Source organism: Massilia aurea, from assembly GCF_014200505.1.
Lineage (GTDB): Bacteria > Pseudomonadota > Gammaproteobacteria > Burkholderiales > Burkholderiaceae_D > Telluria > Telluria aurea_B.
On the sequence record NZ_JACHBX010000001.1, the window covers coordinates 228,560 to 286,230 of the forward strand.

Annotated in this window: 52 protein-coding genes (2 of these 52 running past the window's edge); 30 read left to right on the plus strand and 22 right to left on the minus strand. The window is 65.1% G+C overall.

Going from position 1 to position 57,671, the window contains the following annotated elements; all coding sequences use genetic code 11:
• From HD842_RS00925 to HD842_RS00970, 10 genes are all read left to right on the plus strand, one after another.
• Positions 1-11, plus strand: partial view of a glycoside hydrolase family 43 protein gene (locus HD842_RS00925; protein ID WP_183549739.1) — the final stretch only. It extends 940 nt beyond the left edge of the window; only the last 11 of its 951 coding nucleotides appear in the window; the start codon falls outside the window, past its left edge; the stop codon is at positions 9-11.
• Positions 12-24: 13 nt separating this feature from the next.
• A complete protein-coding gene (locus HD842_RS00930; protein ID WP_370660767.1) occupies positions 25-1,077 on the plus strand; it encodes an aldose epimerase family protein in 1,053 nt (350 codons plus the stop codon).
• Positions 1,074-1,955: an SMP-30/gluconolactonase/LRE family protein gene (locus tag HD842_RS00935; RefSeq protein ID WP_370660768.1), complete on the plus strand. Its 882-nt coding sequence runs from the start codon at positions 1,074-1,076 to the stop codon at positions 1,953-1,955. Before HD842_RS00930 ends, HD842_RS00935 begins: the two co-directional genes overlap by 4 nt.
• A gap of 151 nt (positions 1,956-2,106) precedes the next feature.
• On the plus strand, positions 2,107-3,849 hold the full coding sequence (locus tag HD842_RS00940) for an IlvD/Edd family dehydratase (protein WP_183549748.1): 1,743 nt from the start codon (positions 2,107-2,109) through the stop codon (positions 3,847-3,849).
• Positions 3,850-3,873: 24 nt separating this feature from the next.
• Positions 3,874-4,866, plus strand: coding sequence for an AraD1 family protein (gene araD1, locus HD842_RS00945; RefSeq protein ID WP_183549752.1), 993 nt, complete (start codon positions 3,874-3,876; stop codon positions 4,864-4,866).
• Positions 4,863-6,434 carry an aldehyde dehydrogenase (NADP(+)) gene (locus HD842_RS00950; RefSeq protein ID WP_183549755.1) on the plus strand — a complete coding sequence of 524 codons (1,572 nt, stop codon included), beginning with the start codon at positions 4,863-4,865 and terminating at the stop codon, positions 6,432-6,434. Before araD1 ends, HD842_RS00950 begins: the two co-directional genes overlap by 4 nt.
• A gap of 31 nt (positions 6,435-6,465) precedes the next feature.
• A complete protein-coding gene (locus HD842_RS00955; RefSeq protein ID WP_183549759.1) occupies positions 6,466-7,233 on the plus strand; it encodes an SDR family NAD(P)-dependent oxidoreductase in 768 nt (255 codons plus the stop codon).
• A gap of 78 nt (positions 7,234-7,311) precedes the next feature.
• The gene (locus HD842_RS00960; protein ID WP_370660769.1) at positions 7,312-8,856 is read left to right on the plus strand and encodes an alpha-N-arabinofuranosidase; all 1,545 of its coding nucleotides are present in this window, start codon (positions 7,312-7,314) and stop codon (positions 8,854-8,856) included.
• Positions 8,857-9,873 (plus strand): arabinan endo-1,5-alpha-L-arabinosidase, encoded by a 1,017-nt coding sequence (locus tag HD842_RS00965; RefSeq protein WP_370660770.1) that lies wholly within the window; start codon positions 8,857-8,859, stop codon positions 9,871-9,873.
• On the plus strand, positions 9,870-12,227 hold the full coding sequence (locus tag HD842_RS00970; protein ID WP_183549766.1) for a glycoside hydrolase family 127 protein: 2,358 nt from the start codon (positions 9,870-9,872) through the stop codon (positions 12,225-12,227). Before HD842_RS00965 ends, HD842_RS00970 begins: the two co-directional genes overlap by 4 nt.
• A 9-nt stretch (positions 12,228-12,236) precedes the next feature.
• On the opposite strand, the gene HD842_RS00975 is transcribed toward HD842_RS00970, so the two are convergent.
• Together HD842_RS00975 and HD842_RS00980 are read right to left on the minus strand one after the other, a co-directional pair.
• A complete protein-coding gene (locus tag HD842_RS00975; RefSeq protein WP_183549769.1) occupies positions 12,237-12,953 on the minus strand; it encodes an anti-sigma factor in 717 nt (238 codons plus the stop codon).
• Positions 12,950-13,543 carry a sigma-70 family RNA polymerase sigma factor gene (locus HD842_RS00980; protein ID WP_183549772.1) on the minus strand — a complete coding sequence of 198 codons (594 nt, stop codon included), beginning with the start codon at positions 13,541-13,543 and terminating at the stop codon, positions 12,950-12,952. The genes HD842_RS00975 and HD842_RS00980 overlap by 4 nt, the downstream gene beginning before the upstream one ends.
• A gap of 237 nt (positions 13,544-13,780) precedes the next feature.
• Between HD842_RS00980 and HD842_RS00985 the strand changes: the two genes are divergently transcribed.
• The 7 genes from HD842_RS00985 to HD842_RS01015 all read left to right on the plus strand — a co-directional run bounded on the left by HD842_RS00985 (position 13,781) and on the right by HD842_RS01015 (position 21,342).
• Positions 13,781-14,758 (plus strand): ferritin-like domain-containing protein, encoded by a 978-nt coding sequence (locus tag HD842_RS00985; protein WP_183549775.1) that lies wholly within the window; start codon positions 13,781-13,783, stop codon positions 14,756-14,758.
• 144 nt (positions 14,759-14,902) lie between these two features.
• A complete protein-coding gene (locus tag HD842_RS00990) occupies positions 14,903-15,865 on the plus strand; it encodes an ABC transporter substrate-binding protein (protein WP_183549778.1) in 963 nt (320 codons plus the stop codon).
• Positions 15,866-15,872: 7 nt separating this feature from the next.
• Positions 15,873-17,405, plus strand: a complete 1,533-nt coding sequence (locus HD842_RS00995) for a sugar ABC transporter ATP-binding protein (protein WP_183549781.1) — start codon at positions 15,873-15,875, stop codon at positions 17,403-17,405.
• A 59-nt stretch (positions 17,406-17,464) separates the two neighbouring features.
• On the plus strand, positions 17,465-18,472 hold the full coding sequence (locus tag HD842_RS01000; protein ID WP_229424650.1) for an ABC transporter permease: 1,008 nt from the start codon (positions 17,465-17,467) through the stop codon (positions 18,470-18,472).
• Positions 18,469-19,434 carry a galactofuranose ABC transporter, permease protein YjfF gene (gene yjfF, locus HD842_RS01005; protein WP_183549791.1) on the plus strand — a complete coding sequence of 322 codons (966 nt, stop codon included), beginning with the start codon at positions 18,469-18,471 and terminating at the stop codon, positions 19,432-19,434. Before HD842_RS01000 ends, yjfF begins: the two co-directional genes overlap by 4 nt.
• Positions 19,435-19,448: 14 nt before the next feature.
• Positions 19,449-20,396 carry a glycoside hydrolase family 43 protein gene (locus HD842_RS01010; RefSeq protein WP_183549795.1) on the plus strand — a complete coding sequence of 316 codons (948 nt, stop codon included), beginning with the start codon at positions 19,449-19,451 and terminating at the stop codon, positions 20,394-20,396.
• A 4-nt stretch (positions 20,397-20,400) separates the two neighbouring features.
• Positions 20,401-21,342 (plus strand): LysR family transcriptional regulator, encoded by a 942-nt coding sequence (locus HD842_RS01015; RefSeq protein ID WP_183549798.1) that lies wholly within the window; start codon positions 20,401-20,403, stop codon positions 21,340-21,342.
• A 12-nt stretch (positions 21,343-21,354) separates the two neighbouring features.
• Here HD842_RS01015 and HD842_RS01020 read toward each other — a convergent pair whose 3' ends face one another.
• Positions 21,355-22,323, minus strand: coding sequence for an IS1595 family transposase (locus tag HD842_RS01020; RefSeq protein WP_183549801.1), 969 nt, complete (start codon positions 22,321-22,323; stop codon positions 21,355-21,357).
• Between the two features lie 312 nt (positions 22,324-22,635).
• Between HD842_RS01020 and HD842_RS01025 the strand changes: the two genes are divergently transcribed.
• From HD842_RS01025 to HD842_RS01035, 3 genes are all read left to right on the plus strand, one after another.
• Positions 22,636-25,509, plus strand: a complete 2,874-nt coding sequence (locus tag HD842_RS01025; protein ID WP_229424539.1) for a GAF domain-containing protein — start codon at positions 22,636-22,638, stop codon at positions 25,507-25,509.
• A 70-nt stretch (positions 25,510-25,579) separates the two neighbouring features.
• The gene (locus tag HD842_RS01030) at positions 25,580-26,275 is read left to right on the plus strand and encodes a fumarylacetoacetate hydrolase family protein (RefSeq protein WP_183549804.1); all 696 of its coding nucleotides are present in this window, start codon (positions 25,580-25,582) and stop codon (positions 26,273-26,275) included.
• A gap of 86 nt (positions 26,276-26,361) precedes the next feature.
• On the plus strand, positions 26,362-27,219 hold the full coding sequence (locus tag HD842_RS01035; RefSeq protein ID WP_183549807.1) for a hypothetical protein: 858 nt from the start codon (positions 26,362-26,364) through the stop codon (positions 27,217-27,219).
• A gap of 19 nt (positions 27,220-27,238) precedes the next feature.
• Here HD842_RS01035 and HD842_RS01040 read toward each other — a convergent pair whose 3' ends face one another.
• Complete coding sequence (locus HD842_RS01040) at positions 27,239-28,840, minus strand: methyl-accepting chemotaxis protein (RefSeq protein ID WP_370660771.1); 1,602 nt, start codon at positions 28,838-28,840, stop codon at positions 27,239-27,241.
• Positions 28,841-28,968: 128 nt separating this feature from the next.
• Positions 28,969-29,994, minus strand: coding sequence for an asparaginase (locus tag HD842_RS01045; protein ID WP_183549810.1), 1,026 nt, complete (start codon positions 29,992-29,994; stop codon positions 28,969-28,971).
• Positions 29,995-30,255: 261 nt separating this feature from the next.
• Between HD842_RS01045 and HD842_RS01050 the strand changes: the two genes are divergently transcribed.
• Positions 30,256-30,639, plus strand: coding sequence for a hypothetical protein (locus HD842_RS01050; RefSeq protein WP_183549812.1), 384 nt, complete (start codon positions 30,256-30,258; stop codon positions 30,637-30,639).
• Here HD842_RS01050 and HD842_RS01055 read toward each other — a convergent pair.
• The gene (locus HD842_RS01055) at positions 30,625-31,491 is read right to left on the minus strand and encodes a pirin family protein (RefSeq protein ID WP_183549814.1); all 867 of its coding nucleotides are present in this window, start codon (positions 31,489-31,491) and stop codon (positions 30,625-30,627) included. The genes HD842_RS01050 and HD842_RS01055 overlap by 15 nt on opposite strands.
• Before the next feature lie 125 nt (positions 31,492-31,616).
• Here HD842_RS01055 and HD842_RS01060 point away from each other — a divergent pair, with 125 nt between their 5' ends.
• The 5 genes from HD842_RS01060 (at position 31,617) to HD842_RS01080 (ending at position 38,636) form a co-directional block, all read left to right on the plus strand.
• Positions 31,617-33,167, plus strand: a complete 1,551-nt coding sequence (locus HD842_RS01060; protein WP_183549816.1) for a dipeptidase — start codon at positions 31,617-31,619, stop codon at positions 33,165-33,167.
• A 364-nt stretch (positions 33,168-33,531) separates the two neighbouring features.
• The gene (gene galT / locus HD842_RS01065; RefSeq protein ID WP_183549818.1) at positions 33,532-34,626 is read left to right on the plus strand and encodes a galactose-1-phosphate uridylyltransferase; all 1,095 of its coding nucleotides are present in this window, start codon (positions 33,532-33,534) and stop codon (positions 34,624-34,626) included.
• The gene (locus HD842_RS01070) at positions 34,623-35,726 is read left to right on the plus strand and encodes a M24 family metallopeptidase (RefSeq protein WP_183549820.1); all 1,104 of its coding nucleotides are present in this window, start codon (positions 34,623-34,625) and stop codon (positions 35,724-35,726) included. Before galT ends, HD842_RS01070 begins: the two co-directional genes overlap by 4 nt.
• Complete coding sequence (galK, locus tag HD842_RS01075; protein ID WP_183549822.1) at positions 35,723-36,838, plus strand: galactokinase; 1,116 nt, start codon at positions 35,723-35,725, stop codon at positions 36,836-36,838. The genes HD842_RS01070 and galK overlap by 4 nt, the downstream gene beginning before the upstream one ends.
• A complete protein-coding gene (locus HD842_RS01080) occupies positions 36,825-38,636 on the plus strand; it encodes a glycoside hydrolase family 2 protein (RefSeq protein WP_183549823.1) in 1,812 nt (603 codons plus the stop codon). The genes galK and HD842_RS01080 overlap by 14 nt, the downstream gene beginning before the upstream one ends.
• Positions 38,637-38,887: 251 nt before the next feature.
• Here the strand turns inward: HD842_RS01080 and HD842_RS01085 are convergent, their stop codons facing one another.
• Positions 38,888-39,487: a hypothetical protein gene (locus HD842_RS01085; protein WP_183549825.1), complete on the minus strand. Its 600-nt coding sequence runs from the start codon at positions 39,485-39,487 to the stop codon at positions 38,888-38,890.
• 25 nt (positions 39,488-39,512) lie between these two features.
• On the minus strand, positions 39,513-39,938 hold the full coding sequence (locus HD842_RS01090) for a hypothetical protein (RefSeq protein ID WP_183549827.1): 426 nt from the start codon (positions 39,936-39,938) through the stop codon (positions 39,513-39,515).
• 255 nt (positions 39,939-40,193) lie between these two features.
• Between HD842_RS01090 and HD842_RS01095 the strand changes: the two genes are divergently transcribed.
• Positions 40,194-41,645 (plus strand): serine hydrolase domain-containing protein, encoded by a 1,452-nt coding sequence (locus tag HD842_RS01095; RefSeq protein WP_183549829.1) that lies wholly within the window; start codon positions 40,194-40,196, stop codon positions 41,643-41,645.
• 436 nt (positions 41,646-42,081) lie between these two features.
• On the opposite strand, the gene HD842_RS01100 is transcribed toward HD842_RS01095, so the two are convergent.
• The 6 genes from HD842_RS01100 to HD842_RS01125 form a co-directional block, all read right to left on the minus strand.
• A complete protein-coding gene (locus tag HD842_RS01100; protein WP_183549831.1) occupies positions 42,082-42,507 on the minus strand; it encodes a VanZ family protein in 426 nt (141 codons plus the stop codon).
• Between the two features lie 117 nt (positions 42,508-42,624).
• The gene (locus tag HD842_RS01105; RefSeq protein WP_229424540.1) at positions 42,625-43,005 is read right to left on the minus strand and encodes a hypothetical protein; all 381 of its coding nucleotides are present in this window, start codon (positions 43,003-43,005) and stop codon (positions 42,625-42,627) included.
• Between the two features lie 494 nt (positions 43,006-43,499).
• Entirely contained in the window at positions 43,500-44,267 is a 768-nt protein-coding gene (locus HD842_RS01110) for an SDR family NAD(P)-dependent oxidoreductase (RefSeq protein WP_183549832.1), read from the minus strand.
• A 44-nt stretch (positions 44,268-44,311) separates the two neighbouring features.
• On the minus strand, positions 44,312-44,824 hold the full coding sequence (locus HD842_RS01115) for a TPM domain-containing protein (RefSeq protein ID WP_183549834.1): 513 nt from the start codon (positions 44,822-44,824) through the stop codon (positions 44,312-44,314).
• Complete coding sequence (locus HD842_RS01120) at positions 44,824-45,642, minus strand: TPM domain-containing protein (protein ID WP_183549836.1); 819 nt, start codon at positions 45,640-45,642, stop codon at positions 44,824-44,826. Before HD842_RS01120 ends, HD842_RS01115 begins: the two co-directional genes overlap by 1 nt.
• Positions 45,643-45,650: 8 nt before the next feature.
• Positions 45,651-46,262, minus strand: coding sequence for a LemA family protein (locus HD842_RS01125; RefSeq protein ID WP_183549838.1), 612 nt, complete (start codon positions 46,260-46,262; stop codon positions 45,651-45,653).
• A 149-nt stretch (positions 46,263-46,411) separates the two neighbouring features.
• Between HD842_RS01125 and pyrF the strand changes: the two genes are divergently transcribed.
• Positions 46,412-47,239 carry an orotidine-5'-phosphate decarboxylase gene (gene pyrF / locus HD842_RS01130; protein ID WP_183549840.1) on the plus strand — a complete coding sequence of 276 codons (828 nt, stop codon included), beginning with the start codon at positions 46,412-46,414 and terminating at the stop codon, positions 47,237-47,239.
• Positions 47,240-47,374: 135 nt separating this feature from the next.
• Here the strand turns inward: pyrF and sbcB are convergent, their stop codons facing one another.
• Complete coding sequence (gene sbcB, locus HD842_RS01135) at positions 47,375-48,823, minus strand: exodeoxyribonuclease I (protein ID WP_183549843.1); 1,449 nt, start codon at positions 48,821-48,823, stop codon at positions 47,375-47,377.
• Between the two features lie 107 nt (positions 48,824-48,930).
• Complete coding sequence (locus HD842_RS01140) at positions 48,931-49,893, minus strand: GGDEF domain-containing protein (RefSeq protein WP_183549846.1); 963 nt, start codon at positions 49,891-49,893, stop codon at positions 48,931-48,933.
• Positions 49,894-50,022: 129 nt separating this feature from the next.
• Here HD842_RS01140 and HD842_RS01145 point away from each other — a divergent pair, with 129 nt between their 5' ends.
• On the plus strand, positions 50,023-50,835 hold the full coding sequence (locus tag HD842_RS01145; RefSeq protein ID WP_183549850.1) for a helical backbone metal receptor: 813 nt from the start codon (positions 50,023-50,025) through the stop codon (positions 50,833-50,835).
• A gap of 114 nt (positions 50,836-50,949) precedes the next feature.
• Here HD842_RS01145 and HD842_RS01150 read toward each other — a convergent pair whose 3' ends face one another.
• The 3 genes from HD842_RS01150 to HD842_RS01160 form a co-directional block, all read right to left on the minus strand.
• Complete coding sequence (locus tag HD842_RS01150) at positions 50,950-51,342, minus strand: HPF/RaiA family ribosome-associated protein (protein ID WP_183549853.1); 393 nt, start codon at positions 51,340-51,342, stop codon at positions 50,950-50,952.
• Positions 51,343-51,437: 95 nt separating this feature from the next.
• Positions 51,438-52,694 (minus strand): MFS transporter, encoded by a 1,257-nt coding sequence (locus HD842_RS01155; RefSeq protein ID WP_183549856.1) that lies wholly within the window; start codon positions 52,692-52,694, stop codon positions 51,438-51,440.
• 6 nt (positions 52,695-52,700) lie between these two features.
• Positions 52,701-53,729 carry a CDP-6-deoxy-delta-3,4-glucoseen reductase gene (locus HD842_RS01160; protein WP_183553461.1) on the minus strand — a complete coding sequence of 343 codons (1,029 nt, stop codon included), beginning with the start codon at positions 53,727-53,729 and terminating at the stop codon, positions 52,701-52,703.
• Between the two features lie 151 nt (positions 53,730-53,880).
• Here HD842_RS01160 and HD842_RS01165 point away from each other — a divergent pair, with 151 nt between their 5' ends.
• The gene (locus tag HD842_RS01165; protein WP_183549860.1) at positions 53,881-54,762 is read left to right on the plus strand and encodes an NAD(P)H-binding protein; all 882 of its coding nucleotides are present in this window, start codon (positions 53,881-53,883) and stop codon (positions 54,760-54,762) included.
• Positions 54,763-54,775: 13 nt separating this feature from the next.
• Here HD842_RS01165 and HD842_RS01170 read toward each other — a convergent pair whose 3' ends face one another.
• From HD842_RS01170 to HD842_RS01180, 3 genes are all read right to left on the minus strand, one after another.
• The gene (locus HD842_RS01170; protein WP_229424541.1) at positions 54,776-55,333 is read right to left on the minus strand and encodes a glycine-rich domain-containing protein; all 558 of its coding nucleotides are present in this window, start codon (positions 55,331-55,333) and stop codon (positions 54,776-54,778) included.
• A gap of 233 nt (positions 55,334-55,566) precedes the next feature.
• Positions 55,567-57,429 carry a sensor histidine kinase gene (locus HD842_RS01175; RefSeq protein WP_229424542.1) on the minus strand — a complete coding sequence of 621 codons (1,863 nt, stop codon included), beginning with the start codon at positions 57,427-57,429 and terminating at the stop codon, positions 55,567-55,569.
• Between the two features lie 194 nt (positions 57,430-57,623).
• Positions 57,624-57,671 carry the end of a metallophosphoesterase family protein gene (locus HD842_RS01180; RefSeq protein ID WP_221290047.1) on the minus strand. It continues 2,136 nt past the right edge of the window, so the window shows 48 of its 2,184 coding nt (coding positions 2,137-2,184); the start codon falls outside the window, past its right edge; it ends in the stop codon at positions 57,624-57,626.

A 57,671-nucleotide genomic window follows, 5' to 3' on the forward strand; every position in this document is an offset into this window, starting at 1 on the left:
CTGTCTATTAAGGATCACATCACCGTGCAAACCGGTATCACGCAAGCGCCATTCGGCCACCTGCCAGGCGGCGCCGCCGTCACCCAGTTCACGCTTACCAATGCCAATGGCATGGTGGCGAAGATCATCGACTTCGGCGGCGTCATCACCGAACTGCACGCGCCGGACCGCGACGGCAGGCTTGCCGACGTGGTGCTCGGCTTCGATACGATCGAGCCTTACTGCACCGGCAGCCCGTACTTCGGCGCGCTGATCGGCCGCTACGGCAACCGCATCGCCAGGGGGCGCTTCACGCTCGATGGCGTGCAGGTCCAGCTGCCGGTCAACAACGGCAACAACCACCTGCACGGTGGCGCAGGCGGCTTCGATCGCGTGCTGTGGACGGCGACGGTCGATGGCGCCAGCCTGCGCCTGGCCTACCGCAGCGTCGACGGCGAGATGGGCTATCCCGGCAACCTCGATGTCACGGTCGTCTACCAGCTCAATGACGCCAATGAACTGGTAGTGCGTTTCCACGCCGTGACCGACAAGGCCACGCCGGTCAACCTGACGCAGCACAGTTACTTCAACCTGGCCGGCGACGGCGACATCCTGGGGCACTACCTGACCATCGATGCCGACAGCTTCGTGGCGATCGACAGCGAATCGATTCCCACGGGCGAACTCACGCCCGTTACCGGCACGCCGTTCGACTTTCGCCTGCCGCGCCAGATCGGCGAGCGGATCGGGCAGCCCGACAAGCAGCTGCGCCACGGCAGCGGCTACGACCATAATCTTGTCCTGAACAAGCCGGAAGGCACGGCGTTGGCACGGGCGGCGCGGGTGAGCGAACCCGTCTCGGGTCGCGTGCTCGAACTATGGACGCAGGAACCCGGCGTGCAGTTCTACAGCGGGAACTTCCTCGACGGGTCGCTATCCGGCAAGGGCCGCAGCTACGGACACCGCAGCGGCTTGTGCCTGGAACCCCAGCATTTCCCCGATTCGCCGAACCAGCCGCAGTTCCCGAACGTGATCCTGCGCCCGGGCGAGGTGTATGCCACCGAGTCGCGCTTTCGTTTCACCACCGAGGCGGCGTGATGGAGGTGCTGACCGACACCCGGCACGAGCTGGGCGAGTGCGTGCTGTGGTGCGAGCGCACCGGCCGCCTGCTGTGGACCGATATTCCCGCCGCTACCCTGTGGGCCTACACGCCGGCCACCGGCCGCACGGCCAGCTGGCCGATGCCCGAGCGCCTGTGCTGCTTCGCGCTGACCGGCAGCGACGACCGCCTGCTGCTGGGGCTGGCGTCCGGCCTCGCGTTCTTTACTTTCTCGAGCGGCAAGGTCACGCGCATCTGCGATGTCGAACCGGACATCCCGTCCACGCGCATCAACGATGGCCGCTGCGATCGCCAGGGGCGGTTCGTGTTCGGCATGTTCAACCAGGCCGAAAATCCCAAGCACGCACTGGGGGGCTTCTATCGCCTGAACCTCGACCTGTCGCTCGAGCGCCTGCCGCTGCCCAACGCCGCCATCGCCAACAGCATCTGCTTCAGTCCCAACGGGCGCCGTATGTACTTTGCCGACTCGGCGCAAAAGGCGATCCTGTACGCCGACTACAACCCGTGCAGCGCCGAAGTAGGGCGCGTGCACACGTTCGTCGCCCCCGATGCCGTGCCGGGGGAACCCGACGGTTCGACGATCGATGCCGCTGGCTTCCTGTGGAGCACGCGCTGGGGCGCCGGCATCGTGGCGCGCTTTGCACCCGACGGCCAGCTCGAACGGACGGTGCCACTGGCGGCGCCGCAGCCGAGCTGCCCGGCGTTCGGCGGGCCTGACCTGACGACGCTGTTCGTTACCAGTGCCCACCTGGGCATGTCAGAGGCCGAACGCGCGGCCGCGCCGCTGTCGGGCGCATTGTTTGCGCAGGCGCTGGAGATCCGCGGCCTGCCCGAGTCGCGTTTCCTGCACGTTTGACGGCCTGTCAGCGATACGAAAAACGGTATCGATCTTCGTTAAAATTTGATTAGTAAGTTATCTGCCCGGACTTTAGACTTCCTCTCGGTAATCAAGTGATATGGACAGCGGCACCATGCACGCTTCATCCAGAGAATAACGAGGAGATACGATGTCCGAGGCAAAGAAAAAGACGCCGCTGCGTTCTGCGGCATGGTTTGGCACGCAGGATAAAAACGGGTTCATGTACCGCAGCTGGATGAAGAACCAGGGCATACCCGACCACGAATTCCAGGGCAAGCCGATCATCGGCATCTGCAACACCTGGTCCGAACTGACCCCGTGCAATGCGCACTTCCGCAAGCTCGCTGAGCACGTCAAGCGCGGCATCCTCGAAGCAGGCGGCTTCCCGGTTGAATTCCCCGTGTTTTCGAACGGCGAATCCAATCTGCGCCCGACGGCGATGCTGACCCGGAACCTGGCCAGCATGGACGTCGAGGAATCCATTCGCGGCAATCCGATGGATGCGGTCGTGCTGCTGGTCGGCTGCGACAAGACCACGCCGGCGCTGCTGATGGGCGCGGCCAGCGTCGACCTGCCGACGATCGTCGTCACCGGCGGCCCGATGCTCAACGGTAAGCTGAACGGCAAGGACATCGGCTCCGGCACCGCCGTCTGGCAGTTGCACGAGCAGGCCAAGGCCGGCACGATCACGATGCACGAATTCCTGTCGGCCGAAGCGGGCCACTCGCGCAGCGCGGGCACCTGCAACACGATGGGCACGGCGTCGACGATGGCCTGCATGGCCGAAGCGCTGGGCACCTCGCTGCCGCACAACGCCGCGATCCCCGCCGTGGATGCGCGCCGCTACGTGCTGGCGCACATGTCGGGCATGCGCATCGTCGAGATGGTGCACGAAGACCTGCGCCTGTCGAAGATCCTCACCCGCGCAAACTTCGAGAACGCCATCCGCGTGAATGCGGCCATCGGCGGCTCGACCAACGCCGTGATCCACCTGAAGGCCATTGCCGGGCGGGTGGGTGTGCCGCTCGAACTGGAAGACTGGACCCGCATCGGCAAGGGCACGCCGACCGTGGTCGACCTGTTGCCATCGGGGCGCTTCCTGATGGAAGAGTTCTATTACGCGGGCGGCTTGCCGGCCGTGATTCGCCGCCTGGGCGAGGGCGGCCTGATTCCCAACAAGGATGCGCTGACCGTCAACGGCAACACGCTGTGGGAAAACTGCGTCGCCGCGCCGATCTACAACGATGAGGTCGTGCGTCAGCTGGACAATCCGCTGATCGCGGACGGGGGCATCTGCATCCTGCGCGGCAATCTCGCGCCACGCGGGGCCGTGCTCAAACCGTCGGCCGCCTCGCCGCACCTGATGCAGCATCGCGGACGCGCCGTGGTCTTTGAAGACTTCGATCACTACAAGCAGCGCATCCTCGACCCCGATCTGGACGTCGACGAAAACTCGGTGCTCCTGATGAAGAACTGCGGCCCGAAAGGGTATCCGGGCATGGCCGAAGTGGGCAATATGGGCTTGCCGCCCAAGCTGCTGGCCCGGGGCATCACCGACATGGTGCGCATCTCGGATGCGCGCATGAGTGGCACGGCGTATGGCACCGTGGTGCTGCACGTCGCGCCGGAAGCGATGGATGGCGGCCCGCTGGGCATCGTGCAGGACGGCGACATGATCCAGCTCGATTGCCATAACGGGCTGCTCAACGTCGAACTGCCGGATGCCGAAATCGCGCGCCGGCTGGCCGAGCGCGCCGAAAAGAACAAGCCCGTGCAGCACAGCGGCTACCAGCGCCTGTACCTCGATCACGTGATGCAGGCCGACGACGGCTGCGATTTCGATTTCCTCGTCGGCTGCCGTGGCTCGGCGGTGCCGAAGCATTCCCACTGAACCCAGAACCGAGGAGACCAGAGCATGCTGCTCATTCAATTTCTGACCGACGCGCAGGAGCGCCGGGTCGGCATCCTGATCGGCGCCACCATCCGCGTCATCGATGGCTACACCACGACCCTGGAACTCGCACGCGCCGCGATCCGCGCTGGCCAAAGTCTGGCCCAGCTGGCCGAGGGCGCTGCCGGTGCGCAGCAGGTCGACTATGACGCCACCGCGCAGGCCGGCCGCATCCTGCCACCGCTCGACCACCCGGACGCCGCCCACTGCTACGTGACCGGCACCGGCCTGACCCACCTGGGCAGCGCCGATGCACGCGACGCCATGCACCAGAAGATCGGCGGCGATATCGCCGCGCTCAGCGACAGCATGAAGATGTTCCGCATGGGCGTCGAAGGCGGCAAGCCGGCGACCGGCACGGCCGGCGTGCAGCCGGAATGGTTCTACAAGGGCGACGGCTCGATCGTGCGCGCCACCGGCCAGGACCTCGAGATGCCGGCATTCTCGCTCGATGGCGGCGAAGAACCGGAGATCGCCGGCCTGTACCTGATCGGCGACGACGGGCACCCGTACCGCCTCGGCTACGCTATCGGCAATGAGTTTTCCGACCACGTGACCGAGCGCCAGAATTACCTGTACCTTGCGCATTCCAAGCTGCGCAACTGCGGCCTGGGGCCGGCGCTCTTGGTCGGCGACCTGCCGGCGCATGTCGCGGGCGTCTCGCGCATCATCGGCGCGGATGGCCAGGCGCGCTGGGAGAAGCACTTCGTCAGCGGCGAGCAAAACATGTCGCACACGCTCGAGAACCTCGAGCACCACCACTTCAAGTACGGCCTGTTCAAGCGCGCCGGCGACGTCCACATCCACTTCTTCGGCACCGCCACGCTGAGCTTTGCCGATGGCGTCCAGGTCAGCGAAGGGGAAACCTTCGAAGTCGCTTCGCCCACCTTCGGCCCGGCGCTGCGCAATCGTCTCGCGGTGCAAGCCACCCCTTACACGAAAGTGACCGCCTTATGAGCATCACCGGCGACGCCATCATCAACGGCCTTGCGGAGCGCGGCGGCGCGGGTGCGTTCCAGGCCTGGGCGCCAGGCCAGCGCGAGCATATCGAGCCGGCCTTTCACATGGTCACGCCCGAGCAGATCGACCGCGCCTGCACGCTGGCCGGCGACGCCTTCGACGCGTTTCGCGCCACGGGTGACGCAGCCCGTGCGCAGTTTCTCGAGACCGTGGCCGAGCAGGTCCTGGCCATCGGCGACGCGCTGATCGAGCGTGCGATGCTGGAAACCGGCCTGCCGCGCGTGCGTCTGGAAGGTGAGCGCATGCGCACCGTGGGTCAGCTGCGCCTGTTTGCCACGCTGCTGCGCGAAGGTTCGTGGAACGATGCGCGCCTGGACACGGCGCTGCCCGAGCGCGCGCCGCCACGCCCCGACCTGCGCATGCGCCTGATCGGCGTCGGCCCGGTGGCCGTGTTCGCCGCCAGTAATTTCCCGCTCGCGTTCTCGGTCGCCGGTGGCGATACGGCGTCCGCGTTTGCGGCCGGTTGTCCGGTCGTGCTCAAGGCCCACTCGGCCCACCCGGGCACGTCGGAACTCGTGGGCCGCGCAATCGCCCGGGCCGTCGCGCAATGCGGCTTGCCGGCCGGCGTGTTTGCGCTGTTGAGCGGAACCGGCAACGGCATCGGCCAGCGCCTGGTGGCGCACCCGGCGATCCAGGCCGTTGGCTTTACCGGCTCGCGCTCGGGCGGCCTGGCCCTGATGGCGGTGGCGGCCGCGCGCAAGCAGCCGATTCCCGTGTATGCCGAAATGAGCTCGATCAATCCGGTGTTCCTGCTGCCCGAGGCGCTGGCCAACCGGGGCGAGGAGATCGGCAAGGGCTTCGCTGCGTCGCTGACCATGGGCGTCGGCCAGTTCTGCACCAATCCCGGATTGGTGCTGGCGATCGACGGGCCAGGCCTGGATGACTTTACCAACGCTGCGAGCGACGCTTTGGCGGCATCCAGCAGCGCCGTGATGCTGAACCAGGGCATTGCAGACAGCTACCGCAAGGGCGTCGAGGCGCTGGCCGGCAACGACGCGATCACGACGCTCGCGCGCCTGGCGCACGAGGAAGGCCAGGGTGGCGCGGCGTTGTTTCGTACGACGGCCGATGAATTCCTGGCACGTACCGAGCTGCACGACGAAGTGTTCGGCCCCGCTTCGGTGCTGGTGGTCTGCAAGGATGCGGGCAAGATGCGCGACGTGGCCGAGGCCATCGAGGGCCAGCTGACCGCCACGCTGCAGCTCGACGCGGGCGACATCGCCGCCGCCAGAGCGCTGCTGCCGACGCTGGAGCGCAAAGTCGGGCGCATCCTGGCCAACGGGTATCCTACCGGCGTCGAGGTCTCGACGGCGATGGTGCATGGCGGGCCGTTCCCGTCGACGGCCGACGGCCGCAGCACCTCGGTGGGAACAGGCGCGATCAGCCGCTTCCTGCGACCGGTCTGCTACCAGAACCTGCCGGCCGCACTGCTGCCGGAGGTCCTGCAGGACGGTAACCCGCTGGGCGCCTGGCGGCGCCGGGATGGCGCGCTCACCAAAGAGTGAGCGGGCAGACAACAACAAGATGGAGACAAGCATGCAACACATGGCGAACTACCCGAGCCTGAGGGACAGGCGGGTGTTTGTGACGGGCGGCGGCACCGGTATCGGCGCGGCGATCGTGGAAGCGTTCGTGGCGCAGGGCGCCGTCGTCGCGTTCGTGGACATCGCGCGCGACGCCAGCGAGGCGCTGTGCGCGCAGCTGGCCGGGGCCGGCCACCGGGCGCCGGCGTATCGGCACTGCGACATCACCGACATTCCCGCGCTGCAGCGCACGATGGCCGAACTGGCCGCGCAGCTGGGCGACTTCGAGGTGCTGGTCAACAATGCCGCGAACGACCAGCGCCACGATATCCATGACGTCTCGCTCGACTACTGGAACGAGCGTATCGCGATCAACCAGCGCCCGATGTTCTTTACCTGCCAGGCGGTCCTGCCGGGGATGAAGAAGAAGGGCGGCGGCTCGATCATCAATTTCAGTTCGATGTCCTGGCATGCCAAGGGCGCCGGCTACCCGGTCTATGCGACCACCAAGGCCGCCGTGATCGGCCTGACGCGCAGCCTGGCGCGCGACCTGGGACCGTTCGGCGTGCGGGTCAACACCGTCACGCCCGGCTGGGTCATGACGCAGCGCCAGATCGACTTGTGGGTCGACGACGCGGCCGAAGCCGAGATCAAGAAAGCCCAGTGCCTGCCGGGCAAGCTGATGCCGGAGGATGTCGCGCGCATGGTGCTGTTCCTGGGCGCCGACGACAGCCAGATGTGCACGGCGCAGGATTTCGTCGTGGATGCCGGCTGGACCTGAGATGCGCTGGCCGTCACATCGCGGCACAGACAAATAAAACAAGCCTGCAACAACAAGCAGGCAAAACCAATGGAGACAATGTTGAAAGCACTCAAACCCCTCATCTTCGCATGCGGCCTGGCCGCCATGCCTGCCTTTGCCCAGGTCAGCGTGTCGGTCGACACCGGCAAGCCAGGCCCCGTCATCAACAAGAACGTATATGGCCAGTTCGCCGAGCACCTTGGCACCGGCATCTACGGCGGCCTGTGGGTCGGCCAGAACTCGTCCATCCCCAATACCCGCGGCTGGCGCAATGACGTCGTCGGCGCTCTGAAGGAACTCAAGGTGCCGCTGGTGCGCTGGCCGGGCGGCTGCTTCGCCGATGAATACCACTGGCGCGACGGTATCGGTGCGCGCAACAAGCGCCCGGTCAAGGTCAACACGCACTGGGGCGGCGTGGCCGAAGACAATGCCGTGGGCACGCACGAATTCTTCGACCTGGTCGAGATTCTGGGCACGGAAGCCTACATCAACGGCAACCTGGGTTCCGGCACGCCGCAAGAGATGGCCGAGTGGCTCGAGTACATGACGTCGGACACCAAGTCGTCCCTGGCCGAACTGCGCCGCAAGAACGGCCGCAAGGCGCCGTACAAGGTGGCGTACTTCGGCATCGGCAACGAAGCCTGGGGCTGCGGCGGCAACATGAAGCCCGAATACTATGCCAACCTGTACAACCACTATGCGACGTTCCTGAAAACGCCACCGGATGCACGCCCGAAAATGGTCGCCAGCGGTGGCAACGACAACGACACCAGGTGGACCGAGGTACTGAGCAAGGAAGCTGCGCGCGGCACCGACGGCATCAGCTTCCACTACTACACGCTGCCGACCGGCGTATGGGAAAAGAAGGGTGCCGCCACGGGCTTCCCGGAATCGGAATGGTTCTCGACCATGCAGCAAACGCTGCGCATGGACCAGCACATCAAGCAGAACGTCGCCATCCTCGACAAGAACGATCCCGAGAAGAAAATCGGGTTCTACGTCGATGAGTGGGGCACCTGGTACGACGTCGAACCGGGCACCAATCCGGGCTTCCTGTTCCAGCGTAACACCCTGCGCGACGCGGTCGTGGCGGCGCTGAACTTCAACATCTTCCATGCCCACGCCGAGCGCGTGCGCATGACGAACATCGCGCAGATGGTCAACGTGCTGCAGGCGATGATCATCACCGACAAGGAGAAGATGCTGCTCACGCCAACCTACCACGCGTACCAGATGTACATCCCGTTCCAGGATGCGACGTCGCTGCCGGTGGCGGTCGACAATGATGTGGCCTATTCGAGCAACGGCAAGGGCGTGCCGGGCATCAGCGCCACGGCAGCGCGCGCCAAGGATGGCAAGGTGTATATCGCGCTGGTCAACACGCACCCGACCCGTGCCAGCGATGTCACGCTCAACGTGGCTGGCCTGACGGTCGGTGGCGTTGCGGGCCAGGTGCTGACGGCCGACGCCATGGATGCGCACAACACGTTCGAAAAGCCTCAGGCGATCAAGCCGGCGCCGTTCAGCGCCAGGGCGCAGGATGGCAAGCTGACGATCAAGGTCCCGGCCAAGGCCGTGATGGTCTTCGCGGTCGAGGCGTAAGTGCGGGCCGCACACCTCGTGTGGGCGGCGCTGGTGGTTGCCAGCGCCGCCGGCGGCGCCAGTGCCGCGCAGGTCGGCGTGCACGACCCGGTCATGGCAAAGCAGGGCGGGCGCTACTACCTGTTCAGCACCGGCCCCGGCATCACGTTCTACAGCTCGACCGACCTGACGACGTGGAAGCCGGAAGGCCGCGTCTTCAAGGAGGGCCCGGCCTGGGCGACACGGGCCGCGCCGACCTTCGACGGCCATATCTGGGCGCCCGACATCTATCACCATGACGGCAAGTACTACCTGTACTACTCGGTGTCGGGCTTCGGCAAGAACACGTCGGCCATCGGCGTGACCGTCAACACGACGCTCGATCCGCGCTCGCCCGCCTACAAGTGGGAAGACCAGGGCCCGGTCGTGCAGTCGGTGCCGGGGCGCGACCTGTGGAACGCCATCGACGCGCAGGTGATCGACGACGCCAAAGGCACGCCGTGGATGTCGTTCGGCTCGTTCTGGGGCGGCCTGAAACTGGTGAAGCTCGACGCCAGCCGCACCAGGCTGGCCGAGCCGCAGGAATGGCACACGATCGCGCGCCGCGAGCGGCCTGCCTTCACGCCGGACGACGAAGCCGGGCCAGCGCAGATCGAGGCGCCGTTCATCTTCCCCAAGAACGGCTGGTACTACCTGTTCGCCTCGTGGGACCTTTGCTGCAAGGGCAAGGACAGCACCTACAAGGTGGTGGTGGGCCGTGCGAAAACGGTCACCGGACCCTACCTCGACCGCAACGGCGTCGACATGGCCAGGGGCGGCGGCACACTCGTGATCGCGGGCGACAGCGACTGGCGTGGCCTGGGCCACAACAGCGCCTACACGTTCGACGGCAAGGACTACATGGTGCTGCACGCCTATGAAACCGCCGACCGCTTCAAGCAGAAGCTCAAGGTGCTGGACATGGGCTGGGACCGGGGTGGCTGGCCGGTGCTCGATCAGAAGGACCTGAATCGCTACCAGAGCGCGCTGCAGCCATGAAGCTTCGCCTCCTGGCATGGCTGCTGCTGGGGGCGGGTACGCTGGCGCAGGCGGCCGCACCGTTCCCGCTGGCGGACGTGCGCCTGGGCGCGGGGCCGTTCCTCGACGCCCAGACCACCGACCTGAACTACCTGATGGCGATGGAGCCGGACCGCCTGCTTGCGCCGTCCCTGCGCGAGGCCGGCCTGGAACCGCGCAAGCCAGGCTACGGCAACTGGGAATCCTCGGGCCTGGATGGCCATATGGGCGGGCACTACCTGTCGGCGCTGGCGCTCATGTACGCGTCGACCGGCGACGCGGAAACGCTGCGCCGCCTGAATTACATGGTCGCCGAACTGCAACGCGCGCAGCACGCCAATGGCGACGGCTACCTCGGTGGTATCCCGGGTGGTCGCCAGGCCTGGCGCGATGTCGCGGCCGGCAAGCTCGAAGCCGACGGCTTCTCGGTCAACGGCAAGTGGGTGCCGTGGTACAACCTGCACAAGGTCTATGCGGGCCTGCGCGATGCCTACCGCTATGGCGGAAACCGGGACGCGCGCGCCATGCTGGTTGCGCTGTCCGACTGGGCGCTGGCCTTGACCGCGCGCCTGTCGCCGGAACAGATGCAGGCGATGCTGCGCAGCGAGCATGGCGGCATGAACGAGATCTTCGTCGATGTCGCCGAGATCACCGGCGACCGGAAGTACCTCGACCTCGCGCTGCGCTTTTCGCACCAGGCGATCCTGCAACCGCTGGCCCGGCAGGACGACCAGCTCACCGGCCTGCATGCCAATACGCAGATCCCGAAGGTGATTGGCTTTCAGCGCATCCATGATGCGACCGGGCGCAAGGACATGGGCGACGCGGCCAGATTCTTCTGGGAGACGGTCGTGGACAAGCGCTCGGTGGCGATTGGCGGCAACAGCGTCAAGGAGCATTTCCACAGCCGGGACGACTTCGCGCCAATGGTGCATGACGCCGAAGGGCCGGAGACCTGCAACACCTACAATATGCTCAAGCTGACGCAGATGCTGTTCGCGGCCGAGCAGAAGGGCGCTTATGGCGACTATTACGAGCGCGCGCTGTACAACCACATCCTCTCGTCGCAGCGCCCGCAAGGCGGGCTCGTGTATTTCACGCCGCTGCGGCCGAATCACTACCGCGTGTATTCGCAGCCCGACCAGGGCATGTGGTGCTGCGTGGGCTCGGGCATCGAAAGCCACGCCAAGTACGGTGAATTCATCTACGCGCACGAGAAGGACACGCTGTTCGTCAACCTGTTCATGGCCTCGACCCTCGACTGGAAAGCGCAGGGCGTCAGGCTGACGCAGGCCACCCGCTTCCCGGATGCCGAGACGACGCGCCTGACGATCGACCGAACCACACCCGGCTCGAACACGTTCACGGTCAAGATCCGTTATCCCGGCTGGGTGGCGCCTGGGCGCATGACGGTGCAGGTCAATGGCAAGGCGGTCAAGCTTGACGCCGGGCCGGGCGGCTACGTGGCGCTCACGCGCCGCTGGCGTGCCGGCGACCGGATCGACGTGCGCCTGCCGATGACCACGCACCTGGAGCAGCTGCCGGACAAGTCGAACTACTACGCGGTACTGCACGGCCCCGTGGTGCTGGCGGCCAGGACACGGATGCCGGGCGACGAGCGGCTGCAGTACCTGGCCGACGACGCACGCATGGGGCACATCGCATCCGGCCCGGTCTGCCCGATGGAATCGGCCCCGATGTTCGTCAGCGATTCGGTGGACTTCATCCGCAGGTTCAAGCCGGTGGCCGGCAAGCCATTGACGTTCACCGCGCCGGGGCTGGTGCATGGCGCAGACGGACCGGCCACCGAGTTCGTGCCGTTCTTCCGCCTGCACGAATCGCGCTACACGATGTACTGGCAGCACGCGACGCCGGTCGGGCTGAGGGCGCAGCAGGCGGCCAATGCATCGGGCGAGGCAGAGCGCCTGGCGCTCGATGCGCGCACGGTCGACCAGGTCGCGCCGGGCGAGCAGCAACCGGAGTCCGACCATTTCTTCAAGGGCGAGGGGATCGATGCCGGTGTCAGTAATGGTCGCCACTGGCGCCATGCATCAAAGTGGTTCAGCTACGAGTTGAAGGATCCGAAGCAGCAAGCCGGCGTGCTGCGGCTGACGTATGCGAAAGCCGACGCCGGGCGGCGCTTCGATATCCTGGTCAATGGGCATGTGCTGGCCAATGTCACGCTGACGGGCGACGCGGCCGGGGATTTCTACACCGTCGACTACCCGATTCCGGCGGCGCTGCGGGACGCCGCGCAAGGTCTGCTCAACGTGCGCTTTGTCGCGCAGGCCGGTTCACTGGCCGGCGGCCTGTATGGATTGCGGCTGCTGCGCTAAGAGTCGCCCTTACAGCATCCGCACCCAGTTGCCCTTGTACAGAATCGGTCCGGTCGGTCCACCGGCGCCGGGCGAGCCGCCGCGCGGTTCGAGCGAGACGGCCAGCGTGGCGATGTCGTCGCCTATGGCGCTGCCGGTCAGCGGCAGCTCGATCGCGCCTTCCGGCGGGATCACGCCGAGCGAGCGGGGCGCGCCTTCCTTGGGAACGGCCCACAGCTGCAGCGACTTGTCGGCAGCCACCGGTGCGTTCTCGACGAGGCGCGCCGTGAACACGCGACGCTCGCTGTCGGCGGTCAGCAGCAGCGCCGTGCGTGCCTTGTCATCGATCAGCGTGGCGACCAGATCGACCTGAGGTGCCTCGACCAGCGTCGAGCGCAGCACGCCCACCATCAGCAAGGTCGCCGCCAGCGACGCGAGGCTCAGCGAGCGCCAGAACGTCAGCGATTCGGTGCGCCAGAACTGCCAGGCCGCGTGCGTACGTTTCTGAACCTGGCCCAGACCCAGGCGGCGTTCGATCGCGCGCCACACCTGGGCGCGCGGTGTCTGTGCACCCGAGAACTCGGCCATCGGCATCAGGCGCTCCTGCCATTCGGCGGTCAGGCGCTGCAGGACCGCGTCGTCACGCAGATAGCGTTCGAAGCGCCGCCGCGCGCCGCCCCTGAGCGTGCCGAGGACATACTCGGCCGCCAGCTTGTCGCACAGTTGCGGGTTGTCGCGGATATTCATGCTCGTTCGCCTTTTACCAGGCACGTCTTGAGCCGCTCCAGGCTGCGGCGGATCCAGGTCTTGACGGTACCGATCGGTATCGCCATCTGCTGCGCCACCTCGCTGTGCGACAGGTCGTGGAAGAAGGCCAGGCCCACGGCCTGCCGGTGCGCGCCTTCCAGCAACGACATGCACAAGGCCAGCGCCTTCGCGTCATGGCTGATCAGGAGGGCGTCGATCGGCGTGGCGCGCGGATCCTGCAGGGCCGCCATGATCTCGGCATCGAAGACGGGGCCGTCGATGTCGAGGTCGTGAGCACAGCGGCGCAGCAGGTCGAGCGATTTGTTGCGCACAATCGTCGTCATCCAGGTCATGGGCGCGGCCAGGTGGCGCTGGTAACCGGCGGCGCCGTTCCAGATCGCCACGAATCCATCCTGCAATGCTTCTTCAGCCAGTTCGCGCTTGCCTAATATACGTAGCGCGTAGCCAAACAGTTTCGGAGAAATGGTGTCGTACAGCGCGCGAAATGCCGCCGCGTCGCCTTTTGCTGTCGCTTGCAGCCAGGTGGCCAGCTGCTCGGGATCGGGATGAAGGGTGTCTGGCACTGCCATCCTTGGACGTTGTAGGAGTGGAGAATCGGGTGGTATTGACAATATCATATCGTCCCGATCGCGCCCGCACGGATGGGCTTGCGTGTCACGTCAAAACTATTTTTAAAAATAGTTGAAACCGAATCAATCGTGCGTCAGTACAAGCTATACGCGCTGCATTGGCAGCCAGGTTTCCTGGCTGAAATAACCGAGCAGACGCCCGCCCATTTATACGATCGCATCAACCGGAGACCTACCATGACAGACACGAATGTGACATTGGCACTGCTCGAATCACGCAAGGAAAAGCTGGAAAAGCGCCGCTCGTTTTTCAAGAACGTCGGAGGGATCAGCGTCGGTATGGTGGGCGGTACCTTCCTGTCCGCCTGCGGAGGCTCGGTCAAGGACGCGATTGCGCAGGCCGCGCAGCCGACCGATATCGACATCCTCAACTTTGCGCTGAATCTCGAGTACCTCGAAGCGCAGTTCTATTCGTACGCAGTGTTCGGCACCGGTCTGGCAGCGAGCCTGACGGGCGGCACGGGCACGCAGGGCGCCGTGACGGGTGGGCGCGCAGTCGCATTCAAGGATCCGCTGGTCGCGCAATACGCCAAGGAAATCGCGCAGGATGAGATCGCGCACGTGGGCTTCCTGCGCGCAGCGCTCGGTTCGGCGGCGGTTGCCCAGCCGGCCATCGACATCGGCGGCACCGATCCAAACGGCGCGTTCTCGAACGCTGCCCGCGCGGCTGGCCTGGTGGGCCCTGGCGTCGCCTTCGACCCGTATGCCAGCGATGAAAACTTCCTGCTTGGCGCATTCATCTTCGAGGACGTCGGCGTGACCGCGTACAAAGGCGCGTCGCCGCTCATCACGAACAAGACGTTCCTGGAAGCGGCAGCCGGCATCCTGGCGGCCGAGGCGTATCACGCCGGCATCGTGCGCACCGTGCTGTATACGAAAGGCTTGACGGCGCCAACGCTGCGCACCGCAGCCACGGCAATCTCGAACGCGCGCGACAGCCTCGATGGTTCGACCGACGTCGACCAGGGCATCGTGAATGCCACCGACAGCACCGTCTCGAACATCGTCCCGCTCGACAAGGATGGCATCGCGTTCAGCCGTACGCCGGGTGACGTGCTCAATATCGTGTACCTGACCAAGGAATCGGTCACGATGGGCGGCTTCTTCCCGCGTGGCGTGAACGGGCTGCTCAACATGAGTTCCGCCTACGTCTGATCGCCAGTAAGACCGGTGCGATGCGGTGGCATTCTGCCGCATCGCACTGGATACCAGAAAAAGTATCGCTCGACGCAAAAAATTGATTGGATCAGTATCACACTTTGTCCTACGATTGCAGAACAACAATATCGGAGACAAGTGATGCGATTCACCCGCAGGAAGTTCCTGGGCGTAGCCACGGCCGCCACTTTTGCAGCAACCCACCCGGCGCTCGCCGCCAAGCCCCTCACCATCGGCTTTTCGCAGGTCGGCGCCGAGAGCGAATGGCGCACCGCGAACACCACCTCGATCAAGGACGCCGCCAAGAAGGCCGGCGTCATCATGAAATTCGCCGACGCCCAGCAGCGTCAGGAAAACCAGGTCAAGGCCATCCGCTCATTCATTGCCCAGCGCGTCGACATCATCGCGTTCTCGCCCGTCGTCGAATCGGGCTGGGACACCGTCCTGCGGGAAGCCAAGGCTGCCAAGATCCCTGTCATCCTCACCGACCGCGGTGTGAAAGTTGCCGACCCGTCGCTGTACGTCACGCTGCTCGGTTCCGACTTCGTGGAAGAGGGCCGCCGCGCCGCCCGCTGGCTGGTCGAGCACGCAAAGAAGAACCCGGGCCGCGCCTACAACATCGTCGAGCTGCAAGGGACCGTCGGCTCGGCGCCGGCCATCGACCGCAAGGCCGGCTTCGCTGAAGTCATCAAGGGCGAGCCGCGCCTGAAGATGCTGCGTTCGCAGACGGGCGACTTTACCCGCACCAAGGGCAAGGAAGTGATGGAAGCGTTCCTCAAGTCCGAGGGCAAGAACATCACCGTCCTGTACGCGCACAACGACGACATGGCCATCGGTGCCATCCAGGCGATCGAGGAAGCGGGCATCAAGCCGGGCAAGGACATCCTCGTGATCTCGATCGACGGCGTGCGCGGCGCGTTCGAGGCCATGTTGCAGGGCAAGCTGAACGTGACGGTCGAATGCAACCCGCTGCTCGGTCCCCAGCTGATGCAGGCTGCGCTGGCGGTCAAGGCGGGTAAACCAGTCCCCAAACGCATCGTGGTGAACGAGGGCGTGTTCCCGGCTGAAGTGGCGGCGAAGGAATTCCCGAACCGTCGCTATTGAGGCGGCCATGCTTCCCACGACAACGCAGGTGCCGGTCCTGGAAGTGACCGGCATCCACAAGCAGTTTCCCGGCGTGCGCGCGCTGTCGGATGCGGGCCTGCGCCTGTATCCGGGCGAAGTCCACACGCTGATGGGCCAGAACGGCGCGGGCAAGTCCACGCTGATCAAGGTGCTCACGGGCGTCTACCAGCCCGATCGCGGCAGCATCGTGTTCGCTGGCGAGGCGATTGCGCCGCGCTCGACGCAGGACGCGCAGGACCTGGGCATCAGCACCGTATACCAGGAAGTGAACCTGTGCCCGAACCTGTCGGTCGCCGAGAACATCTTCATCGGCCGCTACCCACGCCGCTGGGGCATGATCGACTGGCGCCGCATGCGGCAGCAGGCGCAGGCGCTGTTGACGCGCCTGCAGGTGCACGTCGACGTGCGCCAGCCGCTGGCCAGCTTCCCGCTGGCGGTCCAGCAGATGGTGGCCATTGCGCGCGCGCTGAGCATTTCGGCGCGGGTGCTGATTCTGGACGAACCCACGTCGAGCCTCGACGAAGCCGAAGTCCAGCTGCTGTTTTCCAACCTGCGCGCGCTGCGCGAGCAGGGCATGGCGATCCTGTTCGTGACGCACTTCCTGGAGCAGACCTACGCGATCTCGGACCGCATCACCGTGATGCGCAACGGCGAGCGGGAAGGCGAGTACCTGTGCAGCGACTTGTCGCGCCTGGCGCTGGTGAACAAGATGATCGGTGCTGCGCCCGATGCCCAGGAGCTGCCTGCCAACGGTCAGCAAGCGGCGCAGGCGGCCAGCGCTGCGGCGGGCGAGATTGTCCTGCGCACGCGCGGCGCCGCCCGGCGTGGCGTGCTTGCGCCGCTGGACCTCGTGATCCGCAAGGGCGAGCTGCTGGGCCTTGCCGGCCTGCTGGGGTCCGGCCGCACCGAAACCGCGCGCATGCTGTTCGGCGCCGACCGGATCGACAGCGGCGCGATCGAGGTCAAGGGCCGCGCGCGCGCCCTTGCCACGCCACGTGACGCCATTGCGCACGGCATCGGTTTCTGCTCCGAAGACCGCAAGCACGAAGGCGCGATCCTCGACCTGTCGGTGCGCGAAAACCTGATCCTGGCGCTGCAGGCGCGCCAGGGTTTGCTGCGCGCGATTCCGCTGCGCCGCCAGCAGGCGCTGGCCGATCACTATGTGCAGCAACTGGGGATCAAGACCGCCAGCATCGAGACGCCCATCGGCACGCTCTCGGGCGGCAACCAGCAAAAGGTGCTGCTGGCGCGCTGGCTGGCCACTGAGCCAAGCCTGATGATTCTCGACGAACCGACGCGCGGCATCGACGTGCGCGCCAAGCAGGAGATCATGGATTACGTCACGAGCCTGTGCCGCAAGGGCATGTCGATCCTGTTCATTTCGTCCGAACTGCCGGAAGTGCTGCGCGTGAGCGACCGGATTGTCGTCATGCGCGACCGCAAGGCCTGCGGCGAGTACCGGCGCGGTGAACTCGACGACAGCACGGTGCTGCACGTGATTGCCGGGGAGGGCGCGTGATGGCCGTCAACGACATTCCGGCGCTGCAGCCGCCCGCGCGGGCACCTTTGGCATCACGCATGCTGGGGCACCGCCTGTTCCGGCCCCTAGCTGCGCTGGCCGTGCTGCTGCTGATCGACTTCCTGCTGATTCCCGGCTTCTTCCACCTGGAGGTCCGCGACGGCCACCTGTATGGCGCGCTGGTCGACATCGTCAACCGCGCGGCGCCCCTGATGCTGGCGGCGATCGGCATGACGCTGGTGATTGCCACGCGTGGCATCGACATCTCGGTCGGCGCCGTCGTTGCGCTGTCCGGCACCGTCGCCTCGATGCTCATTGGCGGCACGATGGTGATGCAGGATGGCGTGCCGGTGTATCTGGCCGACACGCCGATGCTGGTGGCGATTGCCGCCGCCCTCGGCGCGGCGCTGCTGTGCGGCCTGTGGAACGGCGCGCTCGTCGCCGGCCTGGGCCTGCAGCCGATCGTCGCCACGCTGATCCTGATGGTGGCCGGGCGCGGCCTGGCCCAGTTGCTCACCGATGGCCAGATCGTCACGGTCTACTACCAGCCGTACTTTTTCCTGGGCAGCGGATATCTGTTTGGCTTGCCGTTCGCGCTGTTTGTCGTGGCAGTGGTGTTCGGTGTCACGGCGCTGCTGCTGCGCCACACGGCGCTGGGGCTGTTCATCCAGGCAGTGGGGATCAATCCGGTGGCCGCGCGCCTGGCCGGCATCCGTACGGCGGCGCTGATCGTGTTCGTCTACGTGTTCGCGGCCACCTGCGCCGGCATGGCAGGCCTGTTAATCAGTTCCAACGTGAAGAGCGCGGACGCCAACAACGCCGGCCTGATGCTCGAACTCGATGCCATCCTGGCCGTCACGCTGGGCGGCACGTCGCTCGCGGGCGGCAAATTCAGCCTGGCCGGTTCGCTCGTCGGGGCGTTGATCATCCAGACGCTCACCTACACCATCTATTCGCTGGGCGTGCCGCCCGAGGTCAATATGGTCGTCAAGTCGGTTGTCGTGTTCCTGGTCTGTATCTCGCAGTCCGACCAGTTCAGGCAGTTGTGGCAGCGGAGGCGCGCATGAATGTCCGCGTACTCGCGAAGGCCCCGTCCTTCACGTCCCTCGTCACGGTGGCGCTGCTGGTGGCGATGCTGCTCGTCGGCGGCGCGCTGTACGACGGCTTCCTGTCGCTGCAAGTGCTCCTCAATCTCCTGATCGACAATGCGTTTTTGCTCGTGATCGCGATCGGCATGGGCTTCGTGATCCTGTCCGGCGGGATCGACCTGTCGGTGGGCGCCGTCCTCGCACTGGCGACGATGATTGCGGCCTGGCTGCTGCAGGTGGCGCACTGGCCGCCGCTGGCGGTGATCGCGTTTGTGCTGCTGCTGGGCGCCGGGTTCGGCGCGGGCATGGGGGCGATCATCCACTACTTCCGGCTGCAGCCGTTCATCGTCACGCTGGCCGGCATGTTCCTCGCGCGCGGCCTGTGCTACCTGATCAGCATCGAGTCGATCACGATCGACGATCCGCTGTTCGTGGCGATGTCGCAGACCCAGTTGCCGTTTTTCGGGGGCTTCCTGTCGCCCGGTGCGCTGATTGCGCTGGGCATGCTGGGGCTGGCCATCTGGCTCGCGCACTACAGCGGCTTTGGCCGCGCCGTATATGCGATCGGCGGCAATGAAACTTCGGCCGCGATGATGGGGCTGGCGGTCGGGCGCACCAAGGTGCTCGTGTATGCGCTGAGCAGCTTCTGCGCCGCGCTGGCCGGCGTGCTGTTCGCGTTCTACATGCTGTCCGGCTACGGACTGCATGCGCAGGGTACCGAACTCGATGCCATCGCCGCCGTCGTCATCGGCGGCACGCTGCTCACGGGCGGCTATGGCTACGTGGCCGGCGCGCTGTCGGGCGTGCTGGTGCTGGGCACGATCCAGACGCTGATCGCCTTCGACGGCACGCTCAGTTCGTGGTGGACGCGGATCGTGATCGGCGGTCTGCTGTTCGTGTTCTGCGTCGTCCAGCGCGTGATGGCATTCGGAAAAAAATAAAAGAAGGAGACACCATGAAACACACCATGTTCGCCGCGCTGCTGTGCGCGAGCGCCTGCGCGCAAGCCGCCAACCCGATCGTCAGGGACATCTTCACGGCCGATCCGGCCGCGCTGGTCGACAAGGGCCGCGTGTACCTGTACGTCGGCAAGGATGACGCACCGGCGGGCGGCAAGGATTACGTCATGAACGAGTGGCGCGTCTACTCGAGCTGCGACATGCAGCGCTGGACGGACCACGGCTCGCCGCTGCGTTACTCGACCTTCAAATGGGCCGGGCGCGACGCCTGGGCCTCGGACATCGTCCGGCGCGGCGACAAGTATTATTTCTATTCGACGGTCGACCATGCGACGATTCCCGGCAAGGCGATCGGCGTGGCGGTGTCGGACAGCCCGACCGGCCCGTTCGTCGATGCACTGGGCCGGGCGCTGGTGACGAACGACATGACGAAGCAGACGCAGATCCTGTGGGATGATATCGACCCAGCCGTGTTCATCGACGACGATGGCCAGGCTTACCTGTACTGGGGCAATACGGTCATGAAGTATGCAAAACTCAAGCCGAACATGATCGAGTTCGACGGCCCGATCCAGACCGCGGGCCTGGACAATTTCGTCGAAGCGGCCTATGTGCACAAGCACAAGGGCACGTATTATCTGACTTACTCGCGCCACTTTCCTGAAGAAACCGTGGCCATGCGCGGCCCGGGCGTGCATGGGCCGTGGTCGATGGATGGCGTCATCATGGAAAAGAACACCAATGTGAAGACCATCCACCAGGCGATCGTCGACTTCAATGGCAAGTCGTACATTTTTTACCATAACGGCAAGCTGCCCACGGGGGGCGAATTCCGCCGCTCGGTCGCGGTCGAGGAGTTGCACTACGCGCCGGACGGCAAGATCCTGCCGGTCGCGCAAACGACCGCCGGGCCAGCCGCCAATCCAGCGCCGGGTTGCACGTGATCTGATGGAAACGACCAACCCCAACTGGTTCTTGAAGGCGCGCCTGAAAACGCGCCAGTTGCTGCTGCTGATTGCGCTGGACGACTACCGCAACATTCACCGGGCGGCCGAAGAATTGCACATGACGCAGCCGGCGGCATCGAAACAGGTCAAGGATCTGGAAGAGATGCTCGACGTGCGCCTGTTCGAACGGCTGCCGCGCGGGATGGAGCCGACCATCTACGGCGAAACGATGATCCGCCACGCCCGCATGGCCCTGACCAGCCTGGCGCTGGCGCACGACGACATCGTCGCGCTCAAGGCCGGCCTGGCGGGGCAGGTCGAGGTGGGCGTGATCATGACGCCGGCAATGGCGCTGCTGCCGCGCGCCATTGCCCGCATCAAGGAGCAGGCGCCGCTGCTGCGCATCGGTGTGCAGCTCGAGTCGAGCAATGTGCTGCTCGATAAGCTCAAGCACGGCACGCTCGACTTCATGATCGGGCGCATTCTCGAAAAAGAAGATTCCACCGGGCTGATCTACGAAGAGCTGACCGAGGAGCCGGCCTGTGCGGTCGTGCGGCCCGATCATCCTTTGCTTGAGAGTAAGAACCTGACGCTCGAGGAGCTTGTCGGGCGCCCCTGGATCCTGCCGCCACCGGGCAGCATCCTGCGCCACCGCTTCGACATGATGTTCCTGCGCGCCGGCCTGCAGCCGCCGGTGAACGTCGTCGATACGACAGCGCTGTTATTGGTTACCGCGCTGTTGCAGCAAACCGACGCATTGCACGTGATGCCGCAGGAAGTCGCGCAATATTATGCGTCGCTGAATGTGATGCGGATCTTGCCGATCGATTTGCCCTGCAAGATGGATGCGTTCGGCATCATCCGTCAGCAGGATCATTTGCTGTCTCCGGGCGCGGAGTTGCTGCTGGGCGCCGTGCGGGCGGCTGCTGCAGAAATTTACTAGGCGCAGTCAGCGTTATCTGTTGATGACGCTGATAGCAATACTAAGCAATTGTCCGGGGGACGTGACCCGTTCGCCATCCAGCGCCCAGCGCCAGCCCAGATAATTGGGCAGGTAGCGCGAGGCCACACCACGAAAGCCCTGTAGCCAGGCCTTGAAGCGCTGGTGGTAGGCGTTCACGTTCTGCACGTGGATGGCAAGGCTGCCCAGACGCCTTACACGCACACCCGCGCTCACATTGACCGCCTGGTGCGCGATCCTGTGCTTGCGTGCAAAGGCGCGGTAAGCAGGATGGCCGTCACTGACCAGCAAGGCCTGCCTGTCGAGCCTGGGTAGCAAGTCACGCTCGAGTTGCGCAGCCTTGAGCGCACCGCGCCCAGTAACAGCATCGATGGTGCGCCCTTCGCGGTCGCGCGCGACCAGGATGCAATCGAGTTCACCGGAAATGCCCCGTTTGGTAGCATGGCCGCCGCGCCGGCGCGGCGGGCGATTGAGCGTGCGCGAACCTTTTTGTGACTCGAGCAGAAATGTTTCGTCAGCCTCGACGATACCACTCAAAAGCGCGGGCCGGTCGAGCTTGACCCAATGCAGGAAGCGGTGCCGCCAGCGAAAGGCGGTGTTGCGGTGTACGCCGACCCGAGCTGCGGCCTTGCGCACGGGGAGTGAATCGAGCAGCACCTGCGAATACGCGAGCCATTTGGCTTTGTGCCTGAGCCGCGCCAGTGGCGTGCCGGTGAGGTCGTTGAAGGTGCGGCCGCAGGCGCAGCAGCGGTAGCGCTGCAAGTCGTTGGCGAAACCATGCCGGTAGCAGCGCTCGTTGCCGCATCTGGGACAGCAGCGGCCTGGCGCTCTAACCTCACTGATGAGTGCGACCACCTGATCGAGCCCGGCTGCAGGATGCAGGGCATCGAGTACCTGCCGGCGTTGCGGCTGATTCAGTGAAGGCAGTTTTGCGAACCAGCCTTTGAAACGTGGCGCTTTCATGATTGACTCCTGACGCTGGGGACAGGGGTTGGACCATTGGAACGCTCGTCAGTTCAAAGCTAGTCTCTATTTAACGTTGACTGCGCCTCTATTAGGATGGCGCAGTCGGCGTTCAACGTTGACTGCGCCTCAGGCTTGTGGCATCCCCGCCACGCCCGCTCGACACCTCAGGTGTAACGGGCGCGGTTCTGTTTGGTTGCTCGCTATAATCGCCCCAACAAGAATATGTTGGCGGCGCTGCAGCAGGGCAGGATCAGATGTTTCAGGATATCGAGCTCGCCAGCCTTGCAAGAACCACACTGGGTATTCCTGATGAGTAATCTGAGCGGCTTCATGCCGATGGTCGGCGGCAGTTCCACGCTGTCCGGCGATCCCACCGTACTGGATGCGCCTGCGCCAGTTCTGGCCGCGCCGTCGGCGCTGTTTGCGTCTTCTCCTGCAGCATTTGCACCTCCACCCGCATCCACAGAGCGTGCGCTGGCCGGGCTGGCACACTTGCACCCGGATGCCTGGCCCGAAGGCCTGCGCGCCATCGCCGACCTCATCCAGGCGTCGCGTTTTCCCATGTTTCTGGCGATCGGGCGCGAGCTGCGCCTGTTCTACAACGACGCGTATTCCGACCTGCTGGGCGACAAGCACCCGGCGGCGCGCGGCGCGCCGTATGCCAGCGTGCGCCCCGAGTTGTGGGACCGCATGCGGCCCTATTTCGACGAAGTCCTGGCTGGCGAGTCCGCACAGCTCCAGCACGCGCTGATGGAATTCGAGCGCAACGGCAAGCGCGAACGGCGCTTTTTCTGCGTGTCCCTGTCGCCCGTGCGCCATGCAGGTCAGGTGGCCGGCGTCTATTGCGTACTCACCGAAACGACGTCCGACGTGCTGTCCGATTACCGGCATGCCTTCCACCAGAAGCTCGGCGAAGCGCTCGATGGCCTCGATGACGCCGACCACATCATGCGCGCGACGAGCGCCATGACCGGGCAGACGCTGGGCGTGGCGCGTGTGGGCTATGCCGAGGTGGACGTTTCCGGCCGCACCGTCAGCATCGACTGCGACTGGACCAGTGGCCGCATGGCCAGCCTGGCCGGCCGCTCGCATCCCCTCGACGCATTCGGTCCGATCGTCAATGCCAAGCTGCGCCAGGGCCGCAGCGTGCGCATCGATGACGTCGATGCCGACGAACGCAGTGCGCCGCATGCCGCCGCCTACGCCGCCATTGGCGCGCGGGCGCTGGTGATGGTGCCGATCATCGAAGAAGGGCGCCTGTGCGCCGTGTTCTACCTGCATGAGCCGATGGCGCGCCATTGGACCGAACAAGAAGTGGCATTGGCCGAGGACGTGGCGCGCCACACGCGTGAAGTGGCGCGCCGCTCGCGCGTCGAAGAAAGCCTGCGCGACGAGAGCCGCATCCTCGAGACGGTCAATCGCGCCGGGCGCGCGCTGGCCTCGACGCTCGACCTCGATACGCTGGCGCAATCGATCACCGATGCCGGTGCCGAGCTGAGTGGCGCGCGCTTCGGCGCGTTCTTCTGCAATCCTGCCGGTCGGGGCGCCCTGCTGCACGATCCGGTGAATGCGCCAATCGGCGCCACGGTGCCCGAGCAGATGCGCCTGTACGCGCTGTCGGGCGCGTCGCGCGAGCAGTTCGACCGGCTCGCGCCCCCGACGGCGGCCATCTTCCGCCCCCTGATCGAAGGCGGGGCGCCGGTGCGCAGCGACGACATCACGTGCGATCCGCAGCACGCTGCGCTGGTGGCCGATGGCACGCCGCTGGCGCAGCTGCGCGTGCGCAGCTATCTCGCGGTGCCGGTCGTGTCGCAATCGGGCAAGGTGCTGGGCGGCCTGTTCCTCGGTCACCCGGCGCCGGCCATGTTCACCGAACGCACCGAGCGCATCGTCGCCAATCTCGCCGCGCAAGCGGCCGTGGCGATGGACAATGCGCACCTGTACGAGATCGCGCAGACGTCGGCGCTCGAACGCGATGCGCTGCTGCAGAGCGAGCGCCTGGCGCGCGTGCAGGCCGAGCGCCTCAGTCACACCAAGGATGAATTCCTGGCCATGCTGGCGCACGAGCTGCGTAATCCGCTGGCGCCGATCAGCAGTTCGGCCAGTTTGCTGAGCATGCAGTTCGCGAACGAGCCGCGCATCTGCCAGACCAGCTCCATCATCAGCCGCCAGGTCAAGCACATGAGCCGCCTGATCGACGACCTGCTCGACGTCTCGCGCGTCACGCGCGGGCTGGTCAAGCTCAAGCTGGCGACGGTCGATTTCCGCGATGTCGTGAACGGGGCGCTCGACCAGACCCGCCCGCTGGTGCTCGAAAAAGCGCACCACGTGACGGTGCAACTGCCCGACACACCCGTGTACGTCCGGGGCGACCAGACGCGCCTCGTGCAGAGCGTGGCCAATATCGTCGGCAACGCCGCCAAGTACACGCCCAAGGCCGGCACGCTGGCGCTGCGCCTGGTGGCCGGCGATGGGCGCATGATGCTCGAAGTGCGCGACAACGGTTCCGGCATGCCGCCCGACCTGCTGCCCAATGTGTTCGACCTGTTCACGCAGGGCGCACGCACGCTGGCCCGCTCGCAGGGCGGGCTGGGGCTGGGCCTCACGCTCGTCAAGCGCCTGGTCGACCTGCACGATGGCGAGGTCACCGCGCACAGCGATGGCGTCGGCTGCGGCAGCACGTTCACGCTCTGCTTGCCCTGCGTGAGTGCGCGCGCTGGCAGTAGCGACGACGACGCTGCGCCGCCGTCCGAGGCAGATCCGGTGCGCGCTGCGCTGGGCCGCCAGCTGCGCGTGCTGATCGTCGACGACAACACGGACGCCGCCGACAGCCTGGCTACGCTGCTGCAGGTGCAGGGCCACGCCACTGCCGTCGAGTACGACGCCGCCTCGGCCCTGCGCCGCGCGCGCGTCGAGCATCCCGACGTGATGCTGATCGATATCGGCCTGCCCGACATCGATGGCTATCAGCTGGCTTCCAGCCTGCGCGCGCTGCCCGAGATGGCGGCCACGGTGCCGGTGGCCGTGACCGGCTATGGCCAGGCCAGGGACCGCGAACGGGCGCTCGAGGCCGGCTTCGTCCATCACCTGGTCAAGCCGGTCGACATGACGGCGCTCGTGCGCATTCTGGACGCGAGTGCGGCGCAGGCGGCGCAGGCCGAGGCCGCGGCTGCATCGGCCTGAACCTGAACCTGAGTCTTGCCGCCCTCCATGGCGGGAGTATGATGATGCTCCTGTCAATGAAAGGATGAGCATGACCGAATTCGTCATCACCGCACCCGAGACGGCGTCCGTGGCCGTCGCCGGTTCCAGCGCGCGCTTCCCGGTGCGCCGCGTGTTCTGCGTGGGCCGCAACTACGCCGCGCACGCGCGCGAAATGGGCAGCGACCCGAATCGCGAACCACCGTTCTTCTTCACCAAGCCGGCCGATGCCGTCGTGCCGGCCAGCGGCGCGGTGCCGTATCCGCCATCGACGAACGACATGCACCACGAAATCGAACTGGTCGTGGCGCTGAAAGCCGGCGGCAAGGACATCGACGCGGCGCAGGCGCTCGATCTGGTGTGGGGTTATGGCGTGGGCCTGGACCTGACCCGGCGCGACCTGCAGGCCGTGGCCAAGGACGCCGGCCGGCCATGGGACATGGCCAAGGGCTTTGACGCGTCGGCCCCGTGCAGCCCGCTGCATCCGGTCAGCGACGTGGGGCACCCGGCCCAGGCGCGCATCTGGCTCGAAGTGAACGGCACGCTGCGCCAGGAAGGCAATCTCGATGAAATGATCTGGCCCATCGCGGACGTGATCGCGTCGCTGTCGCGCCTCGTGACGCTGGCGCCGGGCGACCTGATTTATTCGGGCACGCCGTCCGGTGTCGGCGCGCTGCAGCCGGGTGACCAGGTGCGCGGCGGCGTCGACGGCGTCGACACGTTCGAGCTGACCATCGCGCTCCGCTAAGGGCCAGGTCTCTCCACAACCTTTGTTCTGCCTCAACACGCGAAATTTGATACGCTAGGGATATCGGCGCGCGTGGGGAGGTAGCAATGACACAAGTTGCATTGATAGCCGTGCATGGCATGGGCGAGACCTTGCCCGACTATGCCGACGGCCTGATGGCGGGGCTGCGTACCCGTCTGGATGCGCTGGCCAGCCAGGTCGTCATGCGCTCGGTCTACTACCAGGGCATCCTGCACGATAACCAGCGCATGGTCTGGGACCGTACGTCAGCCACCGGCAAGGTGCGCTACGCCGCGCTGCGCAAATTCGTCCTGTACGGCCTGGGCGACGCCGCCGGGCTGGAAAACAGCAAGGATGATCCCGGCTCGATCTATGAACAGGCCCAGGGCGAGATCGCCACCACGCTGTTGTCGGCCCATGCCGCGCGGCCCGGCATGCCGGTCGTGTTCGTCGCGCATTCGCTGGGCTGCCAGGTGCTGTCGAGCTATCTGTACGATGCGCAGAAGGCGGCTGCCGGCAAGCCGGTCGGGGCGGGCATCTGGCGCGATATCGGTGCCTGGGCCGGCGCGACGCTCGGCCGCGCGCTGACTGCAAGCGAACTGGCCTTCATCGGCGGCGGCACCTGCGTCGCACTGGTGACCACCGGCTGCAATATCCCGATCTTTGTGGCCGCGCACCAGGAAATGCACATCATCCCGATTGCGCCGCCCACGTCGCTGTTCAAGTGGATCAATTTCTATGATCCTGACGACGTGCTGGGCTGGCCGCTGCAGCCGTTGTCTAACGGCTACCGTGAACTGGTCGAGGACCGCGCGATCAATGCCGGCGGCGGGGTGGGGGACTTGTTGCTACGCAGCTGGAATCCGCTGGCGCACAATACCTACTGGGACGATGACGCGGTGCTGGACGCCATCGCCGCGATGCTGCGCCGCCTGGCGGCGTAGCAGGCGGCGTTCCAAGCGACTAGGCTGCCAGCGCCGGCACGGCGCGCGCCGCCAGTTGCGGGCGCGTCCGTCCGCTGGCGTGGTCCAGCTTGAACGCGGCCGCCACCTGCGCCAGTTGCGCTGCCTGCTCCTGCATGCTCGCGGCCGCTGCGGCGGCTTCCTCGACCAGCGCCGCATTCTGCTGCGTCACCTGGTCCATCTGCGCGATCGCTTCGTTGACCTGGTTGATGCCCACGCGCTGCTCCTGCGTGGCGGTGCTGATCTCGGACATCATATCGGTCACGCGCGCCACGCTGGCCACGACGTCGTCCATCGTGGCGCCGGCCTGCTGCACGAGCGCCGTGCCGGCATTCACCTGCGTCATCGAGTCGCCGATCAGGCCCTTGATTTCGCGCGCCGCGCCGGCCGAACGCTGCGCCAGGTTGCGCACTTCGGATGCCACCACGGCAAAGCCGCGCCCCTGTTCGCCTGCGCGCGCGGCTTCCACCGCGGCATTCAACGCCAGAATATTGGTCTGGAAGGCGATGCCGTCGATCACGCCGATGATGTCGACGATCTTGCGCGCCGAGGCGTCGATCGAGCCCATCGTGTCGACCACCTGCCCGACGATGGCGCCGCCACGCGCCGCAACATCCGAGGCTGTTTTTGCCAGGCCGTTGGCCTGCACCGCATTGTCGGCATTCTGGCGCACGGTGGCAGTCAGTTCTTCCATCGAGGCGGCCGTCTCTTCGAGCGAGCTGGCCTGCTGTTCGGTGCGCGCCGACAGGTCGAGGTTGCCGGCTGCGATCTCGCTCGACGCGGTCGAGATGGCGTTGGTACCTTGCTGGACCTGCGAGACCACCCGCACCAGCGAGCCGTTCATCGTTTCCAGCGCGCGCATCAGGTCGCCGACCTGGTCTTTCGGATAGCTCGCGAACGTGTGGCCAAGGTCGCCCGAGGCGACCGTTTCGGCAACGTCGAGCGCGGCGTCCAGCGGCCGGGTGATGCTGCGCGTGACGAGCACGGCGGCCACGGCGCCGATCGCCGTCGACAGCAGGGCCAGCAGCAGCACCAGTTGCGTGCTGCGCTGATTCGCCGCCTCGATGGCCAGCGCCGTCTGGTCGATGCTCTTGCGCTGGATCTGCAGCAGGCTCTGGACCCGGGCACCATAGGCGGCGGCAGCTGGCGCGAATACCTGTTCATAGGCCTGTTCTGCCGCCGCCGAGTCGCCCGACGTGCGCGCGTTCATCACGGTTTCCTTGGCCTGCTGGTAAGTCTTGCGCAAGCCCAGGATGTCCTGCAGCGTCGCTTTTTCTTCGGGCGAGTCGAGCAGGGCTTCGACTTTCTTGAGGATGACCGTGGTACCCGTAACGCTGTCCTTGATCGGCTTGGCGAACACGGCCGACAGGGTGCTGTCGGTGCTGCGCGCGATCAGTGAGGTGCGCGCGATGGCCGAATAGGTCAGCACATACCAGTCCGAGACGAGGCGTTCCTTGGTCAGCGGCTTTTGCATCATCTGCTGGGTCGCCTCGGCGCTGCTGCGCGTGGTGTAGAGAGCGAACGAGGTGCCGGCCAGCGACAGGACGAGCATCGTGGCAAAGCCAAGGGTAAGGCGGGAGCCGATACGGAGATTTTTTAACACGATGTCATCACTTTGAAGAAAGGATTGAGCGCCGAAGAAATGCCTTGCGGCAAGTATCAACCCTTTAAATTTCAAATGAAATAGCAAGAAGACAGCATGTTGTAATGATGCAGCACAAACCTGTTGCTTTATGCCTGACGGGTCATTTTGAACAGCGTACGGATGTCACCGGCCACGGCGCCGCGCGCGTTCTTGATGACAGGCTGGCGATAGCGTTCGAGCAACTCGCGCCGCGCCGCGTTCAGCAGGCCCAATTGGTCGAGCACCGCGTACACGGTCGGGTGCAGCGCGCGCACATTGCCATCGGTGATCTTGATCGCGATGCCGATCCCCGCCGAGCGGATGCCGATCGCCTGCACGGCGTCGGCGCCGATCTTGGTGACCCAGTCGCCACCGCCCGCCGTCATCCAGTGCAGGTCGGTGCGCTCCTCGCCCGAGACCAGGTCGGGGCGGGCAATCATCGCGTCGCGCAGCGTGCCCATCGCGCCGCCCAGCTGCGGGTCTTGTGGGCCATGCGCGAGACGCGCGTACAGGTGCGCCAGGCGACTGAGCGGCATCGCGTAGTTGGGGGCCGAACAGCCATCCAGGCCAACCGGCATGGCTTCGGGCGCCATGCCGATGGAGTCGGCCAGCGTGCTGCGCACGGCTTGCTGCAGCGGGTGCGCGCGGTCGACGTAGTTCGCGGTGGGCGCATCGTGCAGGCGGCACCAGGCCAGAAAGCCGCTGTGCTTGCCGGAGCAGTTGTGGTGCAGCGGCGTCCAGTGCGCGTCCGCCGGGGGCTTGCCGCCGGTGAACTCGTAGTGCAGCGGCACCGCGCAGCCGCATTCGAGGTGGCCGGGGTCGAGCCCGATCTTGTTGAGGATGGAGCTCACGCCGTCGAGATGCTTGTCTTCGCCCGAGTGGCTCGCGCACAGCAGCGCGAGTTCGTCGCCGGAGAGGCCAAAGCGCGCCGGGCCGTCGGCCAGGATGAAGGGCAGGGCCTGAAACGGCTTGAGTGCCGAGCGCGTGAAGGTCGGGTAATCCGGGTCGCCGGCAGACCATAACAGGCGGCCGTGTGTGTCGACGACGGCGACCGAACCGAGGTGCACGTTCTCGATCACGTTACCGCTGTCGGGGTAGCCGCGCGTGGTCGCGGCGAGGGGAATGACTGGCATGGGAGTGGGTGCATTGGCGTTGGAGGAACCCTACTGTACGACATACGCACGCAATGCAGACACACAGTTGAAATAAGGCGCGCTTTCATATATGCACCTCCCGTTCACCCCGCCGATTACGCACTTCGTCGCGCATTTCCTGCGCTTGATCCTCTTGGCGCTTGAACGCTTTTTGCGGCTCGCTAGACTGGCTTCATCGTCAGGCAAAGAAGCGCTGGCGACACGGACTTCTCCGCCACCGACCTGAAAGGAATTTCCATCATGCGCCTCTCCCACCTCGCCTTGTTCGCCGCCGCCGCAGTCGTCTCGCTGGGCAGCGCCGCCCAGCCAGTCGCTGCAACCAATCCCGACGTCGTGAACGTACACGCCGCGCAGCCGAAGAAGGTGTATATCGATCCGCTGATGTACCAGCGCATGCAGGGCGCCTACAAGCTCGATGACGGGCGCACGCTGCAAGTGACCGGCAAGGGTCGCAAGCTGTACGCCGACCTGGGCGACGGACCGCAGGAAATCGTCCACGTGGGCCGCGACCGCTTCGAGGCGGTCGGCAGGGACCTGAGCGTGCGCTTCGACGGCGGGCCGTTCCCGCACACGGTGCACCTCAAGGACGATGGCGGCCGGGTGCTGGCGTCAAGCCAGCGTTGAGCCGAAGCGGCCGGCCTGGTAGTCGGTGATCGCCTGCGTGATTTCATCGCGGGTGTTCATGACGAAGGGCCCGTGCGAGACGACCGGTTCGCCGATCGGATCGGCATGACCGAACAGCAGCAGCGAGCCGGACTCGGCGACGATCTCGAGCGTGTCGCCCTCCGTGCTCAGCTCCACCAGTTGGTAAGCGTTGGCGAGATCGCCGTGGTGACCCACGCCGATGCGTCCACGCACCACATACAGCAGCACGTTGCGACCTTGCAGGCCGGTGATGCGCAGCCGGCCACCGGCCTGCATCGCGACAGTGCTCATGAACACGCCGGTCAGCGACTGCACCGGGCCCGTGCTGCCGTCCCACTCGCCCGCGATCAGGTTCAGCGTGACCTTGCCGTCGTCGAGCGATAACGCGGGAATGCGGTCCTGCTGCACGCCGGTATAGGCGGGCGCCGTCATCTTCAGGCGCGACGGCAGATTCACCCACAACTGCAGGATCTCGAGCGGGCCGCCCGTTTCCAAAAACGCGCGCGGCGAGACCTCGGCGTGCACGATGCCGCTGCCGGCCGTCATCCATTGGATGCCCCCGGCATGGATCACGCTCTCATGGCCGGCGCTGTCGCGGTGGGCCAGCATGCCTTCGACGATGAAGGTGACGGTTTCAAAGCCCCGGTGCGGATGCGGGCCGAATGGCAGGCCGCGGTTGTGCGGGCCATAGGTCTGCGGACCGTGGTGATTCAAAAACAGAAAAGGATCGATCTGGTCGAGCTGGGGCGAAGGGACGGGGCGCTGCGTGAGCAGGTCGCCGATATCATCGCGCAGCGCGGCGTGGGTGCGCAGGAAGGTCTTGTCAGTCATGGCGTGGGTGCTGTTTAGTCAGGATGCGTAACGATACGCTGAAAGTGGCCGTCGCGTTCACAGCGGTGGCAGAAGACGCTATGCTGGACGTTTGCGTGTCTGCAACCCTTGGAGATCGGCCCCGTATGTACAAGAACGCCTGTATTGCCAGCCTGTTGCTGGCCTCATCCACTGTCCTGGCTGCCGCACCTGCTGCCGCACCTGCTGCCGCATCTGCTGCAGCGCCCAGCGAGGCTGCCGTGAGCGCCGCCAAGTATGCGGTGGCCACCTACCGCAACGACGTCGTCGACACGCTGGCCAAGCTGGTGAGCTTCAATACGGTGGCCGATCCGCGCTACCCGTCGGACCGGAACCCGGTGCATGCCGCGTTCAAGGCCACGCTCAAGGCAGAAGCCGAGCGCATGGGGCTCGACTACACCGATTACGGCTGGACGGTCGTCATCGGCCTGGGCAAGGGAACAGAGCGCGTCGGCATCGTCACGCATGGCGATGTGCAGCCGGTGGACCCGACCAAGTGGAAGAAGTCGCCGTTCGTGCTGGACCGCACGAGCGAGCCGGGCAAGCTGATCGCGCGCGGCGCCGAGGATGACAAGGGCCCGATCGCCACCGCGCTGTACGCGATGAAGACGATCCGCGACCGCCAGATCCCGCTCACCAAGCGCATCGAGCTGTACGTGTACATGGGCGAGGAATCCGACTGGGGCCCGCTGACCGAATTTCTCAAGACGCACGTGCCGCCACAGATGAGCATCACGCTCGACGCCGAATATCCGGTGGTGACGGCGGAGAAGGGCGGTGGCCTCGTGGCCGTGACGGTGCCGAAGGCCGGCGCGCAGGCACCCGTGGAGGGCGACGCCTATATCGCCGCGTTCGGGGGCGGCTCGTTCAACACGCAGATTCCGGAGGACGCCGAAGCGCTGGTGGCCAACGCGACGCCGCAGATCGAAGGGCAGATCCGCGCGCGCGGCGCGCAGCACGAGGGCATGACCTACACCTACACGTGGCAGGGCAAGGACCTGGCGGTGCGCGCCAAGGGGCTGTCGGCCCACTCGTCCAAGCCGCAGGAAGGCGTGAACGCCGTGAGCATGCTGGCCGACGCCCTGGCCGTGCGGCCGTGGGCCAATACGACGGCCGGCGGCGTCGTCAACTACCTCAACGAAATGGTGGGCACGGGCTACTACGGCGAGAAGTTTGGCAGCGGCGCCGGCAACATCGCCTACCGCGACAAGTTCATGGGCCCGCTGACGTTCAAGCCGACCGTGATTCGCCAGCTGGACGACGGCATCGAAGTGGCAATCAACGTGCGCCGCCCGCAAGGCAAGACGGGCGCGCAGCTGACCGATGAAATCAACGCCGCACTGAGCCAGTGGCAGGCGCGCCAGGTCCCGCTCACCAACATCAAGGTCGGCATGCGCGACCCGTGGGTGCTGAACGATGCGCCGCAGGTGCCGACGTTGCTGGCGACCTTCGCCTATTTCACCGGCATGAAGGATGCGAAGCCGGTTGCCATCGGCGGCGGCACCAACTCGCGCCTGTTCCCGAATGCCGTCAGCTTCGGGCCATCGATGCCGGGCCAGAAATATTCCGGGCATTCGGAGCACGAGTTCATCACGACCAAGCAATTGCTGCTGAACCTGCAGATGTACACGTCAGTGCTGGTTGAACTGGCGCGCTGAGCAAGTGCTCTGCAGCTCTGCAGGAACGCCGAAACTTGCCACGGCTGACCTGTAGGGCTGCTTCTTGCCAGGTAGTGTAAAAACTTCTAATTTTTGCGTAGGCGCCGGACTACAATATCCTTGCCGTGGAGTGCCCGGAAGGGCGCTCTCCCTTGTGAATCATCGTTGTATGCCAAGGGCGGTATCGTCTTGATACAGCCACAGTATTGTCGCCTGGAAAAGTACGAAGTTCCGGGCAGAAAATGTGGCAAATACAGCATGATAGGATCGGCTTGGAGCCAAGCTCCTGCAGCCGCGAGCGCACCAATGCGTCGATGTTGGCGTGCGCGTTCGCGCCGGATGTGACCGAACCTTATTGATTGCCATGCACAGTAAAGAACTCAAAAAACCGGACGGACGCAACCTTACCCTCTACAGCAACCGGCCCATCCCCGATGGCCTCGTTGCACCCAGCCCGTTTCCAGATCCCCAGCACGCCAACCCGCACCTGCGCTGGCATCCGCTGCGCGGCGAGTGGGTGACCTATGCCGCGTTCCGCCAGAACCGCACCTATCAGCCGCCGCCCCAGTACAACCCGCTGGCGCCGACGATCGATCCTGCCAATCCCACCGAGATGCCGGCTGGCGACTACGAGATCGCGGTGTTCGACAACCGCTTCCCGTCGCTGGCGCTCGAGTCCCACGATCCGCCATCGGTGACGGTGCAGACCGCGCCGGCCAATGGCCAGTGCGAAGTGGTCGTGTTCACGCAGGATCCGAATACGGCGCTGGCCCACTTGCCGCTGTCGCGCATCGCGCTTTTGCTGCAGGTGTGGGGCGATCGCACCACGCGCGTGGGCAGCCTCCCGCACATCCAGTACGTGCTGCCGTTCGAGAACCGCGGCGCCGAAGTGGGCGTGACGCTGCACCATCCGCACGGCCAGATCTATTCGTACCCGTTCGTGCCGTCGGTCCCGGCGCGCATGCTCGCGCAAGAGCGCGATTACTATCAGCAGCACGGCACGAGCATGCTGTGCGACATGGCGCGCGACGAAGCGGCCGATGGCAAACGCGTGCTGTACCAAGACGATTTCGCGATTGCCTTCGTGCCGGCCTGCGCCCGCTATCCGTACGAGGTATGGGTGATGCCGACCGCGCCATGCAAGGATTTCGCGGCGCTCACGCCGCCTCAGCGCGATTCGCTGGCGCGCGCGCTCAAGACCGTGCTGCTCAAGTACGAGACGCTGTGGAACCGGCCGTTCCCGTATCTGATGGCGTGGTATCAGGCGCCGACCGACGGCGCCGAGCATCCCGAGACGCAGCTGCACGCCCAGTTCTATCCGCCGTACCGCACGCGCGACCGCCTGAAATACCTGGCCGGCACCGAGCTGGCCGCCGGCATGTTCGCGATGGACGTGCTGCCCGAGACCACGGCCTACGAATTGCAGCAGGTCGAGATCGATCTGGAGGAGGGCGCATGACGGACATCGATATGCGCGCCCAGGAGGTCGCCGACAAACTCGCGCTGCTGCGCGCCACCCTTGCCACCAGCGGCGCCGGCGCCGTGCGCCTGCGCGGCACCGACTGGTTCGCGTGGATCACGGCTGGCGGCTCGAGCGCCGTGCTGCACACCACCGACACCGGCATTGCCGAAGTGCTGGTCACAGCGGGCGACGCCTGCGTGCTGACCGACCAGATCGAAGGCGAGCGCCTGCGCCTCGAAGAAGTGCCGGCCGGGTTCAGCTTTCATATCGAACCGTGGGCCGAGCCCGAGCTGCGCGAGCATTTCGTGCTGGCCGCGGCCGAGGGCCGGCCGGTGCTGTCGGACCGTCCGCAGGCCGACGAACTGCCATTGCCGCTGCCCCTGCGGCAGCGCAAGCTGGTGCTGGGCGACGCCGAGCAGGCGCGCTACCGCCTGCTGGGGCGCGAAGCGGCCGAAGCGATGACCGACGTGCTGCACCGCGCCCGGCCCGACTGGACCGAGCAGCAGCTGGCCGGCGCCGGCGCGGACGCGCTGTGGCGCCGCGGCATCCATCCGGCGCTGGTGCTGGTGGCCGGTGCGCGGCGCTTGCCGCTGTTTCGCCATGCGACGCCGTCGCACGAGCCGATCGGCGAGCGCGCCATGCTGGTCTTCTGCGCGCGCCGCCACGGCCTGTATGCCAACCTGACGCGCTTCGTGAGCTTTGGCGGTACAGGTTCGGCGCCAACTGCCCAGCGCGCGCTGATGGCGCTCGAGGCCACCGGCCTGGCGGCCGTGGTGCCGGGCAAATCGCTGTCGTCGGTGTATCACGCGCTGGCCCAGGCCTATCACCACGCCGATGTCGAGGATGCGATCCGCGAGCACCACCAGGGCGGCATCACCGGCTACCTGGCGCGCGAGATCGTGGCCACCCCAAGCACGGCCACGCAGCTCGAACAGGGCATGGCATTTGCGTTCAATCCAAGTTATAACGGTATGAAGATCGAAGATACATTCCTGCTCGGCCCCGACGGACTCGAAAACCTGACCTTCGACCCGGCCTGGCCGTCGGTGGATATCCAAGGCCGTCAGCGGCCGCTCTGGCTGGAGGTGGACGCATGACCATCACGACCGATACCTTCTTTGGCGGCGCCCCCGAGGTGAACGCTTCGGCCCCGGGGCGCGTGAACCTGCTGGGTGAACACACCGACTACAACGACGGCTTCATGCTGCCGGTGGCCACGCCCCAGCGCACGCTGGTGGCCATGAGCCGCAGCGGCGACGACCATTTCCATTTTTACTCGCCCAACTTCGACGCGACCGTCACGTTCGCGAAGGACAGCAGCGCGCCGCAAGGCTTCGGCAGCTATATCGAGGGCTGCATCCGCCTCGTGCAGGCCGAGGGCATCGAGGTGCCGCCGCTGCGCGTGTATGTCGAGACCGATCTGCCGGTGGGTTCGGGCCTGTCGTCGTCGGCTGCGCTCGAAGTGGCCACGCTGCGCGCCATGCGCGCGCTGCTGGGGTTCGAGCTCGATGACGTCAAGCTGGCGCGCATTGCCCAGCGCGCCGAGATTGAATACGCGCACGTGAACTGCGGAATCATGGACCAGATGGCGTCGAGCCTGGCCGATGAAACCAATATGCTGTTCATCGACGCGCGCACGCTCGAACATCATTTGTCGGCACTGCCGCCGGACACCGAACTGATCGTGATCGATTCGGGCGTGGCGCGCACGCTGGCCGCCAGCAAGTACAACGAACGCCGCGCCGAATGCGAAGAAGCCTCGCGCATCCTGGGTGTGACGGCGCTGCGCGACGTGGTTGACCCGGCATCGGTGGAGACGCTGCCGTCGCCGCTGCGCGAACGGGCCCGCCACGTGGTGCAGGAAAACCTGCGCGTGCTCGAAGCGGCCAAGGGCGTTGACGCCGAGCGCTTCGGCGAACTGATGAACGCATCGCATGCGAGCCTGCGTGACGATTACGAAGTCTCGATCCGCGCGCTCGACGTTCTGTGCGACGCGCTGCGCGCTGCACCAGGCGTACTGGGCGCGCGCCTGACCGGCGCCGGCTTCGGCGGCGCCTGCGTCGCCCTGTGCCGCAAGGGGCAGGCGCAAGAAGCAGCCGCCACCGCGCTGGCGGCGTATCACGACCATCATGGACCAGGCAATGACGTCCAGGGACGCATCCTGATTCCGGTGCCAACTGACAGAAAGGACAAGAATGAATCAGTTTGAATATCCGCGTCCACAACTGGTGCGCGACCAGTGGCAGAACCTGAACGGCACATGGCAGTTCTGCTTCGATGACGAAGGGCATTACACGCTGCCGTCGGACGTGAAGGAATGGACGCACGAGATCACCGTGCCGTTTGCACCGGAAACCGCGATGAGCGGCATCGAGGACACGGGCTTTCATCGCTTCGTCTGGTACCAGCGCGAATTCGAGGTCATGCCCATGGACGGGCGCACGATCATGCACTTCGGCGCGGTCGACTACAGCGCGCGCGTCTGGGTCAATGGCCAGCTGGTCGTCGAGCACGAGGGTGGCCACACGCCGTTCTCGGCCGATATTTCCGGCACCCTGAACGCGGATGGCAAGCAGGTCGTGACGGTCTGGGTCGAAGACGATCCGGCCGACCTGGCCAAACCGCGTGGCAAGCAGGACTGGCTGCTCGACGCGCACTCGATCTGGTACCCGCGCACGACGGGCATCTGGCAAACGGTCTGGATCGAGCAGGTCTCGCAGACGTATATCCAGAAGCTGCGCTGGACGCCCGTGTTCGAAACCTACGAAATCGGCTGCGAAGTGTTCGCCACCGGCGATATCCAGGAAGAGCTGTTCGTCGAAGTCAAGATCTGGCACGGCGACCAGTTGCTGGCCGACGATTACTACAAGCTGCTGGGTGGTGAGGCGAACCGCAAGATCGCGCTGTCCGATCCGGGCATCGACGATTCGCGCAATGAAATCCTGTGGAGCCCGGAACGCCCGACCTTGCTCGATGCCGAAGTGACCCTGCGCGCAGGCGACGTGGTGCTCGACCGCATCCGCTCGTACACGGCACTGCGCTCGGTGTCGATCAACCGCGACCGCTTCATGCTCAATGGCCGCCCGTACCAGCTGCGCCTGGTGCTGGACCAGGGCTACTGGCCGGAATCGTTCATGACGGCCCCGTCCGACGCCCACCTGAAGCGCGACGTCGAGCTGGCCAAGCTAATGGGCTTCAACGGCGTGCGCAAGCACCAGAAGATCGAGGATCCGCGCTTTTTGTACTGGGCTGACAAGCTGGGCCTGATGGTATGGGAAGAAATGCCATCGGCCTACCGGTTCAGCCCGCGCGCCATTACGCGCATGGTCAAGGAATGGACCGAGGCAATCGAGCGCGATTACAGCCACCCGTGCATCATCGTCTGGGTGGCCTTCAACGAGTCGTGGGGGGTGCCGAACCTGACGCTCACGCAAGCGCATCGCAATGCCGTCGAGGCCCTGTATCACCTGACACGCACGCTCGACTCGACCCGCCCCGTGATCGGCAACGATGGCTGGGAAGCATCGGCCACCGATATCCTGGGCATTCACGACTACGACAGCGACCCCGAGAAAGTGCTGGCGCGCTACGCCGTCACCGACCCGGTGCGCACGCTGTTCGATCAGCGCCGCCCGGGTGGCCGCATCCTGACGCTCGATGGCTTCCCGCATCGCGGCCAGCCGATCGTGCTGACGGAATTCGGCGGCATCGCCTACGATCCAAAGCAGACGCCCAATCCCGACGAAACCACATGGGGCTACAGCCGCGCGCACACGGCGGAAAGCTATCTGAAGCAGTATCGGCGCCTGCTGCAGGTGGTCAACGAGACGTTCATGTTCAGTGGTTTCTGCTACACGCAGTTCACGGACACGTTCCAGGAAGCCAATGGCTTGCTGAACGCCGATCGCTCGCCGAAACTGCCGCTGGATGTGATCAGCGCCGCCACGCGCAATATTCCGCTGTTCCAGCGTGCGCTGGAAGAGGGCAAGGATACTGGCACGCCGTAACGGCTAACGCAGGGCAGGGCAGGGCCGGTGGGGTCTGCCTGCTGCGGCAGTCAGGTATGCGGTAAGCAAAAGGCCACATGTCGCGTCAGCGCATGTGGCCCTTTTTTTCAGTGGTGCCGATGGCTTTGTCAGGCTGCGGTAAACCTTATCATTTTCCGAAATAGACGCGACGCGAGAGCGGTGATGTCGGACGGCGCCCACCTGATTTTGCTGCCAGGTGCGACGACTTTTCGCTGAATCGCTGCGACCAGCTACTTGCAATCGTCGTGTATGCGCCATGTTCTGCTCTGCGGCACGTACGTCAGAAACGGCATTTGTTCCGCGTTTTCGGGCGTGATGTCCGCAGACAGTTCTAAAGCCCCCGCCAAGTTCTCGACGAATGACAGCACTTCATCATGCGCCTGTGGGCCAGCAATTTCCTCGGGCGAGATGTCGAGTTCTAACTGTTGGGCAATGAAGAAGTGGCAGCAAATTTCAACCGGACCGTCCAGCAAAATCGACAACCCATGTAATCCTTCACGATTTCCCAGAGCGCTGTGCGATCCTGGGAATGGTGCAGCCGCGCCGTCAAAGATGTACGAGCATTTGTATCGACTGAGCAGTTGGTCGAAGCGATCCCAGTGAACGGCTTCAGTGCCCTGGACGTAGATGTCTCGAAGCGATCCATCACGTTCCCACAGTCCTGCTACCTCGTAGAAGTTTGGTCTCATGCTGGGCCTTTCAAGATGACTGCTTCTAGCCGAACCCGGCCATTCAAGCCAGCATAGCAGGTGGCCAAGTTGAAAATCCAACGGTGGCTGCGGCAGGCCGGAATCGACCCGAAGCAGACCATGACCGCTCTTCTCGACCAAGTTGATACGAATGCCTTGTCTTCATTTACTTCGGCTGTTGCGCTTCTTCGGATCTTGCTGCAGCGATAAATTCCGTTTTCTCACTAGCCGGTATTCCGGGAAGGGAAACGTAGGCTCGAACTTGCACTCCAAGCCGTCCCTCATGTTTCTCAGCAGTGATTGTGCAACCGCTGTGCAATCCATCACTATTGGTTGCCTTTTCATTTTCCCACATGATCAGGTCATCTGAAGCGGCCGTTGATGAGGTTGTACTCTGCCGTTCTTGAACCTCGTCTGTCACAAATGCGCGCCGTCGGTAATCAGGTAGGAAAGATATATACAGTTTTCCCTCACGTGCCTCGACTCGCTTAATCCAGCAAGAATAATTTTCCGTAGCCTGAGCAGTTGATTGCAATTGGACCGACAGAAATACTATCAGAGCCAAAAACATTACTTCTTTATTGGTTTTCATAATAATTATTTATTGGTTTAAAGGTCCGCTTTTGGCCGAATCCGGCCGGTCGAGCCAGCATAGCAGGTTGGCAAGTTGAAAATCCAGTGGTAGCCGCCACAGGCCGGTACCGACCCATTGCGTTCATTCATGTCATGCGCTAGCCACGCCAGATTCACCTCAATATGCCGTCTTCATAGATTCCATTCGCCGCTTGTGCTGCTATTTGCACCTCTCCATAATGTTCGCTGTTCACACAAACCACATAGAGAGCCGATGTCCGCTGAATATCCCGCCGCTTCCCGTTTCCTTCTGCTCGTCGCCGTGCTTGCGACGCTGTCCTCCTCCCAGGCCCACGCCGACGATGACGCCGCCATTGCCCGCATCGAGGCGGGCCTGCGCCCGTCGGTCGCGCTGTCCAACACACCTGTCAAGACCGAGACGCTGCAGGACGCGATGGCGCGCCTTAACGTACCGGGAGTGAGCGTAGCTGTGATCAAGGCCGGCAAAGTAGCCTGGTCACGCGGCTATGGCGTGGCATGGGTTGGCGGGCCAGCTATCACGCCCCGGACACTGTTCCAAGCAGCCTCGGTCAGCAAGCCGGTCGCCGCCATGGCGGCGCTGCGCATGGCCGAACAGGGCCAGCTCGACCTCGACGGCGACATCAACACCGCTCTCACGAGCTGGAAGCTACCGGAAGGTAAAGGCAAGCCGAGCGTGCGCCAGCTGCTGTCGCATACTGGCGGTACGACAGTATCGGGCTTCCCTGGTTATGCGGCGGACAAGTCGGTGCCGACGCTGGTGCAGGTGCTGGATGGCGCCTGGGGTGCCAATTCGAAGGCGATCAGGGTCGATACGGCGCCTGGATCGGCAATGCGCTATTCCGGTGGCGGCTACACGGTACTGCAGCAGGCGATGATCGACCGCAGCGGCAAGCCCTTCGACGTGCTGCTGCGGGAATCGGTCCTGAAGCCGCTGGGCATGAACGACAGCAGCTTCTCGCAGCCGCTGCCAGCGGCTTTGCAGGCTCAGGCCGCCCGCGCCCATCATCAAGACGGCAAGCCCTACCCTGGTGGTGCCCACACCTATCCCGAGCTGGCGGCGGCCGGCCTGTGGACCACGCCGGAAGACCTGGCCAAGTTCGTGATCGCGATCCAGCAAGGTGCAGCGGGCAGCGACAACGGCGTGATTTCGGCGGCCATGACGCGCACCATGCTCACCCCGGTGATGGGCGACTATGCGCTGGGTCTGCAGATTGGCGATGGCGGCAAGGTCTTTGAACACAACGGCAGCAATATGGGCTTTCGGGCCGTAATGGTCGGCTCGACCGACAGCGGCGATGGCGCGGTGATTTTGACCAATGGCGACGAGGGACTCAAACTGGCGGCGGGCCTGTTGCGCGCCATCGCGCATGAGTATAAGTGGGCAAGCCACCAGACCCGGTTCCGCACAGCGGTCAAGCTGCCGACTGAAACGGCCAGGTCGCTGACCGGCCATTACAAGCTCGATGGACTGCCCGACTTCCACATCGCCGAGCGCGACGGCCAGCTAATGATCGCTCCCCGTCCGGGCCAGTGGGAGCCGCTGTATGCGGAATCTGACAAGCTGCTTTTCATCCTGTCGCGCGATCTCGAGATATTGCCGACTGATGCCAATAGCGGCTTTAACGTGCTGGGCACCTCGAAGCGCTCGTACAAGCGCGCAAGCAGCTGGAGCCTGTTTCAATAGGCGGAGTTGTTCCTGGCGCGCATATGACAAAGTCTGCCTGGATCAACGACGGACCCGGGTGCCATACCTCTTGATCAGCCTGCGCGCCACAGCCTTTCAACGGAGGTCCGAACACGCCGGCAATTCGACCTCTGCTGGATTCACGATCTTTGATCCGTACCGGTGACAGAATTTCACGAGGATCGCGCCGGACCCAGGGGAAACGGCTCGAGTAGCTCGTCGTTCGACCTTTTACGCATCAACTTTGCTGAGGGAATGACTTGATCAGCGTTTCCCTGGACGGCTCAGACTTGTCTCGCCGTCCGCTTCTGGTCGAAAGCGAAAGTTCGTCGTGGCCGGTGTAACTCAGCGGGAAGCGATGGATGTCGCTACTTCACGCCCGGTAGTCGCAGTAATCTCCAAAACATTGCATCTATGTCGGAAAATCACAGCACTGTCAGCCCGGCCGCGCGGGGTTGCGGCCGGCCGCCTGCGGCATCGGGATGCGCGCAAGTAGTGCGCCCAGCGCCGTTGCTGCGACGGTCGCGGCGCTGACATCGACCAGCCAGTCGCGCACCGTGCCTGATCGGTACGGCAGGAAGTGCTGCACCCCCTCGTCGAAGGCGCCCATCAGCGCAATGGCCAGCACCGCCTTGAGCGCACGTTGCAGCGTGCTGCCGGTGCTGCCCAGGAACCAGAGCGTCGCGAGGCCGGCGTAGGCCAGGCTGTGCAGCACGATGCCGGACGCGTATTCACCCACCTCAGCGCGCGCACCGGGCACGGAGCCGGCGATCACGATGCAGGTAAAAATGAGCAGTGCCGCAGCGTGCATGGCACGGCGGTGACGGGGTTCGGCGTACAGCAGGGGAGACAGGGCAGGCATGGGGACGTGGTGACAGTACAGTAACGGTGACGGGGCAAACGTCAACGTTACCATGCCGGGCGCACCTTGTGTGCCCGCTGTCGCCGCCCGTGCGTTAGCTGCCCACCGCGACGTGCGTCAAATCGTCAGTGCCGGAGCGCCGTCGGCGTAATGGGCGTCGAAACAGCTGGCACAGTCGGCGCAGAACAGGTGGGCCACGCGCACGCTTGCCTGTCGCAACACGAGTTTCAGGTGTGCTCGCCGGCACTTGGGACACACTTCGCGGACGCTGCCGAACGTGAGCAGATTGAGGGGAACGCTGTCGCGATCGATATCGTCGACCACGGCGCGCGGATTGAGTTCGCTGAGAACGAGGTCGCTTGAATCCTGATGGCGACGGCAACTGTCTGGCGAAAGCGATGTTTCTGGTACACGTAAACTCATCGGACAATCTCCCGTGGTCGTTTCGTTGTACGCGGTCACCACCCAGCTAGACAAGGTGGGACGTCGCAGCTTCATGATAGCCCTATTGAAGACGGCTTCAAGCACATAGACAATTTTTTCTGGCCCAAGTTGCGACAATGCCGAAAAAAATGCCCGCGCGGGGCGGGCAGAACCCGAGAACGGGCCAAGAGTGCGGAAACCGGGTTGGTGTGCAGCGCACCGGGCGCTCCACACCTGCTGGCACCACGCATATCGGTTACGTGTGTGTCAGGTGCGTTCGAGTATAGGCAGGGATTGTGACGGGTCAGTGACCGTCGTCAAGGTTCGGACGGAACAGCAGGAAATGTGATGACAGAATTGGGCTTATGACAATACGGCCTCAAATGACGTGCGCCGCGCAAACCGTCCAGGCAAAAAAAAGCCCGCTGGGCGGGCTTGAAACTATTTTCTTGGAGGAGAATAGTGGAGACAGGTGTAACTATAGGGATTCGGCGATCCAGCGTCCAATTGCGTTTTCGGATACCAGACATGTGATCCGTCAATATCTCTCGAAAAAGACCAGCGACGTGTCAATCACGCACTGGCACCGTGTAGTTCAGCGCCATGCGGCCACCGTCGGCGTACAGGGTCTGGCCGGTCATGTACGAGGCATCGTCACTGGCCAGGAAGGCGGCGATCGACGCGACTTCTTCCGGTTCGCCGCAGCGGCCCAGCGGCGTGCGCGACAGGATCGTGTGACGCGCTTCCGGACTGCCCAGCACTGCCTTCTTTGCCAGCTCAGTCAGGATCGTCCCAGGGCCGATGGCGTTCACACGAATGTCGTACTGGGCTAGGGCGATGGCCGCCACGCGCGTGAGCTGGTTGACGCCGCCTTTTGAAATCACGTACGGCACCTGGTTCGGGATCGTCAGCTCGGCGTTCACACTCGACATATTGATGATGCAGCCGCCTTCGCCGCGCGCCACCATGTCGCGCGCCGCCCCCTGGCTGCACAAGAACATCGATTTCAGGTTGATGCGCAGCACACGGTCGAAATCATCCTCGTGCAGGTCGAGGAACTCGGCGGCGTGGGTCACGCCGGCATTGTTGATCAGGATATCGATGCGGCCGAATGCAGCCAGCGTGGCCGCGATCATCGCATCGACCTCGACCTTGATGCCAACGTCGGCGCGGTAGGCGCGGGCTGCGTCGCCCAGGCTGGCTGCGGCTTGCTCGACCTCGGGCCGGATATCGACGAGCATGACGCGCGCGCCTTCGCGCACGAGGCGCTCGGCGCAGGCCAGGCCGATGCCCTGGCTGGCCCCGGTGACGATGGCGATCTTCTGGTGTAGTTTCATGGCGGGCTTTCGACGCTGTGGCAAAAGCCGCCATTCTACTGCTGCTAGAGCATGATGGGCTGGTCGGGCAACTCGTTGGCCCGCTCGCCGCCCGCCGGGAAGTGCTGGTGCAGCAGGTCGTTGACCTGCGCCACCGCCGCCAGCGTGGCGTCATGGAAGTGCCCGTTCTTGAAGCCTGCAGTCATCGTGCGGCACACCGCCTGCCAAGTGGCGGCGTCGATCTTGCGGTCGATGCCACGGTCGGCCACGATGTCGATCTTGTGCTCGGCCATGTTCACGTAGATCAGCACGCCGCAATTGTCTTCGGTGTCCCAGATCCCATGATCGGCGAACAGCGCAAGCGCGCGCTGGCGGTTGGTGACGTCGTACCAGGCGTCCTCGAAGGGCAGGGCCCTTTCGACGATGAGGCGCACTTCGCCGCGGTGCGTGCGCTCACCTGCATCGATCGCCTGGGCAATGGCCCTCAGTGTCGTTTCAGGAAACGCGCGCCGTGCCTCGGCCCCGCTGCTGGTGGCATGGCGCCACGTGCGTGCTATTTTGTGTGTGATCGATCCCATTACCAGTCTCCCGAGGCGCCGCCGCCATCAAAGCTGCCGCCACCACCTGAAAAACCACCGCCACCACCACTACTACCACGAGAGCTACGGCCGCCGCCGCTAAGTATGCCGCCGATAATGGCACCCACTATGAACTCGCCAGGTGAGTTGCCCGACGCTTTGTAGCGGAGCCGTGTGATGGTAATGCCCACGATTATCATCAACACGAGCCCGGCAGCCAAGCTGCCGAGCATGCCGTAGAACATATATTCGCTTGCCTTATCCGACTTTTTCTGCTCGGCTGTCCGCTCAGGCGGCGGGAAGGCTTCCTCGTTCAGCAGCGTGGCAATCGCGCCCACGCCTGCCACCAGGCCTTCATAGAAATGTTGTTCCCTGAAATGTGGCGCAATTACGTCCTGCAGGATACGCTTGGATTTGGCGTCGGTGAGCACACCCTGTACACCACGCCCGGCCTCGATCCGCAGGCGGCGTAGCGCCGACGGGTTGCCGGGCGCGACGACGAGCAGCACGCCGTCGTCGACACCCTTGCGGCCCAGTTGCCAGGCATCGGTGACGCGGATGCTATAGGCCTCGATGGCTTCCGGTTCGGTCGACTTGACCAGCAGCACGGCGATCTGGCTGCCCGTCTTGGCCTCGTAGTCGGCCAGCACGGCTTCCAGGCGATCGCGCTGCGCGGCGTCGAGCATGCCGACCTGATCGGTTACGCGCGCCTTGAGTTCCGGTACCTCCTTGAGCTGAGCGTGGGCCGGCGCCACGCCGGCGAACAGGGTCGCCAGTGCGAGCAGGAGCGTGGAGAAAAAGCGCAGGAAGGGCGTCATCGCCGGCCTTACTTGCCGAAGTTGACCGCTGGTGCAGTCGAGATCGCCTTTTCATTCTCCACCGTGAACGATGGCTTGGTCTCGTAGCCGAATACCATGGCGGTCAGGTTCTTCGGGAACTGGCGCACCGTCACGTTGTAATCCTGGACCGAAGCAATATAACGCTGGCGAGCCACCGTGATGCGGTTCTCGGTGCCTTCGAGCTGCGAGGCCAGGTCACGGAAGCTGGTGTCGGCTTTCAGGTCCGGGTATTTTTCGGACACCACCATCAGGCGCGACAGCGCGCTCGACAGTTCACCCTGCACCTGCTGGAATTTCTGGAACGCTTCCGGGTTGTTCAGCACTTCCGGGGTGATCTGGAAGCTGGTGGCCGAAGCGCGGGCGCGCGTCACGGCTTCGAGCGTTTCACGCTCGTGCGAGGCATAGCCCTTGACGGTGTTGACCAGATTCGGGATCAGGTCGGCGCGGCGCTGGTACTGGTTGACCACTTCGCTCCAGGCGGCCTTGGTCGCTTCATCCTTGGTCTGGAAATCGTTGTAGCCGCAGCCCGAAAGCAGGACGCCGGCGAGAATGGCGCTGCCGAGCAGGCGGGTCCAGCGGGAGATAAAGGTCGTAGTCATGGCAGTCAAGGTCCGTGCAAGTTGTCGAATAGTCAAAATATACCTCAAACCCGTGCCAATTGGTGTTCCCGTAGCCCAAGGCCGGGCAGGGCGGCGGCGGCGGGTACAATAATGGGTTTGCAATTATTCGGATACCAAAGGGGCTCGAGGTGACTTTCATTCAAAAACTAGCGGCTGCATGGACCCGCAACGATTCGCTGCTGTGTGTCGGGCTCGACCCGGACCTGGCGCGCTTCCCGGCGCACCTGGCCGGCCAGCCGGATGCGATCGTGCAGTTCTGCAAGGCGATCATCGATGCCACCGCCGACCTGGCCTGCGCCTTCAAGCCGCAGATCGCCTATTTCGCCGCGCTCGGCGCTGAAGACCAGCTCGAGGACATCTGCACCTATCTGCGCGAGACGTATCCACACATCCCGCTGGTGCTCGACGCCAAGCGCGGCGACATCGGCGCTACCGCGCACCAGTACGCGCGCGAAGCGTTCGACCGCTACGGCGCCGATGCGGTGACCGTCAATCCGTACATGGGCTTCGATTCGGTAGAACCGTACATGGCCTGGCCGGACCGCGGCGTGATCGTGCTGTGCCGCACGTCGAACGCGGGCGGCTCCGACCTGCAATTCCTGGATGTGGGCGGCCGCCCGCTGTACCAGCACGTGGCGCAACTGGTGGCCGACAAGTGGAACCGCAATGGTCAGTGCGCGCTGGTGGTGGGCGCGACGTTCCCGGAAGAGATCGCGCAGGTGCGGGCACTGGTGGGCGACATGCCGCTGTTGATTCCCGGCGTGGGCGCCCAGGGTGGCGATGTCGAGGCGACCGTCAAGGCCGGCCGTACGGCGGGCGGCGCTGGCATGATGATCAATTCGTCGCGTGCGATTTTGTATGCGACGCCGCAGGATGGCGAAGACTTCGCGCAGGCAGCGCGGCGCGCGGCGACGGAAACGCGCGACGCGATCAATGCGGCGCGTGACGCGGCATGATGAAACAATCGCGCCGTTTGGCGTGATGACGGTAGGGTGGACGGGTTCCCCGTCCACGCGTTCAACGCACCGCAATGCGCCACGAATCGGAGTTGGTTTGAACGCGTGGACGGCCAGCCGCCCACCCTACGACTGTCAGTGCAGTTCGGGCGCGATCATCTCGGCATAGTCATACAGCGCGCCGAGAATCGCCTCGGCCCGCTCATCGGCCGTCTCCGACAACGCATCGATCTCCTGGAACAATTGATCGATCGTTCTGGCCCCGCCGGCGCCCTCGAACAGGCGCGCTGCGCGGTGCGCTTCCCAGGTCTGCATTTCTTCTTCCGACAGCGTCTCGGGGAAGTTGCGCGCGCGGTAGCGCAGCAGCAGTTCGTTGAGGCGCTCGTCCTCGAAGCTGACCCGCTTGCCGGTCAGGGCCGCGGGCTTTTGCATGCGGATCGATTCCAGCTGGCGCCGGTCTTCCTTGCTGACGAAGCCGCCATACAGATCCTCATCCACATCGACCGGCGTGCCGGATGCCGGCTTTTGCAGCACCTGCGCCCAGATGGCGCGCAGGTCGGGGCCGGCAGCGGCCAGCGCGGCGTGCGCGCGGCCCTGGTCGAGATCGATATCCCAGCGCGTGGCCAGTTCGGGCTGCAGCGTCTTGAGATTGGCCACCAGCATCGGCGACTTGTTCAGGTGCACGCTCTTGATCGGCAGGCGCGTGACGCCTTCCGGCAAGTCGTCAGTGCGCGTGAACATGCGCGTGCGGATCGTCTCGGCATCGAGGGTGAACAGTTCGGACGGATCGTAGCGGCAATCCCAGACCAGGATTTCGTTCTTGTTGGTCGGGTGCTGCGCCAATGGATAAACGAGGGCCAGGCACCCGTGCTCGACCGGGAACATGCCGGACACGTGCAGGAACGGCTGGCGCGCTTCAGGGGCCTGGTGCAGGCCGATCTCGGCGGCGACGCGGTCCTTGCGGCGCAGCTCCAGGCAAAAGTCGAACAGGCGCGGCTGCTTGCTGCGGATCAGGCGCGCCAGCGCGATGGTCGCGCGCACGTCCGACAGCGCATCGTGCGCGGCCTCGTGTGCCAGGCCGTTGGCAGCGCTCAGGTGTTCCAGCTTGAAGCTCGGCTTGCCATCGTCGCGGGTGGGCCACACGATGCCGTCAGGGCGCAGCGCATGCACCATGCGCACGACGTCGAGCAAGTCCCAGCGGCCGCAGTTGTGCTGCCACTCGCGCGCGTACGGATCGATCAGGTTGCGCCAGAACAGATAGCGCGTGACTTCGTCGTCGAAGCGGATCGTGTTGTAGCCGACGCCGATCGTGTCGGGCTGGCTGAACGCGGCTTCGATCTGGCGCGCGAACTCGTGCTCGGGCACGCCGTGTTCGAGGCAGTGCTGCGGCAGGATGCCAGTGATCAGGCACGATTCGGGATCGGGCAGAAAATCATTGGCTGGCTGGCAGTACAGCATGATCGGTTCGCCGATCTCGTTGAGTTCAGCATCGGTGCGGATCGCGGCGAACTGGGCCGGGCGGTCGCGGCGCGGGGTCGCGCCAAAGGTTTCGTAGTCGTGCCAGAGGAAGGTATGCGGGCTCATGTCTTGTTGTTGTCTTGGCTGCAATCACAGCGTCGGCGACATGGTGGCACAGATGCGCCGTCCCGTCACGGCCCGGTGTCATGGTCCGTGCGGGACGGCATTGGGCGTTAGTTGCAGACGCGGTTACGCCCGGCTTCTTTTGCCCGGTACAGGGCGGCATCGGCCGCCGCCATCAGTGCGTACTCGTCGCCGTTCTCGCCCAGGCTGGCCACGCCGAACGACGCCGTCAGGTGCGGCAGCTCCACGCGCATGTCGGTAAACACGACGGTGTCGCGCAGGCGCTGGCACAGGCGCTCGGCCACCATCGTGGCCAGTTCGATGCCGGTGTCGGGCAGCACGGCCAGCATTTCCTCGCCGCCGAAGCGCACGGCGAAGTCGGATGGGCGCAGCGCGTCGCGGATCAGGCTGGCGGCGGCCGACAGTGCCACGTCGCCGATGATGTGGCCGTGCGTATCGTTGAATTGCTTGAAGTGGTCCAGGTCGATCATCACGATCGACAGGCCGCTGCCGGTACGGGCCGCGCGCGCCGCCAGCTTCGGCAGCATGTCATTGAGCCAGGCGCGGTTGTACAGGCCGGTGAGCGGGTCGTTGAGCGACAGCTGGCGGTAGAATTCGCCGAGCTTCTGGCGGCGGCGCAGCAGCGCATTGGTGGTACGGATGCGGAACGACAGCAGGCGCAGCAGATTGCGCGCCAGGACGCTCGAGCGGTCGATCAGCGACCAGACGACGCTTGACTCGATCACCAGGAGTTCGCTGTCTTCCAGCGCCGTCATGGCCGCCAGGTTCGCCGCATCGTCCAGCACGGCCTGGTCGCCGACGCTTTCGCCGGGCAAGACGCGGGTGGTGCCGGTTTCGTCGCCTGCGTGCGCGTCCGATTCGATTTCGAGCTGGCCCGAGAGTACGATATACAGGTGCGCCTGGCCGCTGTCGTCGATGCGCTCGCCCTTTGGCAAGCGCACGATGGCGCAGTCGGCCAGCATCGCGGCGACGTCAGGGTCGGTTTCGTCGCGAAACAGTTGCAAGTCGTTGATATGGGTACGGCTGGTGCCGAAGGTGCCGATCTGTTCCAAGTGAGTCCTCAAGCGGTACGCCGCGTTGGCATGCGTGATTGCATGTGTTATTACATCAGCGGGATCATAGCCGATTGTGCCACTCCTGCGCGTTTGGCGAAACTTAAACTACCATGGCGACATCTTCACATGACATCCAGCAGCATTGAACTGACCGACGCATTGGGCCAGGTACACCGGCCCACGCCAGGTGCGCGCATCGTTTCCCTCGTGCCGTCGATCACTGAATTATTGTGCGACCTGGGCCTGGCGCCGCAGCTCGTCGGCCGCACGGGTTTCTGCATCCATCCCAAGGACACTGTCGCCGCCATTCCCAAGGTCGGCGGCACCAAGGACGTCAATCTCGACAAGATCCGTGCACTGGCGCCAACCCACGTCGTCGTCAATCTCGATGAAAACACGCGACCGACCTACGACGCGCTGGTGCAATTCGTGCCGCACGTGATCGTCACGCATCCGGTGACGCCGCAGGATAACCTGGCGCTGGCCCGCCTGCTGGGCGGCATCTTCGGCGTGCAGGAGGCGGCCGAATCCTGGTGCACCGCATTCACACAGGCATTGGCCCCGCTGCGGACCCGGCCCGCCGGTCCATCACGCACGGTGCTGTACTGCATCTGGCAGGATCCTTGGATGAGCATCTCGGCCGATACGTATATCGCGGCGATGCTGGCCGAACTGGGTTGGCGCGTGCCACAGCTGGGCGAAGACCGCTACCCGCGCTTCACGTGGTCGGACAGCCTGGTCGATGGCCTGGACGCCGTGCTGCTGTCGACCGAACCCTACCGCTTCACGCAGGCGCACGTGGACGCGCTGGAAAAACAGATCGGTATTCCCGTGCTGCTGGTCGATGGCGAAATGCTGTCGTGGTACGGCAGCCGCGCGCTGGCGGGTGTGAATTATCTGGAGACGTTGCGGGAGATGCTGGAAGGTGCGGCCGGCTAGGTGCGGCCGGCTAGGTGCGGCCGGCTAGGTGCGGCCGGCGAGGTGCGTCGCGCTGAGTGCGGCGTTGGTATTGCCCCTGCGCCCATGGCGGGCGCAGGGTCCTGCGGACACTGATCAGTTATCGGTCAGGTGCTTGTCGGCAGTCGGGTCGATGTCGCCGTCAACGCTGACCACCGGGACGGCGGTATGGCGATGCTTGTCGTGCAGGCGGCCGATGGTGCTGTCGAGCGCGCGGGCCAGTTTGCCGCTGGCGTTGTTGATGGCCTGGTGCAGGTCGTTGGCGTGATCGTGCACGACGATCGGGGCCACGCCGGCCAGGCGCGCTTCGAGCATGCAGTGGTTGCCGCCGTCCGCTTTCTTTTCCTTGTTCTCGTCGCTCAGGTGAACGTCGACGCGGGTCACTTGCTCGCTGAAACGACCGATGGAAGCGCGCAGGACGGTATCCACGTGCTCGTCCAGGCCTTGGTGCTTGGTGATGGTGTTATCGGTATTGACATTGATCTGCATGGATGGCTCCTGTAATCGTTATGTCTTTATCTTACACGCCCAGCGATTTTTACCGCGTCCGCTCCGCCAACCGTGCTCGACCTTCCATGCCGCCATCAGGCCACGTCTTTTTCGCGCGCTGCCTCGTGGTGCGGAAAACGGTCCATCCGCGACAGCACCGGGAACAGCATCGCCCACACGCCCGTCACGACCAGCGTCGCCACGCCGCCGAGCAAAATCGCGCGCGTCAATCCGAGCCAGCCGGCCGTGACACCCGACTCGAATTCACCCAGTTCGTTCGAGGCGCCGATGAACACCGAGTTCACGGCGCTCACACGCCCGCGGATATCGTCGGGCGTTTCGTACTGCACCAGCAGATGGCGGATATACACGCTGACCATGTCGCCCACGCCCAGCAGGAACAGCGCGCCGAACGCAACGGCGAAGTGGTCGGTCAGGCCCAGCACGATCACGCACAGGCCGAACAGGGCGACGCCGCCGAACATCCAGGCGCCGACGCGGCGCGTGATCGGGAACATCACCAGCGCTACCGAACACAGCGCCGCGCCCATGCCCGGCGCGGTGCGCAGAAAGCCCAGGCCGGACGGCCCGGCGCCCAGGATGTCATGTGCGTAGGCCGGCAGCAGGGCGGTCGCTCCGCCGAACAGCACCGCGAACAAATCGAGTGAAATCGCGCCGAGCACGATCGGGCGCGAGCGCACGAAGCGCAAGCCTTCGAGCAGCGTGTGCCAGCTGACGGGCGCCTTGTTGATCACCTGCGCGATGGTGCGCGTGTTCGTCATGAGCAGCACCGCCAGTGCCAGCAGCGAGGCGGCCGTCATGTGCACCGTCTGCGGCCCCAGCACATAGAGCAGGCCGCCGACGATCGGGCCGAGGATCATCGCCACGTGCATCGTCGAGGAGCCCAGCGCCACGGCCTGGCTGAAGTCGCGGTCGGGCACCAGGTTCTTGAGCACCGCCTGCGAGGCCGGCATCATGAAGGCGCGCGCGCTGCCGAACAGCACCAGGATCGCGAACACGGGCCACACGGTCGTGCTGCCGCTGGCCGTGAACGCAATCAGCATGGCGCTGCACAGCAGTTGCACGGCCATGCAGCACAGCACGATCAGGCGCCGGTTGTAGCGGTCGGCCACGTGGCCGGCCCACAGGATCAGCACCAGAAACGGCGCAAACTGCGCCAGGCCGATCAGCCCCAGGTCGAACAGGCTGCCGGTGATCTGGTACACCTGCCAGCCGATCGCCACGCTCTGCATCTGCACGGCGAAGGTGGCGAGAAAGCGCGCCGACAGGTAGAACGCGAGGTTACGGTTGCGCAGGACACCCAGGCGCCCGGTCGGTGAGGTCAAAGGCATGGGCCCTTACTGGCTGGCGAGATCGGCGGCGGTCGTGAACGCGTCGGCGAAGAATTCGTCCTCGGGCAGGCCGCACAGCGCCACGTAGTCGCGCCGGGCCGAGTCGACCATGAGCGGCGCGCCGCAGGCATACACCTGGTGGCCGGAGAGGTCGATGATGTCCTGCACGACGGCGGCGTGCACGTAGCCGGTGCGGCCCGTCCAGGCATCTTCTGGCAGCGCATCCGAAATCACCGGCACGTAGGTGAAGTCGGGCAGGGTGGTTTCCCAGGCCCGGCACAATTCGTCCATGTACAGGTCTTGCGGGCGGCGGCCGCCCCAGTACAGCGTGACCTTGCGCGTGGACTTCAGGTGCATCAGGTGCTCGACCAGCGCCTTGACCGGTGCGAAGCCGGTGCCGGACGCCAGCAGCACGATCGGCTTGTCGGAATCTTCGCGCAGGAAGAACGTGCCGAGCGGGCCTTCGAAGCGCAGGATGTCGCGCTCTTTCATCGCGCCGAACACGTGGTCGGTGAACAGGCCGCCGGGCAGGTGGCGGATGTGCAGCTCGAGCGGGCCTTCGAACGACGGCGCATTGGCGATCGAATACGCGCGGCGCTTGCCGTCCTTGAGCAAGAATTCGATGTACTGGCCGGCGCGGTAGGCCAGCAATTCATTGGCCGGCAATTGCAGGTTGACGATGGCGACGTCCGGCGCGGCCTTGCGGATGCCGGCGACGCGCGTGGGCATCTTGCGCAGCGGGTAATCCGAGCTGCCGCCCACTTCGCGCGCCTCGATCACCAGGTCGGCCGACGGCATCGCGCAGCAGAACAGCGCCATGCCGGCGGTCTTTTCGATGTCACTCAAGGCGCGCTGCTGGTAGGGCTTATGCTCGATGGCGCCATCGAGCACCTTGCCCTTGCACGAGCCGCAGGCGCCGTTCTTGCAGCCATATGGCAGGCCGACGCCGGCGCGGATCGCGGCGGCTAACACGGTTTCATCGGCTTCGCAGCCGAACTGGCTGCCGCTGGGCTGGACGGTGATCTGGAAGGTCATGCGAATGGAGAAGTTGGGGCGCGAACGCGGGTGGTTGGTGAGGTGCGCCGGCGTGCGGCGAGAGGCCGCCATTCTACACCCGCCCTTGTTTTACCGGGCGCGCCCTGTGCTACAGTTGCCGCCTCCACGATCCCGCGATTCTTCCATGACCATGCCATCCCGCTCCGCTTTTGCCCGTCCGCGCCTGTTGATCATCGGCTGCGGCGACGTCGGCATGCGCCTGTTGCCGCTGCTGGCCGGGCGTTTTCGCGTGTTTGCGCTGACCAGCCAGCCCGAGCGCTGCTCTGAGTTGCGCGCCGCCGGCGCAGTGCCGGTTGTCGCCGACCTCGACCAGCCCGCCACGCTGGCGCGCCTGCGCAATCTGGCCCCGTGGGTGCTGCACCTGGCCCCGCCGCAGCCCGACGGCGATACCGACCGCCGCACGCGGCACCTGGTAGCGGCGCTGGGCGCCGTGCGCCGCATCGTCTACGTGAGCACCAGCGGCGTGTATGGCGATTGCGGCGGGGCGCTGGTGAAAGAGTACCGGCCGGTGGCGCCGAAGAACGGGCGCGCCCGGCGACGCGTGGACGCCGAGCGCATCCTGCGCGCGTGGGCGCTGGTGACCGGCGCGATGCTGTCGATCCTGCGCGTGCCCGGCATCTACGCTGCCGACCGCCTGCCGCTGCGCCGCCTGGAGCAGGGCACGCCGGCGCTGCGGTTTGAGGACGATGTGTACACCAACCATATCCACGCTGACGACCTGGCCCGCATCGTGCTGCAGGCGTTGACACGCGGCCGGTCCGGGCGGGTATATCACGCGGTCGACGACACGCGCATGAAGATGGCCGATTACTTCGACGCCGTGGCCGACGCCTTCGGCATGCCGCGCTCACCGCGCCTGCCGCGCGCCGAACTGGCGCAGCTGGTCTCGCCCGTGCTGCTGTCGTACATGTCCGAGTCGCGCCAGCTTGACAACACACGCTTGCGGCGCGAACTGCGCGTGCGCCTGCAGTACCCGGACGTCGCCACGGCGCTGGCGCGCCTGCGGCGCTGATCCGGGCGAATGCTTATGCCCGCTTGCCGGGCGACGCGCAGAACGCGATCTTGCTGGTCATGATGGCCGGCAGGCCCGGCGAGGCGCAGAAGGCGCTGTCCGCGCTTTTGGCGCCCGGCTTGCCCGGGGATGCACAGAACGCAGTAGCGCCTGCCTGTTTGCCCGGCGACGCGCAGAACGCGGCATCCCCCTTGACCAGCACGCCGAACTCGGCTTCGTACAGCGCGCGCATGCGCTCGCCCGCCTGGACGTGTTCATTGCCAGTGCCGGCGGCCATGCCCACGTACGGATAGTGGTGCAGGAAGAAGCCGAAGGCGGCTTCGCAGTCGCGCGCGTACTTCATGGTGTCGAGGATGTGGTAGTGCCAGAACGTGTCGACATCGACCGTTGGCGAGGCGCCGGCGTCCGGGTATTTCTTCATCAGGAACAGAAACCGCCGGTAGTCGGTTTCCACGGCGCTCGCGCGCGCTTCGGTCCAGCCTTCGCCGGACGCTTCGTGCATCAGCTTCATCTTGATCGGGTTCAGGTCAAGCGCCTTGAAGGGGGCGTACTCGGTATGTGTCGACATCATAGTTACCTCGTGTGGTTGTGTGGACGGATCGGACAGTGCCGGCGGCTGTCACGGTGCCTGAGTGGGATATTTCCATAACGCATTACCGGGAAATCCCGGTGGTATTGACCTGTGACAGACACAGCCATTGTCATGCGCTGGCTCATATCAGCAGTTGCGCTATATCAAACTTGGGAGCATGGACGAGCTCGGTGACCGACGACGGCGTCACCATTGGTAGAAAAGGGGGCGCCTCAGGCGGCGACGGGCGCGATCGGGGTGCTGTCGATGCGCAGCCCGGCGGCGGCCGGAGCGCCGCTCGCCGGCACGCCATCCACCGGGATGCTGACCACGATCGTGGTGCCGCTGCCCATGCCGTTGCTGTTGATCGAGAACGAGCCGCCCAGGATGGCGATGCGTTCCTCGATGCCCACCAGGCCGAAGGAGCCGTGGCGGTTGCGGCTGCCAGGTTGCAGCCCGACGCCGTTGTCGCGGATCGTCATGGTGAGCATGCCGGCATGCTGGTGCAGCGTGATGCCCACGTGGGTAGCGCGTGCGTGACGCGCCACGTTGTTGAGCGACTCCTGCAGGATGCGGAAGAACGCGGTGGCGCTGTTGTCGTCGATGCGGTGCTCGTCATCGTCGTCCACCAGCTCGCAGGTGATGCCGGTGCGGCGCGCGAAGTCGGCCACCTGCCAGTCGACGGCGGCCGACAGGCCCAGGTCGAGCACATTCGGGCGCAGGTCGTTGATGATCTGGCGCACGCTGCGGATCGTGACGTCGATCTGGCGCACCGTGGCCACGGCGCGTGCATGCAGGCGCTGCTGCGCGCCACGGGTGCGGTTGGCCAGCAGTTCGGCCTCGATCTTCAGCGCCAGCAGGTTCTGCGCCAGGTCGTCGTGGATTTCGCGCGCGATGCGCTTGCGCTCGCCTTCCTTGATCTGTTCGGCGTGGGCGGCAAGCAGGCGCAGTTTTTCATGGCTGGCCTGCAGCTTGGTTTGCGAGGCGCGCAGTTCGCGCGTCATTTCCTCGGCCATGCGCAGCGCGTTGCGGCGCGACGAGGCCAGCGTCTGGAACAGCGCGTAGAGCAGGGCGGTGCTCATGCCGGCGGCAAGCGCCGCCAGCCATGGGTAATACATGTCGAAGCGCGTGTACATGTCCGACTTGGGAATGCTGAAGTCGGCGCGCCAGACGCGCTGGTTGAATGCGATGGGCAGGCTGGCCACGAAGCTCGCATCGCTGATCCGCGGTGGGCCCGGGTTGGGCCGCGCGCTCGTGGCCATGCTGTCGTACAGCACGGCGCGCGGCGGCGCCTCGCCCGGTTCGGGCGCCAGCGCGGTCACTTCGGTCAGCACCAGGCGCACGCCCTTGACCGGGAATTCATCGAGCACGCCGGCCACCAGTGGCGCAAGGCCGAAGCCGAGGCCGGCCGAACCGATATACGCCAGGCGCCGCGCCTGCACGCTGTCGTTGGGCAGGTCGCTGCGGTAGACCGGCAGGCGCAGCGCCAGTGCGCTCTGGTTGGGGCCGGGCCGCAGCGCGATGCGGGTGCCCGAGGCGCTCGAGCTGCCGGTATCGCGCGCCACGGCCAGCGAGCGCCGGGTCGTGCCGCGCGCTTCCAGGTCCAGCCCCAGCCGGTCGAGCAGGTTGGGCGGCAGCGGTTCCATGTACACCAGCACCGTGTAGGTATCGCGATCGGGCGCCGTTTGCAACGGGGTGTGCACGACGCCGCGCCGCGCCAGCCGCTTGTGCAACTCGTCGTTCAGCGCCGGCAGGCCGTCGGCGCGCACGGCGCGCGCGTAGTTGATATTGACGATTCCCGGGAAGTGGCGCTTGATGTCGAGTTCACCGACATACTGGTGGAACCGGGCTGCGCTGGTATCGGGTTCGGCGCGAAACAGGCCGGCAACCCCGCGCAGCACGTCGCTGTAGCTCTTGATGCGGGCGTCGATATTGTTCTGCGCGGCGCGCGCCATGGCGCGAAAGCGCATCTGTGCATCGCTCTGGATCGCGCCGGACGTTGCGAAATAAGCGCTGGCGCCGACTGCCAGTGACAGCACCACGCCGACGATCATGGTGGCGTGGACGAACGTCCCGGCTTGGCGGTCTGGATGCATGGCGGATCTCACGGACGTGAGGCTGATTGTGGACGTGCGTGCGGATGATGTTTCTACGCTAAGCATTGTCGGCGTCCACCGTAGCTAGCAGGTTTACTAGGTTCTGCAATCTGCCGCCTCTTTGATGCGATCACGGCGCCCGGCTCGTTGCAAGCGGGGCGCCGTGACATGGCCACGACCTGGCTGCGACCGGACTAGTTGAAGCTCAGCCCGTTGTTGCTGGCGTTACTGACTTTCTTGCC

Bases quoted from the DNA above. Each gene is read 5' to 3' on its own strand.
- HD842_RS01010 (WP_183549795.1), top strand. From the start codon at position 19,449: ATGAAACACACCATGTTCGCCGCGCTGCTGTGCGCGAGCGCCTGCGCG.
- HD842_RS00990 (WP_183549778.1), top strand. From the start codon at position 14,903: ATGCGATTCACCCGCAGGAAGTTCCTGGGCGTAGCCACGGCCGCCACT.
- HD842_RS01175 (WP_229424542.1), bottom strand. From the start codon at position 57,429: ATGCATCCAGACCGCCAAGCCGGGACGTTCGTCCACGCCACCATGATC.
- HD842_RS01145 (WP_183549850.1), top strand. From the start codon at position 50,023: ATGACATCCAGCAGCATTGAACTGACCGACGCATTGGGCCAGGTACAC.
- HD842_RS00975 (WP_183549769.1), bottom strand. From the start codon at position 12,953: ATGAATATCCGCGACAACCCGCAACTGTGCGACAAGCTGGCGGCCGAG.
- HD842_RS00985 (WP_183549775.1), top strand. From the start codon at position 13,781: ATGACAGACACGAATGTGACATTGGCACTGCTCGAATCACGCAAGGAA.
- HD842_RS00940 (WP_183549748.1), top strand. From the start codon at position 2,107: ATGTCCGAGGCAAAGAAAAAGACGCCGCTGCGTTCTGCGGCATGGTTT.
- HD842_RS00950 (WP_183549755.1), top strand. From the start codon at position 4,863: ATGAGCATCACCGGCGACGCCATCATCAACGGCCTTGCGGAGCGCGGC.
- HD842_RS01035 (WP_183549807.1), top strand. From the start codon at position 26,362: ATGACACAAGTTGCATTGATAGCCGTGCATGGCATGGGCGAGACCTTG.
- HD842_RS01020 (WP_183549801.1), bottom strand. From the start codon at position 22,323: ATGAAAGCGCCACGTTTCAAAGGCTGGTTCGCAAAACTGCCTTCACTG.
- HD842_RS00980 (WP_183549772.1), bottom strand. From the start codon at position 13,543: ATGGCAGTGCCAGACACCCTTCATCCCGATCCCGAGCAGCTGGCCACC.
- HD842_RS01100 (WP_183549831.1), bottom strand. From the start codon at position 42,507: ATGCCTGCCCTGTCTCCCCTGCTGTACGCCGAACCCCGTCACCGCCGT.
- HD842_RS01050 (WP_183549812.1), top strand. From the start codon at position 30,256: ATGCGCCTCTCCCACCTCGCCTTGTTCGCCGCCGCCGCAGTCGTCTCG.
- HD842_RS01110 (WP_183549832.1), bottom strand. From the start codon at position 44,267: ATGAAACTACACCAGAAGATCGCCATCGTCACCGGGGCCAGCCAGGGC.
- HD842_RS01125 (WP_183549838.1), bottom strand. From the start codon at position 46,262: ATGACTACGACCTTTATCTCCCGCTGGACCCGCCTGCTCGGCAGCGCC.
- HD842_RS00995 (WP_183549781.1), top strand. From the start codon at position 15,873: ATGCTTCCCACGACAACGCAGGTGCCGGTCCTGGAAGTGACCGGCATC.
- HD842_RS01070 (WP_183549820.1), top strand. From the start codon at position 34,623: ATGACGGACATCGATATGCGCGCCCAGGAGGTCGCCGACAAACTCGCG.
- HD842_RS01115 (WP_183549834.1), bottom strand. From the start codon at position 44,824: ATGGGATCGATCACACACAAAATAGCACGCACGTGGCGCCATGCCACC.
- HD842_RS00970 (WP_183549766.1), top strand. From the start codon at position 9,870: ATGAAGCTTCGCCTCCTGGCATGGCTGCTGCTGGGGGCGGGTACGCTG.
- HD842_RS01055 (WP_183549814.1), bottom strand. From the start codon at position 31,491: ATGACTGACAAGACCTTCCTGCGCACCCACGCCGCGCTGCGCGATGAT.
- HD842_RS01105 (WP_229424540.1), bottom strand. From the start codon at position 43,005: ATGAAGCTGCGACGTCCCACCTTGTCTAGCTGGGTGGTGACCGCGTAC.
- HD842_RS01025 (WP_229424539.1), top strand. From the start codon at position 22,636: ATGAGTAATCTGAGCGGCTTCATGCCGATGGTCGGCGGCAGTTCCACG.
- yjfF (WP_183549791.1), top strand. From the start codon at position 18,469: ATGAATGTCCGCGTACTCGCGAAGGCCCCGTCCTTCACGTCCCTCGTC.
- HD842_RS01165 (WP_183549860.1), top strand. From the start codon at position 53,881: ATGCCATCCCGCTCCGCTTTTGCCCGTCCGCGCCTGTTGATCATCGGC.
- HD842_RS00960 (WP_370660769.1), top strand. From the start codon at position 7,312: ATGTTGAAAGCACTCAAACCCCTCATCTTCGCATGCGGCCTGGCCGCC.
- HD842_RS01045 (WP_183549810.1), bottom strand. From the start codon at position 29,994: ATGCCAGTCATTCCCCTCGCCGCGACCACGCGCGGCTACCCCGACAGC.
- HD842_RS01080 (WP_183549823.1), top strand. From the start codon at position 36,825: ATGAATCAGTTTGAATATCCGCGTCCACAACTGGTGCGCGACCAGTGG.
- HD842_RS01030 (WP_183549804.1), top strand. From the start codon at position 25,580: ATGACCGAATTCGTCATCACCGCACCCGAGACGGCGTCCGTGGCCGTC.
- HD842_RS01000 (WP_229424650.1), top strand. From the start codon at position 17,465: ATGCTGGGGCACCGCCTGTTCCGGCCCCTAGCTGCGCTGGCCGTGCTG.
- galK (WP_183549822.1), top strand. From the start codon at position 35,723: ATGACCATCACGACCGATACCTTCTTTGGCGGCGCCCCCGAGGTGAAC.
- HD842_RS01120 (WP_183549836.1), bottom strand. From the start codon at position 45,642: ATGACGCCCTTCCTGCGCTTTTTCTCCACGCTCCTGCTCGCACTGGCG.
- HD842_RS01150 (WP_183549853.1), bottom strand. From the start codon at position 51,342: ATGCAGATCAATGTCAATACCGATAACACCATCACCAAGCACCAAGGC.
- sbcB (WP_183549843.1), bottom strand. From the start codon at position 48,823: ATGAGCCCGCATACCTTCCTCTGGCACGACTACGAAACCTTTGGCGCG.
- HD842_RS01095 (WP_183549829.1), top strand. From the start codon at position 40,194: ATGTCCGCTGAATATCCCGCCGCTTCCCGTTTCCTTCTGCTCGTCGCC.
- HD842_RS01170 (WP_229424541.1), bottom strand. From the start codon at position 55,333: ATGATGTCGACACATACCGAGTACGCCCCCTTCAAGGCGCTTGACCTG.
- HD842_RS01015 (WP_183549798.1), top strand. From the start codon at position 20,401: ATGGAAACGACCAACCCCAACTGGTTCTTGAAGGCGCGCCTGAAAACG.
- araD1 (WP_183549752.1), top strand. From the start codon at position 3,874: ATGCTGCTCATTCAATTTCTGACCGACGCGCAGGAGCGCCGGGTCGGC.
- HD842_RS01160 (WP_183553461.1), bottom strand. From the start codon at position 53,729: ATGACCTTCCAGATCACCGTCCAGCCCAGCGGCAGCCAGTTCGGCTGC.
- HD842_RS01090 (WP_183549827.1), bottom strand. From the start codon at position 39,938: ATGAAAACCAATAAAGAAGTAATGTTTTTGGCTCTGATAGTATTTCTG.
- HD842_RS00955 (WP_183549759.1), top strand. From the start codon at position 6,466: ATGCAACACATGGCGAACTACCCGAGCCTGAGGGACAGGCGGGTGTTT.
- HD842_RS01060 (WP_183549816.1), top strand. From the start codon at position 31,617: ATGTACAAGAACGCCTGTATTGCCAGCCTGTTGCTGGCCTCATCCACT.
- HD842_RS01155 (WP_183549856.1), bottom strand. From the start codon at position 52,694: ATGCCTTTGACCTCACCGACCGGGCGCCTGGGTGTCCTGCGCAACCGT.
- galT (WP_183549818.1), top strand. From the start codon at position 33,532: ATGCACAGTAAAGAACTCAAAAAACCGGACGGACGCAACCTTACCCTC.